The sequence below is a fragment of the Acetitomaculum ruminis DSM 5522 genome (assembly GCF_900112085.1).
Taxonomy (GTDB): domain Bacteria; phylum Bacillota; class Clostridia; order Lachnospirales; family Lachnospiraceae; genus Acetitomaculum; species Acetitomaculum ruminis.
Genome location: NZ_FOJY01000001.1, coordinates 230,687 through 276,859 on the forward strand (window position 1 = coordinate 230,687; position 46,173 = coordinate 276,859).

Consider the following 46,173-nt stretch of genomic DNA (forward strand, 5'->3'; position numbering starts at 1 on the left):
AACAAACATATAAGTCTTGGCAGCTTTGAGACTTCCTTGGATGCTCATACTGCATATCTTGAAGGGATGGAAATATTACATAATAAAAATATCACTATTGACCAGTTTGATTCCAATAAAACAATTCTCAAATTTGAAAAATGGGTTGTTTTGATAAACTTTAGAGAAAATAACATCTACATTAAAACACCTATATATATTAAAAAAAATTATATCTATTACTACATAAATCAAGAGGAAATATTAAAGTTTGACAGAGATGATTTATTTTATTATTCCACTCACAAAATAATGAAAAGAAACGGCCATTTATTTGTTGCAGACTACGGTATGCAGGTGAATATTGCTTCACGATACGGAATAAAAAATTACGCAGTTTGTGGTAAAGACTACCTCTTCTTAAATAATGACGAATATGATTTCAGATACGAAAATATACACATTATTAATAAATATGTAGGAGTTGCAAGACAAAAAGGAAAAAACGGGCGTAATTGTTTTAAAACAACAATACATTTAAACAATAATTTTGTTATCGGTTATTATGATTCTGAGATAGAGGCTGCCGTTGCCTACAATAAGGCAGTGGATAAAGCCAGAATGGGAGGCTATGATAAAAATTTTGAAGTGAATTATATAGAAGAACTTAATATGGAAGAATATTCGAATATTTATTCAAAAGTAAATATATCCACCAATTTTTTAAATCATGTCAAAAATTCTTCTAAACGCTTGCTATTAGAAACAAGCTAGTTTATAATATCTACTCATAGAACAATCGCTACGTAATCAAAGGTATTATTAAATGTATTTTTATTCTATATACCTGCAAACAGGAGGATTCGGAAAATGAGTAAGATAGCAATGACAACTCCGTTAGTTGAAATGGACGGAGACGAAATGACAAGGGTTTTATGGCAAATGATTAAAGATGAACTCATAATTCCTTATGTTGACCTTAAAACCGAGTATTATGATCTTGGACTTGTAAAAAGAAATGAAACCAATGACCAGGTAACTGTTGATTCAGCAAATGCTACATTAAAATACAAGGTTGCAGTTAAATGTGCCACTATAACTCCCAATGCAGCAAGAATGGACGAATACAATCTTAAAGAAATGTGGAAAAGCCCTAACGGAACTATAAGAGCTATTCTTGATGGTACAGTATTCAGAGCACCTATTGTTGTTAAGGGAATTGAGCCATATGTGAAAAACTGGAAAAAACCTATTACAATAGCCAGACATGCATATGGTGACTTATATAAAAATGTTGAAATGAAGATTCCTGCTGCCGGAAAGGCAGAAATTGTCTATACAGACAAAGATGGAAAAGAAAGCAGAGCATTAATTCATGAATTTGACGGTCCTGGGATTATTCAGGGACAACACAATATAAACGCATCTATCGAAAGTTTTGCAAGAAGTTGTTTCAATTTCGGTCTTGATACAAAACAGGATGTATGGTTTGCGTCAAAAGATACTATTTCTAAAAAGTATGATCATACCTTTAAAGATATTTTCCAGGAAATATATGACAATGAATATAAAACCCGTTTTGAACAGGCTGGCATAGAATATTTTTACACTCTTATTGACGATGCAGTAGCAAGAGTTGTAAAATCAGATGGTGGTTTTATCTGGGCTTTAAAAAACTATGACGGAGATGTAATGAGTGATATGATTGCGACTGCCTTTGGTTCTCTTGCCATGATGACTTCCGTACTTGTATCTCCTGAAGGAGTATATGAATATGAAGCTGCTCATGGAACAGTTCAAAGACATTACTACAAACACTTAAAAGGTGAAGAGACATCCACAAATTCAATTGCAACCATTTTTGCGTGGACCGGAGCATTAAATAAACGCGGTGAATTAGATGGAAATAATGCACTTTCAGAATTTGCAAAAAAACTTGAAAAAGCAAGCCTTATGACAATTGAAAGTGGTAAAATGACAAAAGATTTGGCACTTATTACAACCTTAAAAGATGTTACTGTTTTAAACAGTCAGGACTTTATTAAAGAAATAAGAAAAACTCTTGATACATTACTTTAATATTAGTTTTAACTTTGATTTTTAAAAAGCTATTAAACCCTGCTCCTTATTTATAATTTATAGATAGGAAACAGGGTTTATTATATATTAAGACCACTTGATGCCCTGATAATATAAAAAAAAGTTCACATAGATATACGGAGGTTAATAATGATTTTAAGCTGTCAAAATGTAAGCAAATCCTTTGGAATTGATGAAATAATACGAAATGCCAGTTTTGAAATTGATAATTACGAAAAAGCTGCCATTGTAGGATTAAATGGTTGTGGTAAATCTACAATGCTAAAAATTATAATGGGTGAATTAAGCAGTGATAGTGGAAATGTAATAATAGCAAAAGATAAAACCATTGGTTTTTTAGGACAGTTTCAGGAATTTCAAGAAAATAATACAATTTACCAGGAAGTACTTACCATCAAGCAGGATGTTATTGAAATGGAAAATCAAATAAGAACTCTTGAAAAAGAAATTGCTTCTTCAAAAGGTGAAAAATTAAAAGAACTTTTAGGCAGATATGACAGATTAAATCATCAGTTTGAATTAATAAACGGATATGCCTACAAAAGCGAAGTTGCAGGTATTTTAAAGGGACTGGGTTTTGAAGAAGAAGATTTTGACAAACCGGTTAATTCACTTTCCGGAGGGCAAAAAACCAGATTATCCCTTTCAAAACTTCTTGTGAAAAAGCCGGATTTAATACTTTTGGATGAACCAACCAATCATCTTGATATAGAGTCTATTGAATGGCTTGAAGGCTTTTTGTCAAATTACAAGGGAGCAGTACTTGTAGTCGCACACGACAGATATTTTCTTGATAAAATTGTAAATAAAGTTATTCATATAGAAAACGGTGATGTTAGAGTATTTAAAGGCAATTACACTGATTTTGCAAAACATTCGGCTCAGATTCGTGAAATACAGCTCAAACATTACTACAACCAGCAAGAAGAAATAAAAAGACAGGAAGAAGTAATTGCCAAATTAAAATCTTTTAATAGGGAAAAATCTATTAAAAGAGCTGAAAGCAGGGAAAAGGCCTTAGACAAGATTGACAGACTTGAAAAGCCTAAAGAAAAGGCTTCGCGCATGAAAATACAGTTAAAACCGTCAAAACTTAGCGGAAATGATGTTTTGACAGTAGAAGAGATTTCTAAAACTTTTGGAAGTAATGAGCTTTTTTCTAAACTTAGTTTCCAGATAAAAAGAGGGGAACATGTGGCTTTAATAGGTCAAAACGGTGCCGGTAAAACCACTATTCTAAAAATGGTTAATAATCTTTTAGATGCTGATTCAGGAAATATATCCTTAGGTTCAAAGGTGGAAATAGGCTATTATGACCAGGAACAAATGGTTTTGGATATGGAAAAAACTTTATTTGATGAAATATCAGACAGCTTTCCGGAGCTTACCGAAACTCAGATAAGAAATACCCTAGCTGCATTTTTATTTACCGGTGATGATGTATTTAAATATATCAGGGATTTAAGCGGTGGTGAAAGAGGAAGAGTTTCTTTGGCAAAGTTAATGCTTTCAAGTTGTAATTTTCTTATCCTTGATGAGCCTACAAACCATCTTGATATAGATTCTAAAGAAATATTGGAAGAAGTTATAAGAAATTACAGCGGAACAGTTTTATATGTTTCCCATGACAGATACTTTGTTAATGAAACAGCTACAAGAATTTTATCTCTTGAAAATAAAAAACTTACAAATTATCTTGGAAATTATGATTATTATTTACTAAAAAGAAATGAAAATAAGACAAATACAGTCGATACTGATGAATCAAATAATATTTCCAACAGTGTTTCAAAAGATGAGTGGCAAAAGCAGAAAAAAGAAGCCGCCATTCAAAAGAAAAAAGAAAGAGAAATAGAAAAATGTGAGAAAGAAATAGAAAAGTTAGAAGCTGAAATTGCCGATATAGATTCTGAAATGTTAAAGGATGAAAATACAAATAATGCTGCAATCCTTATGCAGCTTCAAAAAGATAAGGAAGAAAAAAATTCAGAATTGTCCAAGTATTATCAGCAATGGGAAGAGCTAATGGGTTAAAAATTTGACAATTAAAACTATATTTTTTATAATCAAATTTATGAGTAATCAGATTTTCAGTTAGGTCGTTGTATCTGAAAATCATTTTATAAAAAAAGGAAATTGTTATAATAAATGGAGGATTTATAATGGCAGACCGTGATATTTCTCAGGCAGTTATCAGAAGACTACCTAGATACTATAGATACTTGGGGGAACTTGTAGACGATGAAATCGAAAGAATTTCATCTGGAGAATTAAGCGATAAAATGAATGTTACAGCATCGCAAATCAGGCAGGATCTTAACAATTTTGGCGGTTTTGGGCAACAGGGATATGGTTATAATGTTAAATATCTCTATAATGAAATTGGAAAAATATTAGGACTTGATAATATACACAATATAGTTATTGTTGGAGCTGGAAAATTAGGTATGGCTATTGCAAATTTTCCTTCTTTCAATAACAGAGGTTTTATTACAAAAGCATTGTTTGATATTAACAAAGATGTTATCGGAAGCAATGTACATGGTGCACCGGTTTTACATATAGATGCACTTGTGAAGTTTATTAATGAAAATGATATAGATATAGCAGTTCTTACAGTTCCAAGACAAGGAGCTGATGAAGTTACATCATTACTTCTTAAAAGTAATATTAAGGCTATCTGGAATTTTACAAACAAAGATCTTGTGGTACCAGAAAATGTCAGCGTGGAAAATGTACATCTTTTAGATAGTCTTATGCAATTATCTTATACCATTACCAGCAGATGAATCTGAAAGAAGGTAAATAGTTGAGTAAACTTTCAAAAAAACCAGATGATTTCAGGGAAGCATTGGCGGGGAAAAAAATACCTATTCTAACTCTTGACCAAAAATGGCATCAGCTTTTTCCCCCTGATACCAAACCTGATGATATTAAAGAATTAGAAGATAAAGTAAATTCCCTTTTAAAAAGACAGGGACAGTTAAATGTAGATATAAAAGATTTAAAGAAATCCAAAAGCAGAATCATGCAAAGTATTGTGGCAAATATGGATGATGTAACCACTTCGGACAAGGTTATGGCAAAAAAAGTCGAAGAACAACAAAAGATGATTCTTCAGATTAATGAAGCCATTAGAAGAAACGAAGATGAGCTTTTGGATATTCCTTATGATCTTAAGGAAGCAAATACAGAACTTATGGTTTGCTCTATGAATTATTTTTATCAACAATTCTACGAAAATCAGGATGATATCTCTAAAATAGATGAATGGATTGATGATTTTAAGTCCCAGTTACGGGAAAAACTTATTGAAAAGCAGGCAAAAACGAAAAATAACAGAAGAATGTATTCATATATGCATGATATTTTCGGGCCTGAAATTATTGCCATTTTTGATTTAAACTATGATGAAACTCATGAAAATTCCAAAAATCAGGATGACGATGAGGATGAATAAAAAATAAGCAGACAAAAAGTATATTTTTATGCTTTATGTTAGCTTATTTTTTTGTATAATATAATATGGGAAAGTTGTAAAAATAACTTTTATGTATCATTAATATTTATTACAAAAATGGAGGGAATTATGAATAATATTTTAGACAGGCAGCAGATGCACGAATGCGATATGTATACAATAAATGATATTGGTATTCCGTCTATGGTTCTCATGGAAAGAGCTGCTCTTGGGGTTTTTGATGAAATTCGGGCTCGTAAAATAGATTCTTCTAATACGCTTATTGTATGTGGTAGCGGAAATAATGGAGGAGACGGCCTTGCATTAGCAAGAATGTTAGCTGATGAAGGTGATAAAGTTAATGTATATATTACCGGAAACACTTCTTTAGCATCGGGAGAAATGGGTAAACAATATGAAATTATCAGAAATTACAATGTTAAAATATTGGATACTTTTCCCGAATCTGATAATTATACACTTATAGTGGATGCTATTTTTGGAATAGGACTTTCAAGAAATATAGAAGGTGAAATATTTAATCTCATAAGAAAACTAAATGACAAAAGGGGCTTTAAACTATCCATAGATGTACCTTCAGGAGTTAATTCCGACAATGGAAAAATTATGGGAACCACCTTTAAGGCAGAGCTGACGGTTACAATAGGAGATTATAAGAGAGGATGCTTTATTTATCCCGGAGCAGAGTTTTGCGGTGAGATAGTCTGTAAAAAAATTGGTATATCCAATAAGCCCATTGAAAAAAGCAAAACCGGACACATCCTTACAATAGATGATTTAAACAAAATTCCAAAGAGAAAAGTCAGATCTAATAAGGGAACCTATGGAAATGTTCTTATAATCGCAGGTAGTTTAAATATGTGTGGAGCTGCAATTTTAGCAGGAGCTGCTGCATATGCTTCCGGATGCGGTCTCGTCAGAATATTTACTCCAAAAGATAATAGAATAATTATTCAAAACAAACTTCCAGAGGCAGTTCTTACTACCTATGACCCTCAGTATTTTGATGACAGAGTTCTTGAGAAGGAAATAGAAAGAGCTGACAGTATCGTTATCGGTCCGGGACTTGGTATGGATGTATCAGCAGGGAAGATAACAGAATATGTCCTAAGGTATGCAACAGTACCGATAATAGCTGATGCAGATGCATTAAATATTGCTGCCACTAATCCTTCATTGCTAAAAAAACATAACTGTCCTCTTATTATTACCCCTCATTTTGCAGAAATGGCAAGGTTATGCGATACTAAGATATATAATATCTCCAATGATATATTAGAAACCGCCATAAAGTTTTCTAAGGAAAACAATCTGATTTGTTTATTAAAAGATGCAAACAGTGTAATTGCCGGTAGTGATGGCAGTTTGTATGTAAATACTTCCGGAAATAATGGACTGAGTACCGCCGGTTCCGGTGATGTATTAGCAGGAATTTTAGGCGCATTAGCAGTTATTTTTGACGACTATTCTTTATGTGCTGCAATGGGTGCATTTATACATGGTCTTGCAGGAGATTATGCTGTCGCAGAAACCGGTGAAAGAGGACTTGTATCTTCAGATATAGTAGAATATGTCAAAAAAGTATTAAAAGATGTAAAATAAGAAATCTTTATTTTAAATAATATATGTGAAAAGGTGAATATTATAATGAATATTAAAAGAACATGTGCAATAGTTGATCTTGAAGCCATTACACATAACATGGAAGAAATAAAAAATAATATTGAAAAAGAAACACAAATAATAGCTGTAATAAAAACAGACGCTTATGGTCACGGAGCTGTTAAATTGGCTGAAATGTTTGAAAATTATTCTTATATTTGGGGTTATGCCGTAGCCACAGCTGATGAAGCCTTAGAACTTAGAAAAAATAATATAAAAAAACCAATTCTGATTCTTGGTTATGTCTTTCCGGAGGACTATGATGAGCTTATTATGAATGATGTAAGACTTTGCGTCTATGACCTTGATAGTGCAAAATTAATTTCAAAAGAGGCACAAAGATTAGGAAAAGCAGCTAATATACACATTAAAACGGACACCGGAATGAGCAGAATTGGCTTTCAGGTAAATGAAGAATCAGCTGATATTATCAAAGAAATATCCACATTGCCAAATATAGTTACAGAAGGATTATTCACCCATTTTTCAAAAGCAGATGAATTTGACAAAACTTTTATGAAACAGCAGATTGATAACTATAAAAAAATGTGTAAAATGTTGGAAGAAAAGGGTGTGGAAATTAAGCTTAAACACTGTTCTAATTCAGCTGCCATAATTGAAGATAAAAGTATTAATTTCAATCTGGTAAGAGCAGGAATTATTATTTATGGACTTTGGCCTTCTGATGAGGTAAATAAAAATGTTCTATCTCTTAAACCGGCTATGTCTTTAAAAAGCAGTATTATTCATATAAAAAAATTGCCAAAAGGCAGAATTATCAGTTATGGTGGTACTTACGAAACAAAAAAAGAAGAAACTATCGCCACTGTTTCTATAGGATATGGTGACGGCTATCCAAGGTCATTATCCAATAAGGGATATGTTTTGGTAAATGGACAGAAAGCTAAAATAGTGGGCAGAATATGCATGGATCAAATGATGATAGATATAACGGATTTAAAGGATGTTAAGCTTTATGATACCGTAACACTACTTGGTAATGATAAAAATGAAACAATAACAATGGAAGAATTAGGCGAGCTTTCAGGGCGATTTAATTATGAATTTGCCTGTAATCTTGGCAAAAGAATTCCAAGAATTTATATATAATTTTTCTACTTTAAAAAAGGAGTCACTTGTTTATGGATGATGGAGTCAGTTGCATTTATGGTTTAATTGTATATTTAATTTTACTGATTTTGAACAGTTTTTTTCAAGGAAGCGCTTTTTCAGTTTCCGGTTTAAATGAAAGCGAAGTTAAAGAGTGTGAATTGCCTGAAAAAATCAGATTATTAATACTAAAATATATAGATGAGCCAAATGCACTTTTAGATGCAGTAGATATTTACAATGTTTTATTCAATATTTATACAGGATTTTTGATAATCCTAATAATCTACAAATCAATATATACCGAAAAAAGTCTGGATATTTTCAGGTTTATACTGTGTGGCCTGCTTTTATTTATAATCTTTCAGATGATTAATGTGGTATTTTCCAGATTAATTCCTAAGAAACTGTCTCTACTGGATGAAGTCAAATGGTGTAGGAAACATATTTATAGTACACATTTACTTGTTTTATTACTTAAGCCTTTCATTTTGATTAATACATTTTTGTCTAATGGTATTTTAAAAATATTTAAAATAGATGCAGAAAAATTGGATGATGATGTTACAGAAGAAGATGTAATCTCCATGGTAAATGAAGGTCACGAACAGGGAAGTATTTTAAAAAGTGAAGTTGAAATGATTGGAAACATCTTTGAACTGGATGAAAAAGATGCTAAAGACATTATGATTCATAGGAAAAACATTGTATCTTTAGACTGGACCATGTCTCTTAAAGAGGCCTTTGAATTTATTAAAAACCAGCCTTTTTCCAGATATCCTGTATATGAAGAAGATATCGATAATATCAGAGGGCTTGTTTATTTCAGAGATTTGGCTTTGTTTATTAAAAAGAAAAATGAGTACAAACAATTAAAAGAGTTAAAGCATTTAATCAGAGAAGTATCCTTTATTCCTGAAACCAGAGGACTTGATGACTTATTTAAAAGTATGCAAAAAAACAAGAAACACATGGTGGTAGTAATAGACGAATATGGCCAAACTAGTGGAATAGTTACAATGGAGGACATATTAGAAGAAATAGTTGGAAATATTTTTGATGAATATGACACTGTTGAAGAAAATATCAAACAGACAGATGAAAACAAATATATAATGAATGCTTTAGTGCCAATAGAAGAAGTTGAGGAAATTTTAAACATTTCAATGGCAGATAAAGATAATGATTTTGAAACATTAAATGGTTTCTTGATTTCAAAATTGGATAGAATACCTGATGAAAATGAGCATACAGAAGTAGAATTTGAAGGTTATACGTTTACAATTCTATCCGTTGAAAATAATGCCATAAAAATGGTTAAGGTAGAAAAAATCGATAACCTTGCTTAAAAATCAATTTGATGGTAAAATCTAGTGTTGTGCAAAAAAATCATTTTGCAATCTGAATTATCATTATCATAGATGATAAAATATATCAAACAAAATCAAATTTTTTCATAGAAAGGAATATAGAAATGTCAGGACATTCAAAATTTGCAAATATCAAACATAAAAAGGAAAAAAATGATGCGGCTAAAGGTAAAATTTTTACCATTATCGGTAGAGAAATTGCAGTTGCCGTAAAAGAAGGCGGTCCGGATCCGGATAATAATTCAAAGTTAAGAGATGTAATTGCCAAGGCTAAAGCTAACAATATGCCTAATGATACAATTGAAAGAGGTATTAAAAAAGCTGCCGGAGATATTAATTCAGTTAATTATGAATATGTTTCATACGAAGGCTATGGACCTAACGGAACAGCTATTATTGTTAACGCTCTTACAGATAACAAAAACAGAACAGCTGCAAATATAAGAAATGCTTTTACAAAAGGAAACGGAAGTATTGGAACAAAAGGTTGTGTTTCCTTTATGTTTGATGAAAAAGGACAGATTATCATCGATAGACAAGAGTGTGAAATGGAAAGCGATGATCTAATGATGGTTGCTTTGGACGCAGGTGCTGATGATATGATTGAAGAGGACGACAGCTTTGAAATCCTTACAACTCCTGATGCATTTGAAGATGTTAAAAAAGCATTAGAGGAAAACAATGTGGCCATGGTAAGCGCTGAAGTAACTATGATTCCACAAACTACAGTTAAGCTTACAGATGAGCAGGATTTAAAAAATATCCAAAGAACTCTTGATCTTTTAGATGAAGATGATGATGTTCAGGAAGTTTTCCATAACTGGGAAGAAGAATAGTATGTAATACTTATAAATTAAGGCGAACTTATTAAAAAAAGGGGATTATAATGGCAGCTAGAAAAGCAAGCAAATCCCGGAGTGCCAGAAAAAAAAGAAGTACATCCGGGAAGAAAAATAATAGTGTACAAAACAAACAATTTGATAAACTGATTCTAAATACTGTTGTTCCTGCTGTTTCTTTCGGCTTATGTGTATTTTTAGAAATAACTCTCTTTGGATTAGGTGGTATTGCAGGTAAAAAAATCGCTGAAGTATGCTTTGGACTATTCGGTTTTTTTGCATATTTAATGCCAATAGCTTTGTTTACCTTAATATGTTTTAATATTGCAAATAAAGGAAATATAGTTGCCAAAATCAAGACCATAGCAAGTGTATTTTTTCTGTGGGGACTTTGCGTATTTGCCCAGCTTTGTTCAAAAGGATATGTGGAAACACAAGACTATATGGCATATTATGATGCTTCAGTTCAAAGTAAAGCAATGGGAGGACTTGTTGGAGGAAGCGTAGTTAAGCTTTTGTTTCCTTTAATAGGAGGCTTCGGTTTATTTATATTAGATTTTAGTGTAATTTTTGTAAGTTTTATAATTATATCTGAAAAATCCCTTTTTAGTGATATATACCAGCTTTATAAAACAAAGAAAAAATCTCGAAAAAAACAAGAGAAAAAATCCTCTAAAAAGAAACCTCGCAGAGAAAAAGAATATGTTGAAGAAAAACCACAAAAAAATATAAACAAAGAAAACAAAAAGAAGTCGGTTTTATATTCAATACCTACTATGGATTTTAAGGAAGAAGAGGAAAAATTAGCACAAGAACTGGCAAGTGATGAGGCAGATAAACAGGCTGTTTCTTCATCTACAAATCAAAAAGAAGAAGAAACAGATTTAAAAAATTCGGTTTTAGATGATTTTACTGATTATTCTCCAAAGCCTATAGATGCTGATTTGAGTGTTGAAGATGGTCTTTTGGATGAAGAATTAACAGTTGAAATATCAAAGGATGATTTTTTAGAGAAATTATCAAAGGATAAAAAAGAAGATTTTGAAGAGGATTTACCAATAAATGAAGAAAGTCTTGATGATGAAATCTTAATAGATGATATTATTATTGATACAGATGAAATCTCAAAAGAGGCTTTAGAGGACGGAAATACATTATCTGATGACAGAGTATTTGAAATTAATGTTGAAGAAGATGATGATGATATTATTCCGTTAGATACAGAAATACTTAATCCTGACGACATAAAACCTATAGAAACCGAAACTTTGATGCATAATGAAACTGAGGAATCAACTGAAAAAGCTTCTGTTTCTGCATCAAAATATGAATTTCCTCCTATAGATTTTCTCGAAAAAGGTAATTCGGATTCAGCTATGGATTCCAGGACAAAAATAGCTGAAACAGGAAAGCGACTGGTAGAAACTTTAAGAAATTTCGGAGTAAAGGTTACATTAATAGGAGCAAGCTGTGGACCTACAGTTACAAGATATGAGCTAAAACCCGAACAAGGCGTTAAAGTTAGCAAAATTCTTGGTCTGACAGATGATATAAAACTTAATCTTGCAGCTACGGATGTAAGAATTGAAGCACCTATTCCCGGAAAAGCAGCAATAGGAATCGAAGTTCCAAATGAACATGTTGTTTCAGTTCCATTAAGAGAGCTTTTGGAATCTAAAGAATTTGAAGAATTTAAACCGAAACTTGCTTTTGCAGTAGGAAAAGACATTGCTGGTAAAAATGTTATTTGCGATATTTCTAAAATGCCCCATTTACTAATAGCAGGTGCAACCGGCTCAGGAAAAAGTGTATGCATAAATACCATTATTATGTCCATACTTTATAAAGCAAGACCTGATGAAGTAAAAATGATTCTTATCGACCCGAAAGTCGTAGAATTAAGCATATATAAGGGAATACCACATCTGATTAATAATGAAGTGGTCTCAAAACCGGACAGAGCTATTGGTGTTCTTAAATGGGCTGAAAAAGAAATGGATGACAGATATGAACATTTTGTTCAATATGGAGTTCGTAACATTAAAGGTTACAACGAAAAAGCTGAAAAATCTCAAAATACAGATCAACCTATGAAGAAAATGTATCAGCTTTTGATAGTTATAGACGAATTAGCAGATTTGATGATGTTAGCCAGCAAAGAGGTTGAAAATTCCATTCAGCGTCTAACACAGTTAGCCAGAGCAGCTGGAATACATCTTGTATTGGCTACCCAAAGACCATCTGTAAATGTCATTACAGGTGTTATCAAAGCCAATATGGCTTCAAGGCTTGCATTTGCAGTTTCTTCCGGTATAGATTCAAGAACTATTCTTGACTGTGTTGGTGCAGAAAGACTTTTGGGAAAGGGAGATATGCTTTTTTATCCTCAAGATTATGCTAAACCACAAAGACTTCAGGGACCTTTTGTTTCAGATGATGAAATAATCAAGGTAGTAGATTTCTTAAAGAGCAAATCTGTTCCGGAAGAAGAAGAAGTTAAGGCTAATTTTGAAGAATATATTGTTACAAATCCTTCAGGCTCAAAATCCAAGTCCGATAACGATGTGGATCCTTTATTTGTAGAGGCAGGACAGTTAATCATTAGAAAAAAGAAAGCTTCCATAGGAATGCTTCAAAGAACTCTTAGTGTTGGCTTTAACAGGGCTGCGAGAATTATGGATCAACTTTGTTTTGCAGGAGTTGTAGGTGGAGAAGAAGGAACAAAACCAAGGAAAATTCTTATGGATGAGGTTGGTTTTCTGCAATATGTACAAGAAAACAATTTATAAAATTTAGAATTGCAAATTTTATTAATCAATAAAAAATCTTCTATATTTTACAAAGAAATATAGAAGATTTTCTATTATATAAAATAAATTTCTCATTGGGGAGTTAAAGGCGGACTTGCAATAGCAAATCCATAAGAATATAATACTATATTTGATTAATTTATAAATTCGATAAATCCAGCACCCATTTTTTTGATTCTTGCCAGGGAATAAACATTTATTCCGGCAGCATCTAATTTTTCTCTTCCCGGCTGGAATGATTTTTCGATAAGAATTCCAAGACCTGCAACAGTAGCATGTGCCATTCTGATAAGTCTGATAGCACCTGTGGCTGTTTCACCATTTGCAAGAAAATCATCAATAATTAAAACATGGTCATTTTCACTAATCTGATTTGCCGAAAGGGTAAGTTCATAATTATTTCCCTTAGTAAAAGATGTAACAACAGTCTGATACAAATTGTCATTCAAAACCTTTGATGGCTGTTTTTTTAAGATAAGCATAGGTACATTTAAAGCCATAGCTGTCATAATAGCAGGAGATATACCAGAACTTTCGATAGTTGCAACCTTAGTAATTGGCTCATTTTTAAAATATTCTGCAAATTCTTTACCAATTTCAATCATTAAGTTTACATCTACCTGGTGGTTAATAAAGCTATCCACTTTAAGGATATCTTCATTAATAGCACGACCACTCTGTAAAATCTTGTCTTCTAATAATTTCATGTTGACACCTCAATTTTTCTATTTAATAATATAACACATCTAAAATCAATTCTTTCATGTGTGGTACAATTATATCACAAAGACTATTGATTTAAAAACTTTTTATTCAAAAAACAATGGCTTTAAAGAGGAAAAATAATGAAGATAAATATAATCGCTGTAGGTAAGTTAAAAGAAAAATATATAAAAGACGCCGTAAAAGAGTATTATAAAAGAATAAATGCCTATTCTAAAATCAATATAATAGAGGTTGAAGATGAAAAAACAATAGAAAACCCATCAAAAGCTGAGGAAAATAAAATAAAGGATACAGAAGGAAAAAGAATAAAAAAACATATTTCTCCTTCAGCATTTTTAATAGTATTAGCCATTGAGGGGGATATGCTTGATTCAATAGAATTATCAGATTTGATTGATAAAAAAATGCTATCAGGAAAAAGTGAGTTTACCTTTGTAATAGGAGGCTCCATAGGACTTTCTGATGAAATCATTAAAATGGCTGATTTTAAACTTAGCTTTTCAAAAATGACATTTCCACATCAGCTTATGAGAGTAATATTATTAGAACAAATATATCGGGCATTTAAGATAATTCACCATGAACCATATCATAAATGACAAATATCATATGATTTGTTTAATTTTTTTTTAATATTTGCATCAATTCATTGAATAATTAAGATATATGTGCTAAGATTTGAAAGGTTTTTATCTTTGTATTTATAGAAATTTATGTGAATAAAGGAGTAATAAAATGGAAGTTTTTCGAGATTTGAAAAATAAAATTAATGATAACGATATTATTAATAAAATGAATAAGTACTCTTTGCTATTACAGTTTATTCTGGCATGTATGATATGCTTATTCATTGAAATCGTGTCCAGACACTCAATAATTGACGGATTTGCTTTTGCTTTTCGCAGTCCGCTGACTTTCCTTTATAATGCTGCTATAATTTTTGTAACATTATTACTTGTATATCTGGTTAGAAGAAGAACCTTTGCCAGATGTCTTTTAACCACTCTTTGGTGCGTTCTTGGAATTGCAAATGGATGTGTTTTAGCAAACAGAGTAACACCATTTAATTTCACTGATTTAAAACTGATTGGTGACCTTTTTACCATGCTTGATTCATACTTTAGCATTTATCAGCAAATAGGGCTTTTGATAGCTGTAATTATCGGTATTGCTATCCTGATTTTTATTATGATAAAAGCACCGGTATATGAAGGAAAAACTCACAGAGTTGTAATGATTTTTATCATAATCGCAACATCCTTTGTTTATCAGGGAGTTACGAATGCAGCAGTTTCCAGCAATATTCTTACTGATTATTTTGAAAATATCGCTGAAGGTTATAAAAAATACGGTTTTGTTTACGGTTTTACCAGTTCAGTTTTAGGAACAGGAATGGGTGAACCAGAATCTTATTCCGAAACCAGCATAAAAAATATTGAAGATTCAGTTAATATAGAAAATACAACTGTTAAAGAAGACGATGAGCCTAATATTATTGTTGTTTTATTAGAGTCATTTGTTGATCCTACTGAGATTAAGTATTTGAATCTTTCTAAAGATCCGATTCCTACTTTCAGAAAATTAGAAAAGAATTATACCAGTGGATATCTGACAGTACCTGTTGTTGGAGCCGGAACTGCAAATACCGAATTTGAAATTTTAACAGGTATGAGCATGAAGTATTTTGGAGTTGGAGAATATCCTTACAAAACAGTTTTAAAGACAACATCTTGTGAAAGTATCGCTTCTGACCTTAGCTCAATAGGCTATGGAACTCATGTTGTACATAATAACGGCGGTAATTTTTACAGTAGAACTAATGCTTTTTCAATGATGGGATTTGATACATTTACTTCAAAGGAACTTATGAATATTCAAAGCTATACGCCTACCGGTAGTTGGGCAACAGATGATATTCTAGTAGGTGAAGTTACTAAAGCGTTGGATTCCACAAAAGATAAATCCGACTTTGTTTATACAATTACCGTTCAGGCTCATGGGGCATATCCTACAGAAAAAGTTATTCAAAATCCTTATGTTAAAGTATCCGGTGCTGAGACTGAAGGTGACAATAATCAATGGGAATATTATGTGAATGAAATACATGAAGTGGATAATTTTATTAAAAATCTTATTGAAGAAGTAAGTAAAAGAGATGAAAAAACAGAGATTGTTTTCTTTGGTGATCATTATCCGACAATGAACAACCTCAGCGACGAAGAGGTTAAAAGCGGAAGCATTTTCAAAACAAAATATATTACCTGGAATAATTTTGGAGCCGAGAAAAATGATGAAGATATAACTTCTTACCAGCTTTTGGCCAAAATAACCGGGGAACTTGGTATACATGAAGGAACAATCTTCAGATATCATCAAAATGCTGAAATAACAGGTAATACTTCTGAAAGTGACAGTTATTTAAGCGGACTTGAGTTATTACAATATGATTTATTATATGGAAAAAAATATGCATATAATGGTGAAGAACTTTATCCTGCCAGCAATCTTATTATGGGAGTTTCAGAAGTAAAAATAACTAAAGTAGACAACACAATTAATGATCAGATTGCAATTTTTGGATTGAATTTCACACCGTGGAGCAGGGTATATATCAATGGAGAGAAAGTTTCAACTACCTATGCAAGCTCCAATAAACTCTTGATTGACTCATCATTAATAAATGATGGTGATGAAATAGTAGTTAATCAGGTGGGATCCAAGGATACTATTTTCAGAAGCTCAAACACCTTTAAATATGTTGCTCCTAAGATTTCTGATATTACTCCTGACAATGGAGATAAAGAAGAGTAAGTCTACCGATAAACTATTATATAAAAAATACCTGCTAAATACTCAGGTAAAATTTATTACAAAGGAGATGTTTAAATGCCAATTAATTTATCTAAAGGACAAAAAGTCGATCTTACAAAGGGAAATCCTGGCCTTTCAAAAATATTAGTAGGACTTGGATGGGATGTAAATGCTTATGATACAGGTGGAGATTTCGACCTTGATGCTGCTGCATTTATGGTTGGAGAAGATGGAAAAGCACCTACTGACAAGGAATTTGTATTCTATGGAAATCTTGAACATACGAGTGGTAGCGTTAAGCATATGGGAGATAATTTAACCGGTGCCGGAGAGGGCGATGATGAGCAGATTTATATTGACCTTGCCAATGTTCCGGCAAATATTTCAAGAATTGCTTTCACAGTTACAATTTATGAAGCTGATGGAAGAGGTCAAAACTTTGGTCAGGTTTCAAATGCATTTATTAGAATTGTAAACGAGGCTAACAATGAAGAACTTATTCGATATGATTTGGCAGAAGATTTTTCTATCGAAACAGCAGTTGTTGTTGGTGAGTTATACAGACATAATGGTGAATGGAAATTCAATGCTATCGGAAGTGGTTTCCAGGGCGGACTTGCTGCACTTTGTGCAAATTATGGAATTAATGCAGGCTAAATATTAATTAAATATAATATAGGGATAGGTTTTAGTTCTTTTATCTTCAAGGATAACTGTACTAATAGACTATCCCTTTTTTTGGGGATTATTATTTAAAAGTAAGTTTTAACAATAATTCTTCCAAATATCCTTTTTTATTGTTAAAAATTAGTTATTGTCTGATAATAATTTTTGTAATAAAATAAAACGTATGGAAAAAAGGAGTAGGGGTATGGGATTTGATAGGAGATTCAACAGAAGATTACTTTTAAAAGAAGAGATAATACTTGAAAAGTTGGATTCTAACGAAAAAGGCGTGGGTGAATATATAAATGTTCTTGTTCAGGATATTTCCAGAAACGGTTTAGGTTTTAAATCGGAAAAAAAACTGGAAATCGGGTCTTTTTACGAGACTAAGCTTTCTATCTGGCCCGAAGAAATGATAGATGTCATCATAGAAATAGTTAGAATAAATGATGAAAATGATGAAATTTATTATGGATGTAAATTTATAGGAATGTCAGAAGATGAGCTTCTAAAATTTGATGTATATCAGATGTTTAATGAATAAAATCAAAGGGTGATTTTCAAAAATGAATATTTTAGTTAAAAATGGCAGGGTTGTTGATCCTGACACAAAAAGAGACGGAAAATTTGATATTCTTATTAAAGATGACTTGATATCGGAAGTTTCTCCTACTATTGATTGCAAAGCCGATCAGATTATAGATGCTGATGGGTGTTTTGTTATGCCGGGGTTTATCGATATGCATGTACATTTAAGAGATCCGGGTCTTACTCATAAAGAGACCATCGAAAGTGGTGCTAAAGCTGCCGTAAGAGGTGGTTTTACAACCATATGTGCCATGCCTAATACCAAACCTGTTTGTGATAATGCTGAAGTGGTTGAATATATTAAAAGCAAAGCTGATAATGCAGATCTTTGTAATATACTTCCAATAGGTGCAATTACAAAGAATCAGTCTGGTGAAGAATTAGCTGATATTAAAGAAATGGAAAATGCAGGTATCATTGGCATTTCAGAAGACGGAAAATCAGTTATGAATTCATTGATTTATAAAAATGCCATGGAAATAGCTTTAGAATCAGATATGTTGGTTTTAGCACATTGCGAAGACATAAATCTTGTAGATGGCGGAGTTATGAATGATGATTCGAACGCTAAAAGACTTCACCTAAAGGGAATTTCTAACGAAGTAGAAGATATTATAATTGCAAGAGATATTCTTCTTTCAAATATGACAGGTGCCAGACTTCACATCTGCCATGTCTCAACCAAAAGTGGGGTTGAAATAATTCGATTTGCAAAACAGCACGGATTAAAAGTTACTGCTGAATGCTGTCCACATCATTTTTCACTTTCAAGCAATGATATAAAAGAAGATGATGCTAATTTTAAAATGAATCCACCTTTAAGAACGCTTGATGATGTAAATGCCATTATAGAAGGGTTAAGGGATGGAAGCATTGATGTTATATCTACAGACCACGCGCCTCATCATACAGATGAAAAAGCTGGTGGTTTTAATTCTGCGCCATTTGGTATAACAGGCCTGGAAACAGCTTTAGGTGTCACAGTAACTTATCTTTTGGATAAAGGTCTTATAACACCCCTTGAGATGGCACAGATTACCAGTTATAATGCCGCAAAAATTTTAAAAATTGATAAAGGAAGTTTAAAAGAAGGCAAGGTAGCAGATATTGTTATCTTTGATCCTGATAAAACTTATACAGTTGACTCTTCAAAATTTGCATCAATGGGTAAAAATACTCCTTATGATGGTAAAATTCTAAAAGGTGAAGTGAAATACACAATAGTATCAGGTAATATTAAATATAATTCTTACGAAGAATAAAATTAAAAGGATAATAAATTCTCTAAAGATATAAAAGGAGATAAAATGATTAAACAACTTATTGAAAAAATCGAAACAAAAGATTCGCCTATAGTAGTTGGCTTAGACCCACAACTAAAGTTCATTCCGGAAAGAATATTGAATATCGGATTTGAACAGTTCGGAGAAACACTGGCAGGTGTAGCAGAAGCAATTTTTCTTTTTAATAAAGAGATTATTGATAATGTATATGATTTAATTCCTGCAGTTAAACCTCAATCAGCAATGTATGAACAGTTTGGAAGTGCAGGTGTAAAAGCTTTTGAAAGGACTGTATCCTATGCAAAAGAAAAAGGACTTGTTGTAATCGGAGATATAAAAAGAGGAGATATCGGTTCAACAAGTGAAGCCTATGCCATAGGTCATCTTGGCAGTATTACCATAAAAAATAAAACTTTCAAACCTTTTGATGAAGATTTTATTACTGTAAATCCATATTTAGGAAGTGATGGTATTAATCCATTTACAAAAGTCTGCAATTCTCACAATAAAGGCATGTTTGTTTTAGTAAAAACCTCAAATCCTTCCAGTGGAGAATTTCAGGACAGACTAATTGATGGCAAGCCTCTATATGTACATGTAGCAGAAAAAGTTGCTTCATGGGGAGAGGAATGTATGGATGGAGATTACAGCAACATAGGAGCAGTAGTTGGAGCTACATATCCTGAGATTGGAAAAGAATTAAGGAAAATAATGCCTAATAATTATATATTGGTTCCTGGATATGGTGCTCAGGGCGGAAAAGGTGCCGATTTAGTTAATTTCTTTAATAAGGACGGCTTAGGCGCAATTATTAATTCATCCAGAGGAATCATTGCAGCATGGCAACAGGAAAAATACAGTGAGTTTGGTGAGGACAATTTTGCAGATGCATCAAGAAAAGCTGTAGTGGATATGCTTGATGATGTCAGAGGCGCCCTTGCAAAATAATTATCATAAAAAGGAGATTATGAGATGACTGAAAAGTATTATGAAACAGCCATAATAATCCGTCAGGAAGAATTATTACCCGGCATTAATTCCATGTGGATAAAAACAGATAAAATTGCCGAAGTTGCCAAAGCAGGACAATTTTTAAATCTATATTGTAAAGATAAAAGCAGAATACTTCCCAGACCAATCAGTATTTGCGAAATAGACAAATCTGATATGGCAATCAGACTTGTTTACAGAGTTATAGGTGAAGGTACTGATGAATTTTCAAAATTGCATACCGGCGATACTATAAAAGTAACAGGTCCTTTAGGAAACGGTTTTCCAATAAAGCAAAAACATGCAATAATAATAGGTGGTGGAATAGGTATTCCTCCAATGCTGGAACTAGCCAAAACATTCCCGGGAGAAAAAGATATTGTCCTTGGATATTCCAATGAACTTTTTTTGGATGGTGAATTTGAAAAATATGGAAATGTTCATATTGCCACGGTTTCAGGTATATATGGAACAAAAGGAAATGTTCTTGATTCAATAAAAGAAAATGCCATAAGTGGTGATATAATATATGCCTGCGGCCCAATGCCCATGTTAAAAGCAATAAAAGAATATGCTGAAAGTGAAGAAATAAATATTCAATGCTGGTTGTCATTAGAAGAAAGAATGGCCTGCGGAATAGGGGCATGTCTTGGTTGTATGACAAAATCCAAAAATAAAGATGCCCACACACAGGTTAATAATAAAAGAATCTGTACAGAGGGACCGGTATTTTTATCCAAGGAGGTAGTAATGTAATGAATACAAGTGTAAATATTGCCGGGGTTACATTAAATAATCCTGTTATGACTGCCTCAGGCACATTTGGTTCCGGTATGGAATATTCCCAATTTGTAGACCTTTCAAGGCTGGGAGCTGTAGTGACCAAAGGAGTTGCCATTGTACCATGGGAGGGTAATCCCGTTCCAAGGATTGCAGAAACCGCAAGTGGAATGCTTAATGCTATTGGACTTCAAAATCCTGGACTTGATACATTCATCGAAAGAGATATTCCATTTTTACAAAAATATGATACAAAAATAATTGTAAATGTATGTGGACATACTACAAAAGAATATGTTACAGCTGTAGAAAGATTAAACGAACAACCGGTTGATTTATTAGAAATAAATATATCTTGCCCAAATGTAAAAAAAGGTGGAATAACATTTGGTAAAGACCCTAAAGCGGTTGAAAAAATAACCTCTACTTTAAAAGAAGTATCAAAAATCCCGCTTATTATGAAGCTTAGTCCTAATTGTGCAGATATTTCAGAAATGGCAAAAGCAGCTGAATCTGGTGGAGCTGATGCAATTTCTTTAATCAATACACTTACTGGAATGAAAATAGATATTAATAAAAGGACATTTGCTTTGGCAAATAAAACAGGAGGATTATCAGGTCCTGCAATAAAACCTGTTGCTTTAAGAATGGTTTACGAGGCAGCCCATAGTGTTAATATTCCTGTAATCGGCATGGGTGGCATAAGCTCAGCTGAAGATGCTATAGAGTTTATTTTAGCCGGGGCAACTGCAGTTTCAATTGGAACGGCTAATTTTATGAACCCGAATGTAACAATAGAAGTTATTGAAGGAATAGAAAAATATTTAAAAGAAAACAATATAAATGATATTTCAGATATCAGAGGAATTGTTGAATAATCTGGAGGAAATATGGAACAATATAAAAAAGACTTTATTGAATTTATGATAGAATGTGATGTTTTAAAATTCGGAGATTTCGTAACAAAAAGTGGAAGAAAAACACCTTTTTTTATTAACACCGGATTTTATAGAAGTGGAATGCAGTTGAAAAAACTGGGCGAATTTTATGCCCAAGAATTAAATGCTTCTTTTAACGAAGATTTTGATATTTTATTCGGGCCGGCATATAAGGGAATTCCTCTTTCGGTAACTGCATCTATTGCAATGGCAGATCTTTACAACAAAAATGTAAATTATTGTTCTAACAGAAAAGAGATAAAAGACCATGGAGATAAGGGTATTTTACTTGGAAGTCCTATTAATGATGGTGACAAGGTTGTAATTATAGAAGATGTAACAACAGCAGGAACCTCTATTAAAGAGACAATGCCTATATTAAAAGAGCAGGGAAATGTAGATGTTTTAGGTTTAGTTGTATCTGTAGACCGTATGGAGAGGGGAAACGGTGAGAAAAGCGCCCTTAAAGAGATTGCAGAAACCTATGGCATTAAAACAACCTCTATAGTAACCATGGCAGAAGTAATAGAACATTTATATAACAAACCATTAAACGGAAAAATTATTATAGATGATGAAATCAAAGCCAGAATAGATGAATATTACAAAGAATATGGCGCTAAATAATGGAGGGAAGAAAATGAACAGTTCAAACTCAAATGAAAAAAACTATAAATTAATGAGTATTACCGGTGCCATGGGGATTGCAGTGGGTATAGTTATACTTGTAACCGGTATTGCAGCAGGCGTAATAAACATTGTCAATGGGGCAAGATTATTAAAAAATAAGTCTGATCTGTTATTTTAGTCTGGTGATAAGATATGTTTGAAATAGCAGGTAAAAGACGAAACCGGAAAAAATATGGCAGGAAAAAGTATTTATTTAGTACTAAAAATCCTAACTATGTGGGAATAGTTGCATTGATTGCAGGTATCGTATCCCTGGGATTATTTGCTGCTCTTACAGTTTATTCATTTTTATGCAAAGGACAGGCTACGCTGTTTATAGGTGCAGTAGGTTTTTTTTCCATATTTTTATCAATATCCGGAATTTATATGGGATTTCAAAGTTTTAATACCATAGATTCTACCTATACCATATCTAAAATATCCACGCTGTTTAATTTTTTTATCCTGATATTATGGATAACAATTTTTATATCAGGGACCTATGGATTATGGTGGTAAGTTTTTTTAAAAGTAGAGGATACATCAATTGATAGATACAATTAGTAATTATGAAAAATTATATTTTGAAGAAAATTCAGCAGCAAGTGAAAGGCTTTTGTTATGTAAGGAAAGATTGGAATTAATCTTAAAAGAGACCACTGTTTCCGAAACTTACAGGGATTATTTTATAAAAACTGCTAAATTCTTAAAATATTTATTTGAATTAAATGAAGATATTTCTTCAAAGAAATATTTTCAACATAATCTTGAAGAGTTACAAAATATCAATAAAAAGTTATATGAAGACATCTGTGGTGAAAATTATCAGAATAGTTATGCAAATCCAAAGACAGCTGTCAAGATTTTAGGCAGGGAATATGGAAGTCTTCTTTCTTTTTTGTATGCTGACATCAGAGGAATTATTCCAGATGTATTTGAAAACAGAAAAGAGTTTATCTGTATTTATACAGAACTTTTTATTGAAATATATAATCTGTTTGAACAGGATGAAAATCCTTCCCGAAAGGCGATTTTTGATACTTTATACTGGTTCAACTCTGATTACAGCGACCTTATTACTGAAGAAAGAACTGCTTCATTATATAGCCCTGACAGAGATTTTATGAAAAAAATCATTGAACAATGTGACCTTTCGGATTTGAGTTATCTTTATTTATCCGGAGAATATGTGGGACAAAACCAGCTTTCAATGGCCAGGTATTTAAACAATCTTGATAAAGACAAGATAAAACTTATGGCAGATACCATTACAAATGGTTTTAGAGAAGGTTTTGTTCTTACCAACAAAGATCTTTCCAAAAAGAAATATTATCACATAGAATATCTTACAGGTTTCGAAATTCTAGTTAAAAAAATCATAGAAAATCTTAGAGAAATCGGACTTGAAGCTCTTATTTACAGAAACAGCACACTTTCCCTTACCGGAAGACGAAGTGCTTCAAAAAGAGGTTATTACGGTGATTTTGCAAATAATCAATTTGAGTATGACCATAAAGATGATATGTCATTATACTTTGACAAACCCTTTATGGAAAGAAAATTAGGAGTTTTAAAGGCATCTTATGAAAAATACAGGGAATTTGCAAGCCTTTATGCAGGCCCGATTGTTATAGAAACATTTGGGGAAAAACCTTTTAATCCTGAGATAAAGGAAGAATCCCTGAATTATCCTTTAGACAAACAATCTTTAAAAGTAGAATTTAATAATAAATCCATGCAATTATTGAATAATTATGTCAAAAGTTCCGAAAGAAGTTTTTCAATTATTTCTTTTCCGGTTGCCCAAATCGGTGAGAATTTTGATGAAATATTTGATGAAATCATAAAGATAAATACTTTGGATTCTTCTGTTTACAGACCAATTCATGAAAAACTTATTGATGTTTTAAATACTGCAAAATATGCCCATATAACAGGCATGAATAATAATAAAACAGATTTAAAAGTTTCACTTTTTCAAGTTAATGATACCCAAAAAGAAGAAAACTTTGAAAACTGTCTTGCAGATGTAAACATACCTTTAGGAGAGGTCTTTACTTCCCCGGTACTAGAAGGAACAAACGGAATTTTAAATGTTTCCAATGTATATTTAGACGGATTATTATATAAAGATTTAACTATAGAATTTAAAGATGGTATGATTGTTGATTATAATTGCTCAAACTTTAATACCGAAGAAGAAAACAAAAAATACATTAAAGATAATATTCTTTTTCAAAGAGAAACATTACCTATGGGAGAATTTGCAATTGGAACTAACACCCTGGCATATGTAGTTTCAAAGAAATATAATATAGAAAATATATTGCCTATATTAATTGCAGAAAAAACAGGTCCCCATTTTGCAGTTGGAGATACCTGCTATAGTTTATGTGAGGATATTGAGGTTCATAATCCAAACGGAAAAGAAATAGTTGCAAAAGATAATGAAATAACTTCCAAATACAGAAAAACCGATATGTCAAAAGCATATTTTAACTGTCATACTGATATAACAATTCCCTATAATGAATTAGGAAAAATATCAGCAATAGACAATAATAACAATGAAACATTAATAATCAAAGATGGAAAATTTGTATTAGAAGGCTGTGAAAAGCTAAATGAGGTTTTTGACCAGCTATAATAACCAGATTGCAATAAATGGAGGTACATAATGTCAAAAGTAGCAATAGTAATGGGAAGTGATTCAGATTTACCTGTAATGGCAAAAGCTGCCAGAACTCTGGATAAATTAGGAGTATCATATGAAATGACCATCATTTCAGCCCACAGACAAACTGAAAAGTTCTTTGAATATGCAAAAAATGCCGAGAAAAACGGTTTCAAGGTAATAATTGCCGGTGCAGGAATGGCAGCTCATCTTCCTGGAATGTTTGCGGCTATATTTCCACTTCCTGTAATAGGAATTCCAATGCATACAAAATCCTTAGGAGGAAGGGATTCTCTCTATTCAATCCTGCAAATGCCTTCCGGAATTCCTGTGGCTACCGTAGCCATTGATGGAGCAGTAAATGCAGCTTTATTAGCAGCTAAAATACTTGCAGTTTCAGATGATGAACTTCTTTCAAAGCTTAAAGCATATACAGATGAGTTAAGACAACAGGTAGAAGCCAAAGATGAAAAGCTTCAAAATATTGGATTTGAAGAATACATTAAGAATATGTAATTTATAATTAATAAATATTAATAATTGGAGGATTAAAATGGATTACAAAAACGCTGGTGTTGACATCGAAGCCGGATACAAATCGGTAGAATTAATGAAAAAACATGTTATGGAAACAATGAGACCTGAAGTTCTGACAGATATTGGTGGATTTTCCGGTGCCTTTTCCATGAGTGCCTTTAAAGATATGAAAAAACCTACCCTGGTTTCCGGTACAGACGGTGTTGGAACAAAATTAAAACTTGCATTTGTTTTAGATAAACATGATACAGTTGGTATTGATTGCGTAGCAATGTGTGTAAATGATATTGCATGTGCCGGTGGAGAGCCATTATTCTTCCTGGATTATATTGCCTGTGGGAAAAATTATCCTGAAAAGATTGCCTCTATCGTAAGCGGTGTGGCAGAAGGATGTAAGCAGTCAAATGCAGCTTTAATAGGTGGAGAAACAGCTGAAATGCCTGGCTTTTATCCTGAAAATGAATACGACCTTGCAGGATTTGCTGTGGGAGTAGTAGATGAAGAAAAACTTATAACCGGAAAAACCATAGCTGCCGGAGATGCCTTAATAGGAATTGCTTCCTCAGGTGTTCATAGCAACGGATTTTCACTTGTAAGAAAAGTATTTCCTATGGAATTTGAAAAATTAAACACACATTATGAAAGCCTTGGAAAGACACTGGGTGAAGCACTTATTGAGCCTACAAAAATCTATGTTAAAGCCCTTAGATGTGTCAAAGAGGCAGGCGTAACCGTTAAAGGATGTAGCCATATCACCGGTGGCGGTTTTTATGAAAATGTTCCTCGTATGCTTCATGATGGAGTAAATGCTGTTATAAATAAATCATCTTATGAAGTACCTGCAATCTTTAAGATGCTTGCTACAGACGGAAACATAGAAGAGCAGATGATGTACAATACCTATAATATGGGAATCGGTATGGTATTGGCAGTAGATAAAAATGATGTTACAAAAACTTTAGAAGCTGTTAAATCTTCAGGAGAAACATCTTATGTTTTAGGTGAGATTGTAGCAGGTGATAAGGGTGTTACCCTTAAATAAGAGAGGAAATCATATGTTAAAAATTGCAGTTTTAGTTTCAGGTGGAGGAACAAATCTTCAGGCAATTATTGATGCCATTAACGATAAAAAAATTACTAATGCTTCTATCTCAATAGTAATCAGCAACAATAAAAATGCCTATGCTTTAGAGAGAGCTCATAATAACAATATAAAAAATATTTGCATATCTCCTAAAGAATTTTCCACAAAAGAAGAATATTCAGATGCTTTGATAAAAGTACTTAAAGAAAATAATATTGATTTAATAGTATTAGCCGGATTTTTAGTAGTACTGCCTGAAAAAATAATTGAAAATTATCCTAATAAAATAATAAATATTCATCCGTCTCTTATTCCTTCATTTAGCGGTGACGGATATTATGGTTTAAAAGTTCACGAAAAAGTTCTTGAAAGAGGCGTGAGATATACAGGGGCAACAGTTCATTTTGTAGATTCCGGTACTGATACAGGTCCTATTATTTTTCAAAAACCGGTAAAAGTATTGGAAAATGATACCCCGGAAGTTTTACAAAGAAGGGTAATGGAAGAAGCTGAATGGAATATAATGCCTAAGGCCATTGATTATATCGCCAATGGGCGAATTGAAGTCTTAAATAATAAAGTTCATATAAAAGAGTAAGTTTTATTTACGGTTATGTTGTAAAGAATAGGAGGAAGAAATGAAAGTTTTAATAGTTGGAAGCGGTGGCAGAGAGCATGCGATTGCATGGAAGGTTTCTAAAAGCCCAAAAGTTGAAAAAATATATTGTGCACCGGGAAATGCCGGAATAAGTCAAATAGCAGAGCTTGTTCCTATTACAGCTATGGAATTTGATAAATTAACAGAATTTGCCAAAAAAGAAAAGATAGATTTAACCATAGTCGGCATGGATGATCCTTTAGTTGGCGGAATAGTTGATGCCTTTGAAAAAGAAGGTTTAAGAGTTTTCGGTCCAAGAAAAAATGCCGCAATATTAGAAGGTTCAAAAGCTTTCTCAAAGGATCTTATGAAAAAATATAATATTCCTACTGCTGCCTATGAAACCTTTAATGATGCCAATAAGGCTTTGGAATATCTTGAAAATGCCAGCTTTCCAATTGTGTTAAAAGCAGATGGACTTGCTTTAGGAAAGGGTGTTTTAATCTGTAACAGCTTAGAAGAAGCTAAGGCAGGTGTAAAAGAAATAATGCTTGATAAAAAATTTGGCTCTGCCGGAAATGAAATGGTTATAGAAGAATTTATGACCGGTAGAGAAGTATCAGTATTATCTTATGTAGACGGAAAAACCATTAAAACCATGACTTCAGCCCAGGATCATAAAAGAGCAAAAGACGGAGATCAGGGGTTAAACACAGGGGGGATGGGAACATTTTCACCTTCACCTTTCTATACAAAAGAAGTTGACGAATTTTGTAAAGCAAATATTTATCAGAAAACCGTAGATGCCATGGCACAAGAAGGCCGTGAATTTAAAGGAATTATCTTTTTTGGCCTCATGCTTACCCAGTCAGGTCCTAAGGTATTGGAATATAATGCAAGATTTGGAGACCCGGAAGCTCAAGTTGTAATTCCAAGAATGAAAAATGACATAATTGATGTTATTGAAGCATGTATAGATGGAAAATTAGATGAAATTGATTTACAATTTGAAGACAATGCTGCAGTATGCGTTGTTTTGGCATCTGATGGTTATCCTGTTAAATACGAAAAAGGCTTCCCAATAGAAGGTCTTGAAAAGTTTGATGACAAGGAAGGTTATTATGTATTTCATGCCGGAACAGCCTTAAAAAACGGTAAAATTGTTACCAATGGAGGACGAGTTTTAGGAGTTACAGCCAAGGGAAATGATTTAAAAGAAGCCCGTGCCAATGCTTATGAGGCAACAAAATGGATTAATTTCCAGAATAAGTACATGAGAAATGACATTGGAAAAGCAATTGATGAGGCTTAAGATGAATATTTCCTGTACAAGATAAGTAGAATAATGTTTAATGTCTTTTATGATTTACATAACGGTATATCATAAAAGACATTTTTTTATTCTTAAAATCCGTATTTTCAAGGTTTATAACCTTTTATATTTTGAACAATTTTATTTATTTCTTGCTAAATATTTGTTATCATTTACTAAACAAATTGTTATTATAAACATATATAATTGCAAATAAGAAACACATTTTATTTTAAAATGTAAAAATGCAATTTGAAAGGAAGGTATTAAAAATGAAAATAGGAGTTGGCATCGATACTGGAGGAACTTATACAGATGCGGTAATTTATGATTTTGAAAATAAGAAAGTATTAGACAGTGCAAAGACCAGAACTACAAAAAACGACCTCACTATATGTATTGCAAAGGTTTTGGATTTGCTGAATCAGGATATTTTAAGAAAAACAAATTTGATAGGACTCTCCACAACAATGGCTACAAACGCCTGTGTTGAGGGAAAAGGAGGAAGAGCAAAACTTATACTTTGGGGTATAGATAAAAATACTGTTGTAAATTCCGGTGCAGAATATGGTTTGTTTGATGCTGATGAGATATACTTTCAGGACAGTTATCCTATATATAATGGCGGGTATCAGAAAGAAGTCGACTGGGAATTATTCAAGTCAAACATGCATGAATGGTTTGATGAATGCGATTCAGTAGCAGTAGCAGAACTATTTGCCATGAATAATAATGCATTGGTAGAAAAGAAAACCAAAAAAATAATAAGCGAAGAACTTAACATACCGGTTGTTTGTGGTAATGAATTATTTACAGATTTAAATGCTATACAAAGAGGTTCTTCTGTTTTATTAAATGCTAGACTTATTCCGGTAATTGAAGAATTCATAGGTGCCATTAGAAAGGTATTAAAAGAAAGACAAATTGATGTTCCTGTAGGAATAGTAAGAAGTGACGGAAGTTTGATGTCAGAAAAATTTACCAGTGTATATCCGGTAGAAACTATTCTTTGTGGACCTGCTGCCAGCGTAATGGGTGGAATTACCTTAACAGATACAAAAAACTGCATGGTTATTGATATGGGAGGTACAACCACGGATATGGCTCTTGTAAAGGATAAAGTTCCTGTTTCCGTTACAGATGGTGTAAAAATCGGTGATTGGAAAACTTTTGTAAAAGGACTTTATATTGATACAATAGGTCTGGGAGGTGACAGTGCCATAAGATATCAGGGCGAAAAACTGGTATTAGATACAGAAAGGGTGATTCCTCTTTGTGTTTTGGCATCAAGAGTGCCAAGAGTAAAAGAAGAATTAAAGAAACTTTTACTGGAAAAAAACGGTTCTGTTAGAAATCTTCAGGAGTACTATGTTTTAGTAAAGGATATTTCCGAAAACAAAAATTATACGGAAAAAGAAAGACAATTCTGTAAAATTCTAAAAGAAAACGGGCCATTATGCTTAAAAGAAGCCACTGCAAAAATGAATTCTGATATATATCATTTTAAGGTTGAAAGACTTGAAAAAGAAGGAATAATTATGTATGCAGGTCTTACTCCTACAGATATGATGCACATAAAAGGGGACTTTAGCGAATTTGACACTGAAGCAGCAAAAATAGCAGCAACCTATGTGGGAAATTGTTTAAGACCAAAGTTAAATTGTGACGAAATTGCAGAGCTGTCTTACAAAATGGTAATGAAAAAACTCTATGTTAATATTTCAAGAGCCTTACTGGAAGCAGAAGATAAGTACTTTAGAAGAAACGGTGTAGATGAAGGAACGATACATTATCTTGAAAAAAGTTTTGATGACAATTATGAAAACGAAAATAAAACATTTTTTAAAGATACAATAAATTTAAACTGCGACATCATCGGAATAGGTGCACCTATAAAAATCTTTCTTCCAAAGGTATGTCAACTGCTTAATGCAAAGCTTTATATTCCAGAGCATTATGAGGTTGCCAATGCTCTTGGTGCCATAAACGGAAATATAATAGTAAACGAAACAATCGAAATAAGACCTGTGATAGGTGGAGGTTATACCATGTATTCCAGCGAAGAAAATATTTATTTTTCAGAGCTTAATGATGCGAAACAAAAAGCCATCGAGATATTAAAGAAAGAAACCTACGAAAAAGCCGTTGAAAGAGGTGCAGGAAAAAATAATATTGAATTTAAAATTGAAATAAATGATGGTCGGACAATGTCAAAAGAAATGGTCAGAGTCTTTACGGAAAGCCATGTTACAGTTACAGCTTTGGGTCGTATAGAGTTTTAATCATTGACACATTTTCTGCCTAACTTTATAATTAATTATGTATGATGGCTCAAGAGTTATTAGGTCATTAACACTCTTGAGCCGGTATTTGTGATTAAATTCAGATAAAATAGTTTAAAAGGAAAAACTTATATGAGAGTTATTGCCGGAAGTGCACGTAGTATGCGTTTAAAAACTGTGGAAGGACTAAATACACGCCCTACAACAGATCGTATCAAAGAAACACTTTTTAATATTTTAAATTCTGAAATTTATGACTGCGTTTTTTTAGATCTTTTCGCCGGTAGCGGTGGCATAGGAATTGAAGCTTTAAGTCGTGGTGCAAAAAAAGCTTATTTCATTGAAAATAACAATAAAGCCATTAATTGTATTAAAGAAAATCTTATACATACAAAATTAGATAACAAAGCCAGTATTATAAAAGCAGATGTTATGAAGGGCATTTATGATATTGTTGACGATTTGGATTTAGTTTTTTTAGATCCACCCTACAAAGCAGATTTCTATAAAAAGACCTTTGAAAGTCTTTCAGGTTTAAAATATGTTCATGAAGACACATTGATTATTGCAGAGGCGCAAAAAGATGAAGATTTCGATTTTCTCGGGGAATACGGTTTTGAAATAGTTAGAGAAAAAATCTACAAAACAAATAAACATGTTTTTGTAAAAAGGAAATTAAAGGAGTAAAGTGATGCTAAAGGGAATATATCCTGGAAGTTTTGATCCGATTACTTTGGGTCATATGGATATTATAAAAAGAGCTGCTCATATGAGTGACGGACTTATAGTTGCAGTCCTTAAAAATTCGGCTAAAAAACCTCTTTTTTCCATAGAAGAAAGAGTAGAAATGATTCAGGAAGCGGTCAAAGATTTTAAAAATGTCAGTGTTGAAACCTTTGACGGTCTTACTGTGGATTTTGTTAAAGGAAAAGGTGCAAATGTTATATTCAGAGGGCTTAGGGCTGTTACCGATTTTGAATCGGAGCTTCAGATAGCCCAGATGAACAGAGTCATCTCTCCAGGTGTAGAAACCATATTTATGACCACAAGTCTGGAATATGCATATTTAAGTTCTACCATTGTTCGTGAGGTAGCTTCTTATGGGGGAGATATATCTCATTTTGTACCGGAATTTATTGAGGAAAGAATTTATGCTAAATATGGTATAATAAAATAAAGAATAAGGAGCGTTTGTATGGCTAGCAGAATTGAACAAATCGTTGAAGAAATCGAAGAATATATCTCAAATTGTAAACATTCTCGTTTATCAAGTTCAACTATATTAGTAAATAAAGATGAGATAGATGTTTTACTTGCGGATCTTCGTGAGAAAGCACCTGAAGAGATTAGACAATATAAGAAAATTATTTCAAATGAACAAAATATTATAAAAAACGCAAAACAAAAGGCTGACGAGATTGTTCGTCAGGCAGCAGTTCAGACAAACCAGCTTGTCAGTGAACATGAAATAATGCAGCAGGCGTATATGCAGGCTAATGAGATAGTCAGAATTGCAACTGTTCAGGCTCAGGATATCCTTGACAGTGCTACAGAAGATGCAAATAATATCCGTTCATCGGCTATTTCCTATACAGATGATATGTTGGGAAATCTTGAAAGAATTATTCAGCATTCAATGAATACTGCAAATAATAACTTTAAATCACTTATAAAAGGTCTTACAGAAAGTGATGAAATCGTTAAAATGAATCGTTCACAATTAGCACAAAGTCAGGCTGAACCATCAGTTGAGGAAGATGAAAAAACTGACGATAAAAATGGTAAAGCAAAAAGCGATAAGCAAACAGAATTGAAAACAATGTAATAAATTTTTAACATACGACTTGAGAATAGCTACAATCAAAGGGTTGTAGCTATCTTTTTCCAAAGATTATTATCATATTCGAAAGATTAAAAAAAGGAGAATTAATATGTTAGAGAATCTTAAACCGGAAAAACCTTTTTATTATTTTGAAGAAATATCAAAAATCCCTAGAGGTTCAGGGGATACTAAAGCAATTAGCGATTATCTTGTTTCCTTTGCTAAAGAGCACGGGTTAAATTATATTCAGGATAAAGTAAACAATGTTATCATTTTTAAAGATGGTACAAAAGGCTATGAAAACAGCGAGCCGGTTATTATCCAGGGACATATGGATATGGTTTGCGAAAAAGAGAAGAATTCAAAACATGATTTTTCAAAAGATCCTTTAGAATTAGAAATCAATGACGATTTTATATCTGCAAAAGAAACCACCCTGGGTGGGGATGATGGAGTTGCAGTTGCTATAGGACTTGCAATTTTAGATTCTAATGATATTCCACATCCTCCAATAGAAGCTGTATTTACAGTTGATGAAGAAACCTCCATGTTAGGTGCATCACATATAGATCTTTCAAAATTAAAAGGCAAAAAAATAATAAATATTGACTCTGAAAACATGGGAACTCTTACAGTTGGCTGTGCAGGTGGACTTGATGTAAAAGTTAAACTGGATTTAGACAGTGCAAAAGTTAAAGGCAGCCAATACGAAGTTAGTATTTCTAACCTGGTTGGCGGACATTCAGGTACAGAAATAGATAAAGAAAGAGGAAATGCTAATGTTTTATTAGCAAGAGTTCTTAATATTTTGTATGAAGAATATGACATTCTCTTAGTAGATATGAAAGGCGGAAGTAAACGCAATGCAATTCCTGTTTCAGCTACCGCATCCATTGTTTTAGACACAGAATATGAAAAAGAAGTTTCCAAAAAACTTGAAAAAATAGAAAAAGAACTGAAGAACGAGTATAAATATTCAGACAAAGATATAAGCATTTCCATGAAAAGAGTTACAGGAGAAAAAACCTTGGAGTGCATCAACAGTAATGACACTCTTAAAATAATCTCCTTATTGATGTTACTTCCAAATGGCGTAGATTCCATGAATGCAGCCATTCCTTCACTGGTAGAGTCTTCTTCTAATGTTGCAATTGTAGAATGTAACGGAAAGCATTTTTGTGTAGATATTTCAGTAAGAAGTTCAGTTTCTTCAAAAAAATACACTATAGCTGATAAAATTACAGTTCTTGCTAATTTAATAGGAGCTAGTGTTGAAACCGGAGGCGATTATCCGGCATGGGAATATAAAAAAGACTCTAAATTAAGTGAAATAATGACAAAAGTCTATGAAAGAAAATACGGCGAAAAACCAAAAGTTGAAGTAATTCATGCCGGACTTGAATGTGGTATTTTCTCAGAAAAAATAAAAGGAATGGATGCAGTTTCCATAGGTCCTGATATTTATGACATACACACCTTTAACGAAAGACTTTCAATTTCATCCTTTAAAGAATGTTACGAATTTGTAGAAGATACATTAGGTGAATTAAAATAATGATACTAAGAGTCGATAAATTTTTATCCCAATGTAAAATTGCCACAAGAAGTGAAATAAAAAAGATGGTTAAAGCCGGACGTATAGCGGTAAATGGAGAAATAATCAAGAAAGCAGAGCTTAAAATAGACTCTGATACAGATGAAGTATTTGTAGATAATAAAAAAATTAATTATGAACCATTTGTCTATTATATGTTAAATAAACCAGCAGGTGTTGTATCAGCCACCAATGACAATGTTCATAAATGTGTCAATGACCTCTTAGATGAAAAAAAAGAAATTTTTCCGGTGGGAAGATTGGATATTGATACAGAAGGATTATTAATTATGACAAATGACGGGGAGCTTTCACATAAGCTCCTCTCACCAGGTAAGCATGTCGATAAAACTTATTTTGTAAGGGTGGATAAGTCCATACCCCAAGAACTGGTTTCCGAATTTAAAAAAGGTGTTGACATTAAGGAAAAAAATCTTACTAAACCCGCGGTTTTAAACGTTTTAGAAGATGAAAATTCAGCTTACATTACCATATGCGAAGGGAAATTTCACCAAATAAAAAGAATGTTTTTAGCATTTGGTTTAGAGGTGACATTTTTAAAAAGGCTGTCAATGGGAGGCCTTAATTTAGATAAAAATCTAAATCCGGGGGAATATAGGCGTTTAACAAAAGAAGAAATATCTTTATTAAAAGGAGAAATAGATGAGTAAGGATTTTTTACCAATATCTAAAAGTGATTTGGAAAAAAGAAATATTTCCCAAATAGATTTTGTTTATATAATCGGTGATGCTTATGTAGATCATCCCTCTTTTGGACATGCCATCATAGGCAGACTTTTAGAAGCCTACGGTTATACAGTTGGTATTATTTCACAGCCTGACTGGAAAGATAAAAACAGTATTAGTGAATTCGGACAGCCACGCCTGGGCTTTTTAGTTTCTGCCGGAAATATGGATTCCATGGTGAATCATTATTCAGTTTCAAAAAAAAGAAGAAAAAAAGATTTGTATTCTCCCGGCGGTAAAATAGGTTTAAGACCGGATTATGCCACTATAGTTTATTGTAATCTAATCAGACAAAGCTATAAAAATGTACCGATAATAATAGGCGGAATAGAAGCCAGCTTAAGAAGACTGGCACATTATGACTATTGGCAAGATAAAATAAAGCGTTCGATTTTAATGGATTCAGGGGCAGATTTATTACTGTATGGAATGGGAGAGCATGCTGTTATAGAAGTCGCTGATGCCTTAAATGCCGGAATAGACATAAAAGATATTACATTTATAAAAGGCAGTGTATACAAAACAAAAAATCTGGAAAATGTATATCAGCCACTGATTCTTCCTACCTTTGAAGAAGTAGAAAAAAATAAAATTTCTTACGCCAAAAGCTTTTACATTCAATATCAAAATACTGATTTTATTTCGGGAAAAACCCTGGTAGAAACCTATCCTCATGGAATTTATGTAGTTCAAAATCCACCGGCACTTCCTCTTTCAGATACGGAAATGGATGATATTTATGCTTTACCTTATAAAAAAACATATCATCCAATATATAAAAAATCAGGCGGGATACCTGCTATCGAAGAAGTAAAATTCAGTCTTGTAAGCAACAGAGGTTGTTTTGGAGCCTGCAGTTTTTGTGCTTTAACATTTCATCAGGGAAGATTTATACAAAAAAGAGGACATGACTCACTTATAGCTGAGGCCAAAGAAATGATAAATGATAAAGATTTCAAGGGTTATATTCATGATGTAGGAGGCCCAACTGCAAATTTTTACCATACAGCCTGCAAAAAACAAATTTCTAAAGGAGTTTGTACAAATAAACAGTGTCTATTTCCAAAACCCTGTAAAAATCTTGATACCTCCCATGAAGAATATACTAAACTTATTAAAGATTTAAGAAAATTGCCTGGAGTAAAGAAAGTATTTATAAGATCCGGTATCAGATTTGATTATCTATTGGAGGATAAAAACAAAAGCTTCTTTAATGAACTGTGTAAATATCATGTAAGCGGACAGTTAAAAGTCGCTCCGGAACATGTATCCGACAGGGTATTAAAGCTGATGGGAAAGCCATCAAATAGCGTCTACGAACAATTTAAAAAAGAATTTTTCAAAAAAAGTAAAGAAGCAGGGTTAGAACAATACTTAATACCATATCTAATGTCTTCCCATCCCGGAAGTACATTAGAAGATGCAATTATGTTAGCTTTAGCAGTTAGAGATATGGGATATATGCCCCAACAGGTTCAGGATTTTTATCCTACACCTTCAACACTTTCAACCTGTATGTATTATACCGGATTAGATCCAAGAACAATGGAAAAAGTTTATATTCCAAAAAGCTCTCATGAAAAAGCTATGCAAAGAGCACTTATTCAATACAAGGATCCTAAAAATTATGAACTGGTGAAAGAAGCTCTTATAAAAGCAGGAAGAAGTGACCTAATTGGATTTGATAAAAAATGTCTTATAAAACCAAGAAATATCAGCAAAAAAATAGAAAATAATAAAAACAGGAAAACAATAAAAGCAAAGGGAAAAGGCAATGCAAAAACGAGAAATAAAAGAAAATGAATCAGGTATCAGATTTGATAAATTTTTAGGCAAATATCTTTGTAATGCCCCAGCCAGCTTTATTTTTAAAATGCTTAGAAAGAAAAATATTACCTTAAATGGAAAAAAAGCTAATGGTAAAGAAATCTTAAAAGTAAATGATGAAGTAAATTTTTATTTATCAGATGAAACCCTTGAAAAGTTTTCCAAAAAAGAAATACAACTTCCTGATAAAATATCTTCAGAAATTTCAGTTATTTATGAAGATAAGGATATTTTACTGATAAATAAACCGGCAGGAGTATTATCACAAAAAGCAAACAAGGATGATATTTCAATAAATGAACAAGCTTTAGCATATTTATTAGAAACAAAAGCCATTAAAATAACTGATTTAGATACTTTTATGCCTTCTATTGCCAACAGATTGGATAAAAATACAACAGGGCTTATTACATATGGTAAAACCATTAAAGGCTTACAATTTTTAAATAAATGTTTTAAAGACAGAAGTATAAAAAAATATTATAGGACAATCTGCTACGGAAAGCTGACAAAAGCTTTACATATTAAAGGCTATCTAACAAAAGACGAAAAGAATAATAAGGTTCAAATTTCTGACAAAGAAAGCAAAAATTCCTCTTATATAGAAACATCTATTGAAGTATTAGAATACAATGATAACTATTCATACCTTGAAGTTGAATTGATTACGGGTAAATCCCATCAAATAAGAGCTCATCTTGCATCCATAGGACATCCTTTGCTTGGTGAAAAAAAATATATCTATACAGATATTTCAAAGAGGGATAAGTACAGATATCAGCTTTTACATTCTTACAAAATGATATTTCCTGAAATAGAGGATGACTATTTTTCCTATCTTAGTAATAAGGAATTTACTGCCCCTCTTAACAAAAAATTATTAAATGCAAAAAAGGAGTTGTTTAAATGACTTCCTGGAATTCAAGGGGCCTTAGAGGCTCCATTTTTGAAGAAATGATTAACAGAACAAATGAAAAATACATGGAGAAAAAACTGGCTCTGATTCAAAAAATACCTACCCCCATAACACCTACAAAAATTGATTCAAACAGCCATCAGATAACGCTGGCTTATTTTGAAAAACAAAGTACAGTGGATTATATTGGTGTAGTACAGGGTATTCCTGTATGTTTTGATGCCAAAGAGTGTCATACAAATACTTTTCCCCTCCAAAATATTCATCAACACCAGATAGATTTTATGAAAAAATTTGAAGAACAAAAAGGTATAGCTTTTCTTTTGATTTATTATACCCATCTGGATAAATACTACTACTTAAGATTAGAACTTTTATTAAAATTCTGGGAAAGAGCCGGTAATGGCGGTAGGAAAAGTTTTCGACTGGAAGAAACAGAAAAGGAATTTTTCTTTAAAGATGAAAGACAAAAACAGTTTGTTCCTTATCTAGAAATGCTGCAAAAAGATTTGTTATTAAGGGATTGACATTTAATATACATTTAATTATAATTTAAACATTGATTTTGCTGTGCTACCCAATTAGCACATTAACGCACTAAAGCGAAAGTTTGGAGGTTACTATGAAAGATATACTATTACATACTCCGGAAGGGGTAAGGGACATTTATAATTATGAATGTGAAGAAAAAGAAATTGTGAAAGAAAAACTTCATAACACCATACATAAATACGGATATCATTCAATAGAAACTCCTACAATTGAATTTTTTGATATTTTTTCAAAGGACATAGGTACAACACCTAGCAAAGAGCTTTACAGATTTTTCGACAAAGATGGTAATACTTTAGTTTTAAGACCTGACTTCACTCCTTCGATTGCAAGGTGTGCCGCTAAATACTACCAGGATGAAAGCATACCAGTGAAATTATGTTATACCGGACAGACCTTCGTAAATCATGCCAGCTACCAGGGAAGACTTAAAGAAACTACCCAAATGGGAGCTGAACTGATAGGAGACACATCCATAGATGCCGATGTAGAAATATTGGCATTATTGATAGAATGCCTTAAAAATGCAGGACTGAACGATTTTCAGATAAGTATTGGGGAAGTAGATTTTTTTAACAGCCTTATAGAAGAATCCAACATTGACAGTTTTGTAGAAGAAGAATTAAGAGAGCTAATAACTAAGAAAAATTTTTTTGGAGTAGAAGAACTGGTTGATTCCCTGGATATGAATGAAGATCATAAAAATCTCTTTCTTAATCTTTTACAACTATATGGAAATATAGAAGTTTTAGAAGCTGCAAAAAAACTTACATCCAATGAAAAAGCTTTAAAAGCCATAGATAGAATTGAAGAAATTTTTAATATATTAAAATGTTTTGGCTATGAAAAATATATTTCATTTGATTTAGGTCTTATCACAAAAATCAAATATTACACCGGCATTACCTTTAAAGCCTTTACATACGGAAGTGGAGATGATATTGCTTCAGGGGGACGATACGATACATTAATTGAAAAATTTGGAAAAGAAGCTCCTTCCATAGGTTTTGCATTGAATCTTGACAAAATTCTTATTGCAATGCAAAGACAAAAAATTGATGTTCCGTTAAATACTGATTCAAAACTGGTTATTTACGAAAAGGAAAACAGGGAATGTGCAATTGATTTCTGTCAAAATTTGAGAGAAAAAAATATTAAGGTAAATATGCTTATTACTGATAAATTCGATGGATTTGAAAAATATTTTGAATATGCAAAATCCAATGTTATTTCGGATATTATTTACCTTAAAAATAATGAAAACATTCAGATTTATAATCTGACCCGTAAAAAATCCGTAAATCTGGTTCTTGAAATATATAAGAACGAATATCTCTGATAAGGAGGAAATACAATGCGTTATTTAACAATTGCCCTTACAAAAGGACGACTTGCAAAAAAAACCATGGAGCTTTTCGATAAAATCGGTATAAATTGCGTTGAAATGCAGGATGAAAAAAGCAGAAAACTGATTTTCGTCAATGAAGAACTAAAATTAAAGCTTTTTCTTGCAAAGGGGCCGGATGTGCCAACTTATGTAGAATATGGTGCAGCTGATTTTGGAATTGTTGGAAAAGACACCATTTTGGAAGAAGGCAGACAGATTTATGAAGTCCTGGACTTAAATATTGGAAATTGTGACATGTGTGTTTGTGGTCCAAAAGAAGCCGGTAAATATCTTGAACATCATCAATTTATCAGAGTTGCTACAAAATATCCAAACATTGCAAGAGATTATTTTTACAATAGAAAACATCAAACCGTAGATATTATAAAATTAAATGGGTCAATTGAATTAGCTCCCATAGTAGGACTTTCAGAAGTAATAGTTGATATCGTTGAAACAGGTGCCACCTTAAAAGAAAACGGACTTTGTGTTTTAGAAAAAATTGTTCCTTTATCAGCCAGAGTCGTTGTTAATCCTGTTAGCATGAAGATGGAAGATGACAGAATAAAAAAAATAATAAAGGATTTAAGAAATGTAATTGAAAAACAATAGAATAGTATTCCGGAGGAAATTAAAATGAGAATCGTTGAATTAACAGAAGATACCAAAAAAGATATTTTAAATAATCTTTTAAAAAGAAGTACAAATAATTATAGCTCCTATGAAGAAGATGTTGTAAAAATAGTTGAAGATGTAAAAAACAATGGTGATAAAGCATTATTTGACTACACTTTAAAATTTGATAAAGTAAAAATAGATGCCTCTAATGTAAAAGTTACTGAAGCTGAAATTGAAGAAGCTTACAAACTTGTTGATAGCAAATTAGTGGAGATTATAAGAAAAGCATTAAAAAATATCAGAGAATTTCACCAGAAACAGGTTCAAAACAGCTGGTTTGATTCAAAAGCTGATGGTACATTTCTTGGTCAAAAGGTAACTCCATTGGAAGTTGCCGGGGTTTATGTCCCGGGAGGAAAAGCTGTTTATCCATCCAGCGTTCTAATGAATGTTGTTCCTGCTAAAGTGGCAGGTGTTGATAAAATAATAATGACTACTCCTCCGGCTAAAGACGGAAGCATATATCCTTCTACTTTAGTTGCCGCAAAAGAAGCCGGAGTAGACGAGATATATAAAGTAGGTGGAGCCCAGGCAATAGCTGCCATGGCTTTTGGAACAGAATCGATTCCAAAAACAGATAAAATTGTTGGACCGGGAAATATATTTGTTGCCCTTGCCAAAAAAGCTGTATATGGAAATGTCAGCATAGATTCTATTGCCGGACCAAGTGAAGTATTAGTAATTGCAGACGAAACAGCTAATCCAAGATATCTGGCAGCAGATCTTTTATCTCAAGCAGAACATGATGAACTTGCCTCATCAATTCTACTTACAACTAGCAAAGAACTTGCTCAAAAAGTATCCTTAGAAATTGATGAATTTTTGAAAATTCTATCAAGAAAAGATATTATTTCAAAATCTCTTGAGAATTTTGGATATATATTAATAGCAAAAAATTTAGATGAATGTATATCAACTGCAAATGCAATAGCCAGTGAACATTTAGAAATTGTTACTCAAAATCCATTTGAAGTAATGACTAAAATCAGAAATGCCGGTGCAATATTCCTAGGTGAATACAGTTCTGAACCATTAGGTGATTATTTCGCAGGACCAAACCATGTACTTCCTACAAACGGAACTGCTAAGTTCTTTTCAGCATTAAGTGTTGATGATTTTATTAAAAAAAGCAGTATTATATCCTATTCAAAACAAGCTTTAGAGGAAATTCACCAGGATATAATTGATTTTGCCAATGCCGAGCAGCTTACGGCACATGCCAATGCCATTGCCGTTCGTTTCCAATAAACCTTCCAATTAAAATTTCCAGATTCAGGGAGTAAAATTATGAATAATAAAAGAATTTCAAAAGTCAGCAGAAAAACAAAAGAAACAGATATCCAGGTTGAATTTAACATAGACGGAAAAGGAAATTCCGATATAAAAACAGGAATAGGATTTTTTGACCATGTTCTTGATGGTTTTTGTCGCCATGGTCTCTTTGATTTAAATATAAAGGCTACAGGAGACTTATATGTGGATGCACATCACACTATAGAGGATACCGGAATAGTTCTTGGAAATGCCATAAGAGAAGCAGCAGGAGATAAAAGTGGAATTTCCCGTTTTGGTAATATGATACTTCCAATGGATGAAGCTTTAGTTTTATGTGCCATTGACTTTTCTGGCAGACCTTATTTATCCTTTGATATGGATATTCCTTGTGAAATGATAGGGCAAATGCCTTCTGAAATGGTAAAAGAGTTTTTTTATGCAATTTCCTATACATCAATGATGAATATACATATAAAACAGATTTCCGGTGATAATTCCCATCATCTGGTGGAAGCTGCTTTCAAAGCCTTTGGAAAAAGTCTTTGTCAGGCGCTTACCATTAGTGAACGAATTGAAGGTGTTATATCAACAAAAGGAACATTATAAAGGGGATAGCTATGCAAACCAAAAAAATTACACAAATTTTTTATTTAAAAAACGGAAAAATTGTCGCAAGTCCGGAAAATTCTCAAATTGTTGAAGATGGAAATCTTACAAGAAAAGTCAGAGAATATAAAGATGCCGGTTGTGATTTATTTATAATATTAGATCTTTCTGAACATGATACTGAGCATGAAATAAATATAAATGCCATAAAAGAAGCAATAACCCAAACTGATGCTTGTGTCTATGGCGGTGGGAGTGTAAAACGATTTGAAGATATAAAGAAATATCTGTATGCCGGCTGTGAAAAAGCAGTTGCAAATATTGATATTGATAACATTTCCAATGCTTTAGAAGAAGGCGGAGCCCGGTTTGGAAAAGATAAAATAGTTGCATATACAAATAAATCAGTTAATCCTGCAAAATTAAGTCAACTGTTACATTTGATAAGTGGAATAATCATTGAAGAATATACACATGACACAATATTTGAACAATTACCGCTATTTTTAAAGGCTGAAACATTTGACGACTTTGATAAGAAAATAAAATCAGAAAATGTTTGTGGTGTGTTCGGAAATGAAACATGTAAATTGCTTCCGGATATTTATACATATAAGCTTAAACTTTTAGATGAAGGCTTTCCTATGAATGTAATTAAATCCAGCCTGAGTTGGTGTGATTTAAAACTTAACAGTGACGGACTTCTTCCTGTTATTGTACAAGATTATAAGACAATGGATGTATTAATGATGGCTTATATGAATGAAGAAGCCTTTAATACAACTGTTAAAACCGGAAAAATGACCTACTATAGCAGAAGTCGCCAGAATCTATGGATAAAAGGCGAAACTTCAGGTCATTATCAGTATGTAAGAAGTCTTTCTATTGATTGTGACAATGATACCTTATTGGCAAAGGTAGTACAAATCGGTGCAGCCTGTCATACAGGAAACAAAAGCTGTTTTTATAATGAAATATACAAAGCAAATAAAGATAACAAAGCCTCTAATGAAGTTTTAGAAAAAGTATATGATGTTATTTTGAATAGAAAAAAACATCCAAGAGAAGGCTCATATACAAATTATCTCTTTGACAAGGGCATTGATAAAATACTTAAAAAAGTTGGTGAAGAATGTACTGAGATAGTTATCGCAGCCAAAAATCCCGATTCTGAGGAGATAAAATATGAAATTTCTGATTTTCTATATCATACAATGGTATTAATGGTTGAAAAAGGAGTATCTTGGAATGAAATATATGAGGAATTAGCAAGAAGAGAGTAATTCCTTAACAACACAGGAAGATATTTCATAACTTACACCTTTCCTTATCAAAAAAGCATAAAGCTTTCTATACTTAGAATCAAAACTGTCCTTATTATATGAGTGCAGTTTTTTTTCTGCCCATTTTTTGGCTTTCTCATATTCTAAATCTGAATGATAGTTTTCCTTTAGTGTGCGTTCTACCAAATCTTTGGAAGCTCCCTTTGAAATAAGGTTGCTTCTGATACGACCTTCACCATATAAACGACTTTTCTGCCTAATATATTCTTTAATATAGTTTTGATCATCAATATAGCCATAATTTTTTAAAAAAGCAACAGCCGATTGGATAGAGGCTGGAGAACAACCTTTTAAGGAAAGTTTTCTCTCAAGTTCTTTTTCCAAAAAAGGATGATGAGCCACTAGATTTAAAGCTATATTTCGGGCATCTTTTTCTGCATCCTTTTTTAAAATTTCATCTTTTAATTTTTCATCTATTTCATCACTACATCGTAGTGCATAATCATAAATTGTTTCAATATTGGCTCCAAAACTGAATTCTCCATCCAGAAAAACTGAAGCTCTTTTTTTGTTTTGTTTTTGTAATTCTATTTTAGTTATTTTCATTGTATCTTCCTATTTTTATTTAATCAAAACGAATGTTCTGTATGTTTATTATATATTCGAATTTTTGTTCTGTCAAGATATTAATTTTATTGTTGTTTGGCCTTTATAAAGGAATTATTTATTTTTTTAATGCCTGCCCTCGTTATTATCCTGTTTATAGTTAGAAGTTTATGCAAAAATATAAATTTAACGAATTATATAGGTGTAATATCATTATTTACATTATAATAATACAGTGTTATAATTCCTATGGATGTATAGTGAATTTATACTAAAATTACATCTTTTTAAATTTCATGGGAGTTATTTTTTAAGTTATAAGTCGGATTAATCCCCAATATACAGATATTTTATACAGATAAGCTGCTGAATAGGTGGCTTGGATTGTGGATTATCTATAAATGAGTTATGGATATGTATTAGTTTCAAATGAAAGTATTGTAAAGTGGTTACGACCACTTTTATTTGGGACGGTAGTAAAACAAATTGAGATTTTCGTATACGAAAAGGGTGTCTGCATTTTCTGCTTACTGCTATCGTTTTTAAAGGGAGATAATGATAAATAATGTAAGAAAAATACATCATTTAAAATCATGAAAAAGTTAAATTTAAAATAAAAATATCTTGTATAGTATCTAAAAAGTGATATAATAGTAGAGAATTAAGATATTTTTATTAAAAATATAAAATAGTTAAAAACAAGGAATCCGGTGCAAATCCGGAACACGCTTGCCCGTACTGTAAGGCGGACGAAAGCAGCAATATTATATAAAAGGCAAAATGCTTATTTTGAATATCTTTGATACGATGTAAAAACACAACATATTGTAATGCACATATCGTGGATATATGTAAAGAAAAACGAATTGCAAATGTATAATAAACCACTGGACGAAAATCCGGGAAGGTGCTGTTACTAGGCTGATGCTAAGTCAGGATACATAATAATTAAAACTTAACTTTGGGAAGAAGTGGGTTTTTGTGTTAATATTTTAATTCGTTTAAAATATTAATGAAAAAAGTTGAGATTTATCTTATCGCTATTATTAAAAACGATAATGTAATCTGGCATTATAAATGAGTAATTACTATGTGGAGCTAAAATTTATTCTTGTTAAAAAAGAAAAAAATTCCAGTATATAGGAAATACACCATTCATTTCTAAAAAAATCCCAAAGCTAAGATATAAAAATGGCAAGCCTTCCTTGCTTAAATAATGAAGGTAAAAGTCAAAATCCAAATTTTACTGTATAGTTTTAATGAAGCAGTAGTAAAGCGAATTAAAGCGACTAAAAAATAATTGCTTTATTTATTTTATAAGTCGCAAAAGATTAGGAATCGACTTTTCCTCATTACAATAAAGATAAAACAGAGAAAATCTGTTTTTAAGAGGGGAGATGGTGAAAAAGGTTATGAAGACAAGAAATATATTGAGTCTTTTTAACGGTAACCCGTAAACATTTCTTTGAAAGAAATACTACACAACCACTTAAATAATAGAGGAAGGAAGATTATGAAAAGTGGAAAAAAGAATAAAACAAATAATATTATTTTAGGAGGAAAAATCATGAAAAGGAATAGTATTAAAAAA

The 46,173-nt window shown here is 32.3% G+C and carries 42 protein-coding genes and 1 riboswitch (1 of these 43 running past the window's edge); of the genes, 40 read left to right on the top strand and 2 right to left on the bottom strand.

The features are described 5' to 3' along the window. The 10 genes from BM153_RS00985 to BM153_RS01030 all read left to right on the top strand — a co-directional run. Nucleotides 1–753, top strand: partial view of a hypothetical protein gene (locus BM153_RS00985; RefSeq protein WP_092869906.1) — the 3' portion only. 78 nt of this gene lie to the left of the window's left edge; the window shows 753 of its 831 coding nt (coding positions 79–831); its start codon lies beyond the left edge, outside the window; its stop codon occupies nt 751–753. A gap of 96 nt (nt 754–849) precedes the next feature. Continuing rightward, on the top strand, nt 850–2,058 hold the full coding sequence (locus BM153_RS00990) for an NADP-dependent isocitrate dehydrogenase (RefSeq protein WP_092869907.1): 1,209 nt from the start codon (nt 850–852) through the stop codon (nt 2,056–2,058). 150 nt (nt 2,059–2,208) lie between these two features. Continuing rightward, nucleotides 2,209–4,113 (top strand): ABC-F family ATP-binding cassette domain-containing protein, encoded by a 1,905-nt coding sequence (locus tag BM153_RS00995; protein WP_092869908.1) that lies wholly within the window; start codon nt 2,209–2,211, stop codon nt 4,111–4,113. 128 nt (nt 4,114–4,241) lie between these two features. After that, a complete protein-coding gene (locus BM153_RS01000; protein WP_092869909.1) occupies nt 4,242–4,868 on the top strand; it encodes a redox-sensing transcriptional repressor Rex in 627 nt (208 codons plus the stop codon). Between the two features lie 20 nt (nt 4,869–4,888). Then, entirely contained in the window at nt 4,889–5,539 is a 651-nt protein-coding gene (locus BM153_RS01005) for a hypothetical protein (protein WP_092869910.1), read from the top strand. 129 nt (nt 5,540–5,668) lie between these two features. After that, the gene (locus BM153_RS01010) at nt 5,669–7,162 is read left to right on the top strand and encodes an NAD(P)H-hydrate dehydratase (protein WP_177205522.1); all 1,494 of its coding nucleotides are present in this window, start codon (nt 5,669–5,671) and stop codon (nt 7,160–7,162) included. A gap of 45 nt (nt 7,163–7,207) precedes the next feature. Beyond that, on the top strand, nt 7,208–8,332 hold the full coding sequence (gene alr / locus BM153_RS01015; RefSeq protein ID WP_092869912.1) for an alanine racemase: 1,125 nt from the start codon (nt 7,208–7,210) through the stop codon (nt 8,330–8,332). A 32-nt stretch (nt 8,333–8,364) separates the two neighbouring features. Next, the gene (locus BM153_RS01020; RefSeq protein WP_092869913.1) at nt 8,365–9,681 is read left to right on the top strand and encodes a hemolysin family protein; all 1,317 of its coding nucleotides are present in this window, start codon (nt 8,365–8,367) and stop codon (nt 9,679–9,681) included. 125 nt (nt 9,682–9,806) lie between these two features. Next, nucleotides 9,807–10,538, top strand: coding sequence for a YebC/PmpR family DNA-binding transcriptional regulator (locus tag BM153_RS01025; RefSeq protein ID WP_092869914.1), 732 nt, complete (start codon nt 9,807–9,809; stop codon nt 10,536–10,538). A gap of 50 nt (nt 10,539–10,588) precedes the next feature. Continuing rightward, nucleotides 10,589–13,330 carry an FtsK/SpoIIIE family DNA translocase gene (locus tag BM153_RS01030; RefSeq protein ID WP_092869915.1) on the top strand — a complete coding sequence of 914 codons (2,742 nt, stop codon included), beginning with the start codon at nt 10,589–10,591 and terminating at the stop codon, nt 13,328–13,330. A gap of 155 nt (nt 13,331–13,485) precedes the next feature. Here BM153_RS01030 and BM153_RS01035 read toward each other — a convergent pair whose 3' ends face one another. After that, nucleotides 13,486–14,058 (bottom strand): xanthine phosphoribosyltransferase, encoded by a 573-nt coding sequence (locus BM153_RS01035; protein WP_092869916.1) that lies wholly within the window; start codon nt 14,056–14,058, stop codon nt 13,486–13,488. A gap of 138 nt (nt 14,059–14,196) precedes the next feature. Between BM153_RS01035 and rlmH the strand changes: the two genes are divergently transcribed. The 30 genes from rlmH (at nt 14,197) to hisIE (ending at nt 43,976) form a co-directional block, all read left to right on the top strand. Next, complete coding sequence (gene rlmH / locus BM153_RS01040) at nt 14,197–14,676, top strand: 23S rRNA (pseudouridine(1915)-N(3))-methyltransferase RlmH (RefSeq protein WP_092869917.1); 480 nt, start codon at nt 14,197–14,199, stop codon at nt 14,674–14,676. 136 nt (nt 14,677–14,812) lie between these two features. After that, nucleotides 14,813–16,888, top strand: coding sequence for an LTA synthase family protein (locus BM153_RS01045; RefSeq protein ID WP_092869918.1), 2,076 nt, complete (start codon nt 14,813–14,815; stop codon nt 16,886–16,888). Between the two features lie 75 nt (nt 16,889–16,963). Further along, nucleotides 16,964–17,545, top strand: coding sequence for a TerD family protein (locus tag BM153_RS01050; RefSeq protein ID WP_092869919.1), 582 nt, complete (start codon nt 16,964–16,966; stop codon nt 17,543–17,545). A 214-nt stretch (nt 17,546–17,759) separates the two neighbouring features. After that, complete coding sequence (locus BM153_RS01055; RefSeq protein WP_177205523.1) at nt 17,760–18,098, top strand: PilZ domain-containing protein; 339 nt, start codon at nt 17,760–17,762, stop codon at nt 18,096–18,098. A gap of 22 nt (nt 18,099–18,120) precedes the next feature. Continuing rightward, nucleotides 18,121–19,404: a dihydroorotase gene (locus tag BM153_RS01060; RefSeq protein WP_092869921.1), complete on the top strand. Its 1,284-nt coding sequence runs from the start codon at nt 18,121–18,123 to the stop codon at nt 19,402–19,404. Nucleotides 19,405–19,449: 45 nt separating this feature from the next. Further along, nucleotides 19,450–20,373, top strand: a complete 924-nt coding sequence (gene pyrF, locus BM153_RS01065; RefSeq protein ID WP_092869922.1) for an orotidine-5'-phosphate decarboxylase — start codon at nt 19,450–19,452, stop codon at nt 20,371–20,373. Nucleotides 20,374–20,397: 24 nt separating this feature from the next. Next, nucleotides 20,398–21,171 carry a dihydroorotate dehydrogenase electron transfer subunit gene (locus BM153_RS01070; RefSeq protein ID WP_092869923.1) on the top strand — a complete coding sequence of 258 codons (774 nt, stop codon included), beginning with the start codon at nt 20,398–20,400 and terminating at the stop codon, nt 21,169–21,171. Next, the gene (locus BM153_RS01075; protein WP_092869924.1) at nt 21,171–22,073 is read left to right on the top strand and encodes a dihydroorotate dehydrogenase; all 903 of its coding nucleotides are present in this window, start codon (nt 21,171–21,173) and stop codon (nt 22,071–22,073) included. The genes BM153_RS01070 and BM153_RS01075 overlap by 1 nt, the downstream gene beginning before the upstream one ends. A 12-nt stretch (nt 22,074–22,085) precedes the next feature. Beyond that, complete coding sequence (gene pyrE / locus BM153_RS01080) at nt 22,086–22,760, top strand: orotate phosphoribosyltransferase (protein WP_092869925.1); 675 nt, start codon at nt 22,086–22,088, stop codon at nt 22,758–22,760. 13 nt (nt 22,761–22,773) lie between these two features. Next, a complete protein-coding gene (locus tag BM153_RS13570) occupies nt 22,774–22,941 on the top strand; it encodes a hypothetical protein (protein WP_177205524.1) in 168 nt (55 codons plus the stop codon). A 14-nt stretch (nt 22,942–22,955) separates the two neighbouring features. Beyond that, nucleotides 22,956–23,321 carry a DUF6142 family protein gene (locus BM153_RS01085; RefSeq protein WP_092869926.1) on the top strand — a complete coding sequence of 122 codons (366 nt, stop codon included), beginning with the start codon at nt 22,956–22,958 and terminating at the stop codon, nt 23,319–23,321. Between the two features lie 28 nt (nt 23,322–23,349). Continuing rightward, on the top strand, nt 23,350–25,449 hold the full coding sequence (locus BM153_RS01090) for an aminopeptidase (RefSeq protein ID WP_242949046.1): 2,100 nt from the start codon (nt 23,350–23,352) through the stop codon (nt 25,447–25,449). 30 nt (nt 25,450–25,479) lie between these two features. Beyond that, complete coding sequence (gene purE / locus BM153_RS01095; protein ID WP_092869927.1) at nt 25,480–25,992, top strand: 5-(carboxyamino)imidazole ribonucleotide mutase; 513 nt, start codon at nt 25,480–25,482, stop codon at nt 25,990–25,992. 37 nt (nt 25,993–26,029) lie between these two features. Then, nucleotides 26,030–27,055, top strand: coding sequence for a phosphoribosylformylglycinamidine cyclo-ligase (gene purM, locus BM153_RS01100; protein WP_092869928.1), 1,026 nt, complete (start codon nt 26,030–26,032; stop codon nt 27,053–27,055). A 13-nt stretch (nt 27,056–27,068) separates the two neighbouring features. Beyond that, the gene (gene purN / locus BM153_RS01105; RefSeq protein WP_092869929.1) at nt 27,069–27,695 is read left to right on the top strand and encodes a phosphoribosylglycinamide formyltransferase; all 627 of its coding nucleotides are present in this window, start codon (nt 27,069–27,071) and stop codon (nt 27,693–27,695) included. Between the two features lie 40 nt (nt 27,696–27,735). Continuing rightward, on the top strand, nt 27,736–29,007 hold the full coding sequence (gene purD, locus BM153_RS01110; protein WP_092869930.1) for a phosphoribosylamine--glycine ligase: 1,272 nt from the start codon (nt 27,736–27,738) through the stop codon (nt 29,005–29,007). 272 nt (nt 29,008–29,279) lie between these two features. After that, nucleotides 29,280–31,289: a hydantoinase/oxoprolinase family protein gene (locus tag BM153_RS01115; RefSeq protein ID WP_177205525.1), complete on the top strand. Its 2,010-nt coding sequence runs from the start codon at nt 29,280–29,282 to the stop codon at nt 31,287–31,289. Nucleotides 31,290–31,421: 132 nt separating this feature from the next. Continuing rightward, nucleotides 31,422–31,976, top strand: coding sequence for a 16S rRNA (guanine(966)-N(2))-methyltransferase RsmD (gene rsmD / locus BM153_RS01120; RefSeq protein ID WP_092869932.1), 555 nt, complete (start codon nt 31,422–31,424; stop codon nt 31,974–31,976). A gap of 4 nt (nt 31,977–31,980) precedes the next feature. Further along, nucleotides 31,981–32,466: a pantetheine-phosphate adenylyltransferase gene (gene coaD, locus BM153_RS01125; RefSeq protein WP_092869933.1), complete on the top strand. Its 486-nt coding sequence runs from the start codon at nt 31,981–31,983 to the stop codon at nt 32,464–32,466. 18 nt (nt 32,467–32,484) lie between these two features. Beyond that, nucleotides 32,485–33,114 (top strand): ATPase, encoded by a 630-nt coding sequence (locus BM153_RS01130; RefSeq protein WP_177205526.1) that lies wholly within the window; start codon nt 32,485–32,487, stop codon nt 33,112–33,114. Between the two features lie 106 nt (nt 33,115–33,220). Next, on the top strand, nt 33,221–34,666 hold the full coding sequence (locus BM153_RS01135; RefSeq protein WP_092869934.1) for an aminoacyl-histidine dipeptidase: 1,446 nt from the start codon (nt 33,221–33,223) through the stop codon (nt 34,664–34,666). Continuing rightward, complete coding sequence (locus tag BM153_RS01140; protein WP_092869935.1) at nt 34,666–35,376, top strand: pseudouridine synthase; 711 nt, start codon at nt 34,666–34,668, stop codon at nt 35,374–35,376. Before BM153_RS01135 ends, BM153_RS01140 begins: the two co-directional genes overlap by 1 nt. Beyond that, on the top strand, nt 35,369–37,255 hold the full coding sequence (locus tag BM153_RS01145; protein WP_092869936.1) for a YgiQ family radical SAM protein: 1,887 nt from the start codon (nt 35,369–35,371) through the stop codon (nt 37,253–37,255). The genes BM153_RS01140 and BM153_RS01145 overlap by 8 nt, the downstream gene beginning before the upstream one ends. After that, nucleotides 37,227–38,189, top strand: coding sequence for an RluA family pseudouridine synthase (locus tag BM153_RS01150; protein WP_092869937.1), 963 nt, complete (start codon nt 37,227–37,229; stop codon nt 38,187–38,189). Before BM153_RS01145 ends, BM153_RS01150 begins: the two co-directional genes overlap by 29 nt. Then, on the top strand, nt 38,186–38,722 hold the full coding sequence (locus BM153_RS01155; RefSeq protein WP_092869938.1) for a Holliday junction resolvase RecU: 537 nt from the start codon (nt 38,186–38,188) through the stop codon (nt 38,720–38,722). The genes BM153_RS01150 and BM153_RS01155 overlap by 4 nt, the downstream gene beginning before the upstream one ends. 95 nt (nt 38,723–38,817) lie before the next feature. After that, a complete protein-coding gene (hisZ, locus tag BM153_RS01160; RefSeq protein ID WP_092869939.1) occupies nt 38,818–40,086 on the top strand; it encodes an ATP phosphoribosyltransferase regulatory subunit in 1,269 nt (422 codons plus the stop codon). Nucleotides 40,087–40,101: 15 nt separating this feature from the next. After that, nucleotides 40,102–40,746: an ATP phosphoribosyltransferase gene (gene hisG, locus BM153_RS01165; RefSeq protein ID WP_092869940.1), complete on the top strand. Its 645-nt coding sequence runs from the start codon at nt 40,102–40,104 to the stop codon at nt 40,744–40,746. A gap of 24 nt (nt 40,747–40,770) precedes the next feature. Further along, the gene (gene hisD, locus BM153_RS01170; protein WP_092869941.1) at nt 40,771–42,060 is read left to right on the top strand and encodes a histidinol dehydrogenase; all 1,290 of its coding nucleotides are present in this window, start codon (nt 40,771–40,773) and stop codon (nt 42,058–42,060) included. Between the two features lie 39 nt (nt 42,061–42,099). Beyond that, a complete protein-coding gene (gene hisB / locus BM153_RS01175) occupies nt 42,100–42,693 on the top strand; it encodes an imidazoleglycerol-phosphate dehydratase HisB (protein WP_092869942.1) in 594 nt (197 codons plus the stop codon). A gap of 11 nt (nt 42,694–42,704) precedes the next feature. Continuing rightward, nucleotides 42,705–43,976, top strand: a complete 1,272-nt coding sequence (gene hisIE, locus BM153_RS01180; protein ID WP_092869943.1) for a bifunctional phosphoribosyl-AMP cyclohydrolase/phosphoribosyl-ATP diphosphatase HisIE — start codon at nt 42,705–42,707, stop codon at nt 43,974–43,976. Here the strand turns inward: hisIE and BM153_RS01185 are convergent. Next, nucleotides 43,959–44,582, bottom strand: coding sequence for a regulatory protein RecX (locus tag BM153_RS01185; RefSeq protein WP_092869944.1), 624 nt, complete (start codon nt 44,580–44,582; stop codon nt 43,959–43,961). The genes hisIE and BM153_RS01185 overlap by 18 nt on opposite strands. A gap of 702 nt (nt 44,583–45,284) precedes the next feature. Beyond that, nucleotides 45,285–45,523: riboswitch (cobalamin riboswitch) on the top strand. Nucleotides 45,524–46,173: the final 650 nt, after the last annotated feature.

Coding starts and splice junctions, on each gene's coding strand:
- hisIE (WP_092869943.1), top strand. CDS start 42,705: ATGCAAACCAAAAAAATTACACAAATTTTTTATTTAAAAAACGGAAAA.
- coaD (WP_092869933.1), top strand. CDS start 31,981: ATGCTAAAGGGAATATATCCTGGAAGTTTTGATCCGATTACTTTGGGT.
- hisZ (WP_092869939.1), top strand. CDS start 38,818: ATGAAAGATATACTATTACATACTCCGGAAGGGGTAAGGGACATTTAT.
- BM153_RS01085 (WP_092869926.1), top strand. CDS start 22,956: ATGTTTGAAATAGCAGGTAAAAGACGAAACCGGAAAAAATATGGCAGG.
- BM153_RS01035 (WP_092869916.1), bottom strand. CDS start 14,058: ATGAAATTATTAGAAGACAAGATTTTACAGAGTGGTCGTGCTATTAAT.
- BM153_RS01055 (WP_177205523.1), top strand. CDS start 17,760: ATGGGATTTGATAGGAGATTCAACAGAAGATTACTTTTAAAAGAAGAG.
- purE (WP_092869927.1), top strand. CDS start 25,480: ATGTCAAAAGTAGCAATAGTAATGGGAAGTGATTCAGATTTACCTGTA.
- BM153_RS01075 (WP_092869924.1), top strand. CDS start 21,171: ATGAATACAAGTGTAAATATTGCCGGGGTTACATTAAATAATCCTGTT.
- purM (WP_092869928.1), top strand. CDS start 26,030: ATGGATTACAAAAACGCTGGTGTTGACATCGAAGCCGGATACAAATCG.
- BM153_RS01010 (WP_177205522.1), top strand. CDS start 5,669: ATGAATAATATTTTAGACAGGCAGCAGATGCACGAATGCGATATGTAT.
- BM153_RS00990 (WP_092869907.1), top strand. CDS start 850: ATGAGTAAGATAGCAATGACAACTCCGTTAGTTGAAATGGACGGAGAC.
- purN (WP_092869929.1), top strand. CDS start 27,069: ATGTTAAAAATTGCAGTTTTAGTTTCAGGTGGAGGAACAAATCTTCAG.
- BM153_RS01115 (WP_177205525.1), top strand. CDS start 29,280: ATGAAAATAGGAGTTGGCATCGATACTGGAGGAACTTATACAGATGCG.
- alr (WP_092869912.1), top strand. CDS start 7,208: ATGAATATTAAAAGAACATGTGCAATAGTTGATCTTGAAGCCATTACA.
- pyrF (WP_092869922.1), top strand. CDS start 19,450: ATGATTAAACAACTTATTGAAAAAATCGAAACAAAAGATTCGCCTATA.
- BM153_RS01155 (WP_092869938.1), top strand. CDS start 38,186: ATGACTTCCTGGAATTCAAGGGGCCTTAGAGGCTCCATTTTTGAAGAA.
- BM153_RS01060 (WP_092869921.1), top strand. CDS start 18,121: ATGAATATTTTAGTTAAAAATGGCAGGGTTGTTGATCCTGACACAAAA.
- purD (WP_092869930.1), top strand. CDS start 27,736: ATGAAAGTTTTAATAGTTGGAAGCGGTGGCAGAGAGCATGCGATTGCA.
- hisD (WP_092869941.1), top strand. CDS start 40,771: ATGAGAATCGTTGAATTAACAGAAGATACCAAAAAAGATATTTTAAAT.
- BM153_RS01050 (WP_092869919.1), top strand. CDS start 16,964: ATGCCAATTAATTTATCTAAAGGACAAAAAGTCGATCTTACAAAGGGA.
- BM153_RS01045 (WP_092869918.1), top strand. CDS start 14,813: ATGGAAGTTTTTCGAGATTTGAAAAATAAAATTAATGATAACGATATT.
- BM153_RS01185 (WP_092869944.1), bottom strand. CDS start 44,582: ATGAAAATAACTAAAATAGAATTACAAAAACAAAACAAAAAAAGAGCT.
- hisG (WP_092869940.1), top strand. CDS start 40,102: ATGCGTTATTTAACAATTGCCCTTACAAAAGGACGACTTGCAAAAAAA.
- BM153_RS00995 (WP_092869908.1), top strand. CDS start 2,209: ATGATTTTAAGCTGTCAAAATGTAAGCAAATCCTTTGGAATTGATGAA.
- BM153_RS01140 (WP_092869935.1), top strand. CDS start 34,666: ATGATACTAAGAGTCGATAAATTTTTATCCCAATGTAAAATTGCCACA.
- rlmH (WP_092869917.1), top strand. CDS start 14,197: ATGAAGATAAATATAATCGCTGTAGGTAAGTTAAAAGAAAAATATATA.
- BM153_RS13570 (WP_177205524.1), top strand. CDS start 22,774: ATGAACAGTTCAAACTCAAATGAAAAAAACTATAAATTAATGAGTATT.
- BM153_RS01020 (WP_092869913.1), top strand. CDS start 8,365: ATGGATGATGGAGTCAGTTGCATTTATGGTTTAATTGTATATTTAATT.
- BM153_RS01000 (WP_092869909.1), top strand. CDS start 4,242: ATGGCAGACCGTGATATTTCTCAGGCAGTTATCAGAAGACTACCTAGA.
- hisB (WP_092869942.1), top strand. CDS start 42,100: ATGAATAATAAAAGAATTTCAAAAGTCAGCAGAAAAACAAAAGAAACA.
- BM153_RS01030 (WP_092869915.1), top strand. CDS start 10,589: ATGGCAGCTAGAAAAGCAAGCAAATCCCGGAGTGCCAGAAAAAAAAGA.
- BM153_RS01150 (WP_092869937.1), top strand. CDS start 37,227: ATGCAAAAACGAGAAATAAAAGAAAATGAATCAGGTATCAGATTTGAT.
- BM153_RS01145 (WP_092869936.1), top strand. CDS start 35,369: ATGAGTAAGGATTTTTTACCAATATCTAAAAGTGATTTGGAAAAAAGA.
- BM153_RS01130 (WP_177205526.1), top strand. CDS start 32,485: ATGGCTAGCAGAATTGAACAAATCGTTGAAGAAATCGAAGAATATATC.
- BM153_RS01070 (WP_092869923.1), top strand. CDS start 20,398: ATGACTGAAAAGTATTATGAAACAGCCATAATAATCCGTCAGGAAGAA.
- BM153_RS01135 (WP_092869934.1), top strand. CDS start 33,221: ATGTTAGAGAATCTTAAACCGGAAAAACCTTTTTATTATTTTGAAGAA.
- rsmD (WP_092869932.1), top strand. CDS start 31,422: ATGAGAGTTATTGCCGGAAGTGCACGTAGTATGCGTTTAAAAACTGTG.
- pyrE (WP_092869925.1), top strand. CDS start 22,086: ATGGAACAATATAAAAAAGACTTTATTGAATTTATGATAGAATGTGAT.
- BM153_RS01025 (WP_092869914.1), top strand. CDS start 9,807: ATGTCAGGACATTCAAAATTTGCAAATATCAAACATAAAAAGGAAAAA.